The sequence below is a fragment of the Actinomadura sp. NEAU-AAG7 genome, assembly GCF_018603865.1.
Taxonomy (GTDB): Bacteria; Actinomycetota; Actinomycetes; order Streptosporangiales; family Streptosporangiaceae; genus Spirillospora; species Spirillospora litoris.
In genome coordinates this window covers 169,097-225,515 of sequence record NZ_JAHFZY010000011.1, presented here as the reverse complement: position 1 = coordinate 225,515, position 56,419 = coordinate 169,097, and the positions used below count along the sequence as shown (strand labels likewise).

The following is a 56,419-nucleotide window of genomic DNA, read 5'->3' as shown; positions in this document are numbered from 1 at the left end:
GGCAGCAGGTGCCCGAGCAGCGCGATCAGGCCGAGGCCGGAGCCGATGCCGAGCAGCGCCGTCACGATCGGCAGCCCCATCGCCAGCACCGACCCGAACGCGACGAGCAGGATGACCACGGCGGCGAGCACGCCGATGCCCTCGGCGGGGCCGCCGCCCGGCGTCTCCGCCGCGTCCACGGCCGACCCGCCGAGCTCCAGCCGGACGGGCCCGTCGCTGGAGCGCACGTCGTCCAGCAGCTCGGTGACGGCGCCGGTGGGCATGTCCTCGGAGGTGACGTCGAGGTTGGCGGTGGCGAACGCCGTCCGGCCGTCCCGGGAGATCTGGCCCGGCTGGCCGTAGGGCGAGGCCACCGACGTCACGTGCGGGGTCCTGCCCATCCGGTCGAGGGCCTGCCGCACCTTCGCCTGGACGTCCGGTGCGCGCACGCCGGCGTCCGCGCGGACGGCGAGCGTGATGCTGTCGCCGCTGCGCTCGGGGAAGTGGTCGTCCAGCAGCCGCTCGGCCTTCGCCGAGCCGGAGTCGCCGCCGGAGAAGTCGTTCAGCGGCTCGGCGGCGAAGCCGAATCCGGTGACGAGCACGACGATCGTGCCCAGCACCCAGGCGGCCACGGTCAGACGCCGCCTCCGGTAGCAGAGCCGGGCGAGTCTGGCCAGTCTCATGGGGAACCACCTTCGCGGACATGCCGCTCACAGGGAGAATTGCCTACCCGTCGAGCCTGGCGCCCGGGGCGCCGCGGGACATCCGGCGCACGGCGTCACCCGATCTTCGGCGTACTTCGGTTGGAGTACGTCCGGCGCGGTATCCCACGGCATGGGCCCCCTAACCCCCATAGTGTGCTTAGTCACAATTTGACGAGTAGGGGTGACGCTTTGGCCCTTGGGGACGCTGTTACCGGAGACATCTACGGGGGGAGGCGACATGTCGGCTCAACGGGGCGCCGCCGGTCGTGAGGAACCCACGCCGGCGGCGCTGCGCGCCGCCACGGCGCGGGGATTGCAGGAGCAGTTCCCGGGGGTGCGGGTCTGGTACGGCGAGGCCACCGGATCGTGGTGGGCCCTGGTCCCACGGCGGGACGGTCCGCGGCTGCTGGAGGCGGCCTCGGCCCAGGAGCTGCGAGAAGAGATCATGAGCACGCGGAACCGGGGGTGACCAGCCCGCACTCGTAGGCCAGCACGACCAGCCGGACCCGGTCGCGCGCGCCGAGCTTGCCCATGGTCCGGCTGACGTGGGTCTTCGCGGTGAGGGGGCTGACCGCGAGCGCGTCGGCGATCTCCTCGTTGGACAGCCCGCGCCCGACCAGCCGGAGCACCTCGCGCTCCCGGCCGGTGAGTACGTCCAGCAGCGCGGCCGCGGCGGGCGCGACCCCGAGCCCGGCCCCGCCGCCGGGCGGGCCCGGATCCGGCGCCCGCGCCACGAACCCCTCGATGACCGCCCGCGTCACCGCCGGCGCCAGCAGCGACTCCCCCGCCGCGACCACCCGCACGGCGCGCAGCAGGTCGGCGGGCTCGATGTCCTTCACCAGGAACCCGGCGGCGCCCGCGCGCAGCGCCCGGTAGAGGTTCTCGTCCTCGGCCCAGGTGGTCAGCACCACGACCCGGACCTCGGCGAGCGCCGGGTCGGCGGTGATCCGGCGGATCGCGGTGAGCCCGTCCACGCCGGGCATGCTCAGATCCATCAGCACGACGTCCGGGCGCAGCTCGCGGGCCAGCGCGATCGCCGCGCCGCCGTGCTCGGCCTCCCCCACCACCTCGATGCCCTCGGCCGACCGCAGCAGCATCCGGAAGCCCGCCCGCACCAGCGACTGGTCGTCGGCGAGCACGACGCGGATCACGGCACGCCGCCCGCCACGTCCGCGAGCGGCGCCCGCGCGGCGGGCAGCGACGCGGCCACCCGGAAGCCGCCGGACGCGCCGGCCCCGGCGGCGAACGTTCCACCGAGGGCCTGGACGCGCTCGCGCATGCCGTTCACGCCGTGCCCTCCCCCGGCCCCCGCGGCCGGGCCGCCGCCGTCGTCGACGATCTCCAGATCGAGCCCGGCGTCGTCGTAGGCCACGCGCACGCGGACGCGCACGTCCGTCCCCGCATGCCGCAGGACGTTGGTGAGCGACTCCTGGAGGATCCGGTAGGCGGCGTGGTCGGCGCGCTGGCCGAGGTCCCGCACGGTGCCCGTGACCGCCAACTCGACCGGGACGCCCGACGCGCGGACCGCCTCCAGCAGCGCCGGGAGCCGGTCGAGCCCGTGGGTGTCCGCGTCCGCGCCGGACCGCAGCGCGCCGAGCGTCGCGCGCATCTCCCGGAGCGCCTGCTTGCTCGTCTCCCGGATCGCGGCGAGCGCCGGACGGGCCCCCTCGTCCTCCTCGCCGAGGACGTGCAGCGCGCTGCCCGCCTGCACGGTGATCGTGGCCATGCTGTGCGCGACCGTGTCGTGCAGCTCGCGGGCGATGCGGACGCGGTCCTCGGCGACCCGCCGGGCGGCCTCCGCCTCGCGCTCCTCGGCCGCGAGCCGCAGCCGCTCCCGCGTCTCCGCGGCCAGGGCGCGGCGGCTGCGCAGCACCTCCGCCAGCAGCATCACGGTCACCGCCAGCGCCGTGTGCGTGAGGAAGTTGGCGAGCGCCTCCAGCGGCTTGCCGTGCTTCAGCGAGAAGATGACGAAGCCGACGGTGAAGTACCCGGCGCATACGCCGACCGCCCAGCGGGGCCGCCCCGCGTACACCGTCGAGAAGAACGGGACGGCCAGCAGCGCCGTCGGCGGAATCCCCGGATAGCCCAGCGAGTAGTACACGAACAGGCCCGCGCTGCTCAGCAGCAGCGTCGCGACCGGCTTCCGCCGGTGCAGGACGAGCGGCAGCGTCATCAGGGCACAGACCAGGTAGGCGCCGGCGTCGACGGGCCGCGCGTGCTGCTCGTCCGACTCGTGGATCATGATGGTGGTGACCGCCCCGACGGCCAGCGCGACGCCCGCGTCCAGCAGGGGCCCGCGCCAGGTCACCGGGCGGAGGATCTTCACGCGTCAACCGTACGACGATCCCACCCCGGTATGGCGCCCGCTCAGGGACGAGTCAGGGCCCCCTCAGGGACACACCAGGGTCCGCGGAGAGTACGCCGCACAAGGACCTCGACCGTCACGCGAGTGCGTGGCTGACCGAGGGGGCGCGTGGGCGGCGACTTCATAGGTCCGGTCCGCCGGGGGCGGGGCGCGATCCGCCCCCGGTGGACGTCCGGTGAAACTAACCCGAAACAGGTTCGGGTTCAAGCGCTTGTTCGGTTTCGGCCCGCACTACAGCTCGTACTGGATCGCGGCGCGCGCCGCGGCGATCGGCGTGACATACCTGTCGACCACCTCCCGGTGCGCCGGATGGTCGCGGTAGGCGAGGTAGGCGTCCCGGTCGGCGAAGTCCGCGACGAGCACGAAGTCGTAGGAGGAGGGGTTGATGCCCGCGTCCGCCCCGACGCTGTACTCCCGGATCTGCGGGATGATCCCCGGCAGCTCACCGAGCCGGGCCGCGACCTCCTCCTGCTGCCCGGTCGTCGTCCCCTCGGCCCAGATGAACATCGCCACATGGCGCAATCCGCTCATGGCGGCACGCTACCGCCGTCCGCCCGGCGGCGTCCGGCTCACACCTCGCCGATCTCCGCCGCCGCCGTCGCGCCGAGTTCCCAGCACGCCTCCAGGTCGGCCTTGCCCGGCTCGCCGGTGACGACCACCGGCGGCAGGACGGCCCGCCACCGCAGCCCGGTCGTGATCGACTCCAGGGCCCGCAGCGCGCCCGACGCGTCGCTGTTCCCGTGCAGGAACGCCCCGAACGGGCGCCGGATTGTCTCCTCCAGGCAGGGGTAATACATCAGATCGAAGAAGTGCTTGAGCGCCCCGGAGAGGTACCCGAGGTTGACGGGCGAGCCGAGGAGGTAGCCGTCCGCCTCCAGGACATCGACGGGGGAGGCCGCCAGCGCCGGGCGGGTCACCACCTCCACGCCGCCGACCTCGTCGGTGGACGCGCCCGAGCGCACCGCCTCGAACATCGCCTGCACCGACGGCGACGGCGTGTGGTGGACGATCAGCAGCCTCCTCATCCCACGAGCCTAGCCACGCCGCGGGAATGGGTTCCCCGAGGCCGTGGTTGTCGGCTCAGCGGAGGTGCCCACATGCCAGATCCCGCGGACCGGCCGGTGCTGCCGCTCGCGGCGGCGACGGCCGCGGTCGCGGCGCTGGTCGCGGTCCCGGCGACCGGCGCCCCGCGCTGGCTCGACCGGCTGTCGCTGCTGGCCACCGGCCGTCCGCTCGCCGCGGCGCACGCCGTCCTCCTGGCCCTGGTGTTCGCCCTGGTGGCGCGCGGCGTGCTGCTGCGGCGCCGCGCCGCCTGGTACGGGCTGCTGGCGCTGGTGTCCACGGGCCTGCTCGCCGTCCTCGCCGGCGAGGACGCGCCCTGGCGGCTGCCGCCGCTGGTCGCCGCCCTCGCCGCGCTGTGGACACTCCGCGACCGGTTCACGGTCCGCCCGCACCCCAAGCGCGTCCGCGCGGCCGTCCGGGCCGGCGCCTCACTGACCCTCGCCGCGACCGTGCTGCTCGGCGGCGCCTCGTGGCTGCCAGGCGTCCTCGGCATGGCGGGGCTGCTCGTCCTGGTCGGCATGCTCCTCGCGCCCGCCCCCGCGCCGCCGCCCGGCGACGACGCCGAACGCGCCCTCGTCGCCCGCCTTGTCGCGCGCTCCGGCTCCGACACGCTCGCGCCGTTCGCGCTGCGCCGCGACAAGACCTATGTGTTCAGCCCGGACGGCCGCGCCGCCATCGGCTACCGCGTCATGTTCGGCATGGCGGTGGCGGGCGGCGACCCGGTCGGCGACCCGGGCTCGCGGGAGGCCGCCGTCCGCGCGTTCCTCGCCCTGTGCCGCCGGACGGGCTGGCGCCCCGCCGTCCTCGGCGCCGGGACCGCGCTGCTGCCCGCCTGGGCTCCCCTGCGCTCCTTCGGATACGGGGACGAGGTCGTCGTGCACCCGTCCGGGTTCACGCTGGCGGGACGTCCGATGCGCAACGTCCGGCAGGCGGTCGCCCGCACCGCCAACGCGGGCGTCACGTCCGAGATCGTCGCCGAACGCGACCTGTCCCCCGACCTGCGCGCCGCGCTGCTGGACGTCGCGTCCCGCTCCCTGGGCGGCGCGGCCGAGCGCGGCTTCTCCATGAACCTGGACGAACTGCTCACCGGCCACCACCCCGGCGCGCTCGTCGCCGTCGCCTACGGCCCCGACGGCCCGCCGATCGCCTTCCAGCGGTACGTGACCTCCGGCCGGGCCGTCAGCCTGGACGCGATGCGCCGCGCCCCCGGAGCCCCGAACGGCGTCAACGAACTGCTGATCGTCGAGATGATCGGGTACGCGTCCGAGCACGGCCACGACCCGGTGTCGCTGAACTTCGCCGCCTTCCGCGCCCTGCTCGACTCGCGGGACCGCAGCGTCCCGCAGAAACTCGGCTACCAGGCGCTCCACCTCCTGGACCCGCTGATCGCGGTGGAGTCGCTCTACCTGTTCGACAAGAAGTTCAGACCCGCCTACGAGCCGCGCAGCATCGTCTTCCGCTCCTGGTTCGACATGGGACGCCTGGCCGCGGCACTGCTCACCCTGGAGTTCGCCCCGCCCCGCAGAACCGGCGCACCGCTCATCGCCGGTAACGTGCCGGTTCATGGAGGTACGCGACCTGCACCCATGGCCCACCAGCGCCGCCGAGGCGAAGGCGATCCAGGACGGCCTACGCCCCCTCCTCGACCTCGGCACACCGGGCCCCGCTGAACCCCGCACGGTCGCCGGGCTGGACGTCTCCTACGCGGGCGACGGCACCGGCGCGCCCCTGGCCGCCGCCGTGGTCGTCCTGGACACGACCACACTGGCCGTCCTGGAGGAGTCCGTCGCGGTGGGCAGGGCCGCCTTCCCCTACGTCCCCGGCCTGCTCGCCTTCCGGGAACTCCCCACCCTGATGGACGCGCTGCGCGCCCTCAAGACGACCCCCGACCTGCTCGTCTGCGACGGCTACGGCCTCGCCCACCCCCGCCGCTTCGGCCTGGCCTGCCACCTCGGCGTCCTCACCGGCCTCCCGACGATAGGCGTCGCCAAAACGAGCTTCGTCGGCACCTTCACCCCACCCGCCCCGCAGCGCGGCGCATCGAGCCCCGTCGTGAACGACAACGAAGAGGTAGGCCGCGCCCTCCGAACCCAGGACAACGTCAAGCCCGTGTTCGTCTCCGTCGGACACCGCATGAGCCTCGACAACGCGTGCCGCACCGTCCTGAGGATCGCGCGCCACCGCCTGCCCGAGACGACCCGCCGCGCCGACCGCCTCTCCCGCGACGCGCTCTCTGGCGCATGACCATCGCGTCCTGCCAGGATGGAGGCCGGCAGCAAGACCCGCTAAGGACCGCTGGACGGTGCCCATGGACACCCGGCCCATGCGGGCCGACGCCCGCCGCAACTACGACCGCCTGGTCGCCTCCGCCCGCGTGGCCTTCATGGAACACGGCACCGGCGCGTCCCTCGACGACATCGCCAAACGCGCCGGCGTCGGCTCCGGCACCCTCTACCGCCACTTCCCCACCCGCGACGACCTCCTCCACGCCGTCCTGCGCGACCGCGTCGACTCCCTCCTGACCCGCGCAGCGGACCTCCTCACCGCCCCCACCCCTGAACCAGCACTGGCCACATGGCTGCGCTTCTACCTCGCGGGCGCCGCGACGCCCCGCGGCACGTCCACCGTGATCATCGACGCCCTCTCCCCCCGCTGGACCGGCACCGCCCTCGGCTCCTGCGCGGACGCGATCTGCGAAGCCCTGGGCCACCTCCTGGACCGCGCCCAACGCGCGCGCGCCATCCGCCCCGACATCGACCCCCGCGACCTCCTCCGCCTCACCAACGCCATCGGCGTCGCCGCCGAACGAACCCCCGACCCGGGCGAATACGCCGACCGCATGCTGGCCCTCCTCTTCGAAGGCCTCCGCGCCCGATAAGCCGCTGGCCCGCACGGCCCCCGAGCGGGGTCAACGGGGCCGTGCGGGCCAGAAACCTGTCTCATACAGGAACCTCAGTCGACGTTCACTCTGCTCTCCGCCTGAACACCTCCGCCGTCTTCGGATGTGACACCCAGAACGCTAATCCGCCCACCCCACCCCACCCACCCCCTTAACCCTCACTTAGGGAACCGCTGAGCAAGCCTTATTCGGGCACGGTCCAGGACCGTCCGGGGAAGTCGATCCGGTAGCCGCCCACCTGCGAAAACAAGGAAGGGAGACCAGGGGAACCGTCCGACACAGTCGACCCAAGTCGAGCACCCTCGACCCACGTTGGCTCCCAAGATTGGCTCCCCTGGCTCCCTCCCTCTCAGCAGGGAGGAGGCCACCCCATGGCCCTAGAAATCACCGAAACCACAATGACCGCCACCACCAACGGCAAGGTCATAGCCACAGCCACCCGCACCGGCAAGGTCTGGCACACCACGACGTGGCCCACGCCCCTAGACCGCAACGCGGCCATCACGGCCCTGTCACTCGCCGAACGGATCATCACCCACGGCGAGGACGACCCGTGCGTCATGGAGTGGCGCAGGGAGCTGGCCCGTGGTTGACCGCCTCACTCGCATCACAACGGCCTTCGCTGTGGTGACGGTCGCGGGCGTGGCGGCGATCATCTCCTACCGCCACGCCTACGAACTCGTCCGCTCCCACGGCGAGACAGGCGCAACCGCACGCCTCGTCCCCTTCACCGTGGACGGCCTCATCTGGGCCGCATCCATGGTCATCCTCGACGCAAGCCGCCGGAAACAACCAGCACCGGCCCTAGCCAAGTGGAGCCTCGGCGTAGGCATCGTGGCGACAGTAGGCGCCAACGTGGCACACGGCGCGTCCCACGGCGCGATAGGCGCGGTAGTGAGCGCATGGCCAGCACTCGCCCTCGTCGGCTCGTTCGAACTCCTCATGACCCTCACCCGCACCGCCACAACCCACACCGCACCACCACGGAACGACGAACGCACCACCGTGGAACAACCCGAGCCGCCGAACACCGAACCGGAGCAGAGCCCAGAACAAGCGGTACTCGCCGAGTACCTAGCAAGCCTGGACGGCCCAGGTCGCCCCGTCTCTCAGCGCTACCTAGCCGAGAAGTACGGCATCGACCGCCGCAAGGTGAAACAGATCATCACCACAACGGAGCTTCCCGCCCGAGCGTGAACCACGAAGCCCCGGCCTCGTCCAGCACCGGACGTGGCCGGGGCTTCCGCGTGCCCGCACCTACGTGACCGGAGACGCTCCGGCCCACACGCGGTCAAAGCTCTCCAGGTACGTGCTGGCCATGTCACCGTCCTCCGCCCGACGCAGATGCAAGACAGGGGCATGGGATGCCGCGATGCCGTAGGCATGCGGGTTGATCAGAAGATCATCGTCCGCACGGTAGATCGAGTTGTAGAGGACGGTGTCATGTAGCCGGATCTCGACTCCATCCATCTCGCGCAGGGCTCGGTAGTGGACGAGGGCGTTTCGGATCTTCGCGGCCATCGACTCGCCCACGCCCTCATCACTTCCGCGCTCGGCGACACACGCCCCATCGGGGTCACCGAGCAGGATCCGCACGTTGACACCGGCCCGCGCCCGCGCTGCGAAGGCACGCATGATGCCCATGTCCTCGGCGAGGAACAGCCCCGCATAGACCAGGACCCCGATCTCGTGCTCTGCGCTCTGAAAGAGCTGCTGCCATACAACACGAGGCACGGCCGACCGATGCGGATAGCTGGCAAGGATCTCGACTGTCGATGGCTCGGCCTGGACGCTCACCACCGCAAGCTGGGGCCACAAGTCCACCTCCTCACACCCGATCAGTGCGGCGATCCTCGCCCGGTGACGCGGATACGGCACGCGTCCGGCGACCCACCGGTGAACAGTCTTGGGATCCACGCCCAACTGACCGGCGACACCCGCCTCGGTCAGACGCGCGTCCGCAAGGGCACGCCGCAATCTGTCGTTCACCAGACCTCCCGTGGCACAAGTGAGGACGACGCGCCACCGACGCTAACAGAAGACGTCCCAAGACGTCCCTAGATGCCGATGGAGAGGTCCCCGACCCGGCCACGAGGCTCTGAGCACCGACCAACACCGGGCGCCGCCCGGGTGAGGTCCCACAGAACAAGGAGCCACCATGCCCCACTACAGGCCCGAGGAGGCCGCCCAGAGCCAGGACACCACCAACATCCACCGCTCAGAGGAGCGAGTGCTCGCCGAACTCCGCCGAGACTTCACCGGCCACCGGATCTGGCGTGCCGTGCGCGGTGGCGGACAACTGGGCGACTGGGTGGCGAGCCTGCACGACCCGTCCGCCGGCATCGACCCCACCGTGATCCGCTCCGACCCCACCGAACTCCGCGAGGCGCTCAGCGACGAGGCGACCCGAGCCAAAGCCATCCGCCGATGAGCCCAAAACACACCCCTCGCCACGCCGCCGGTGGGAGCGCGACGCCGAACGCCAGAGTGAGACCGCACTCGCAGGCCGCACCCATTGAGCCGATCTACAGCAGCTCATGGCGAGCGACCTTCCACCTCACCCGCCTAGCCATCGCGACTCGCCGCTACGGGTGGACCACACAACTCCGCACCACTGGACCACGGCCCCTGCTTCGCGTGTTCTCCAAGGCTGCACCAACCATCGGGGAGAGCGTCTCGTTGGTCCGACGAGACGGAGCTTGGTGGTATCAGTCCAGCACCGGCCTGTGGTTGGCCGCATGCGCGCACGCCGGACCGGCCGCTGAGATGCTGAACAACGCGCTCACTCCGTGGATCTCCCTCGCACCCATCCCGCACAAGAACGACCAGGGCTGACATGGCCCGCCGCACGGTATGGGGCGCCTACGCCGAGATCACCGGCGTACTGCGCCAACGCATCGCAGACGGGACCTACGCCTCCGGCACCCGCCTACCAGCAGAGGTAGCCCTCTGCGCCGAGTTCAACGTTGCCCGCAACACCGTGCGGCGGGCTCTGGGAGCCCTACAAGCCGAAGGTCTCATCACCGTCCGGACCGGCGTAGGCCGCTTCGCCCAAGCGCCTGCCACCCGACCCCGCACCAACGCGGAACGCATCACTGAGGACCTACGCCACCAGATCGAGACCGGCCATCTCACTCCCGGCGACGCGCTGCCCAGCGAAATCCGAACCGCCCACCGCTACGGCGTCTCCCGCTTCACGGCCCGCGCAGCGCTCATCGCACTCGAAACCGCTGGCCTGGTGACCTGCGTCCACGGCAAGGGACGCTACGTCCGCGAAGACGTCCCCAGATGATCCGCACACGCCCGTGGACGTCCGCGCTTGCCCTCATACGTTCGGACCCATGAACAAGAACACCGCAGCATGGGCCCGTGACCTGGCCCGCAAGCACCTTGAAACCCCACTCCCCCGCCGCTGGGCCCACACCCAAGGCGTAGCCCGCCAAGCGCGCACCCTCGCCCCGATCCTCGGCGACCAAGCCGACCTCCTAGAGGCCGCCGCATGGCTCCACGACATCGGCTACGCCCCCGACCTCGTAGTCACGGGCTTCCACCCCCTAGACGGGGCCCGCTACCTCCGCGACACCCACCAAGCCGACAACCACCTCTGCCACTTGGTAGCACACCACTCAAACGCCCTCGTTGAAGCTCGCGAACGCGGAGTTGCGGAGCTTCTCTCAGGAGGGTTCCGACCAGTTAACACCAACCTGAGCTGCGCACTGACCTACTGTGATATGACCACAGACCCTGATGGCATGCTGGTAGACATTGATGCTCGGCTTGCCGAGATCCGAGCCCGTTATGGCCCTGCACATGTAGTGACACGATTCCTCTTGAAAGCAGAGCCGAGTCTCCGGGAGGCCGTACGGATCGTGCAACACGAAGCTAGCTTGGTTGCCCGACGATCAATGCTAGATTGACCTACTCAACAGCCATACACTTGCGCCGACCGTCTACTAGAGTGGGCGAGGTGTTGGCATTACCGGGAGCGGAAGGGCATCAACTTGGAGAATGTACGGGAACTGGTGGTATTTATTGCATCGCCCGGAGATCTAACTGGTGAGCGCGAAGCGGTTCGCCGGGCCGCAGATAACCTTAACACCACCTTCGCAAGTCAATTTTCCATGCGCCTGCACGTCACGGGCTGGGAGCAAACCTCACCAGCTTTCGGCCGCCCCCAAGAGGTGATCAATCCTCTGGTCAAGCAATGCGACATCTTCATAGGGCTACTGAATCGAACATGGGGGACATCTACCGGAAAATTCTCTTCCGGATTTGAGGAGGAATACGAATGCGCGACACAAAGGGCCAAGAAATCCAACGGTCCAAGCATAGCAATTTACTTTAAGAAGGTGCCAGAAGACATCGTCCGAGATGCCGGACCTTCCCTATCTCAAGTTCTCAAGTTTCGCAGAAGGCTCGAGAACCAGAAAATCGCCCTCTATCGACAATTCTCCACAATCGAAGATTTCGAGCTAAAAATCACGCACTATTTTCTCTCTCTGATTGCAGAAAAGTCTCAATCAATTACGCCCACTGCTCCCAAAGGGACGGTGGACAAGACTACTTCTACCGAGCTTCCTTCCACCCAACACACGCCTCAAAATAACGATGAGGCAAGGATGCAAATTGCATCCACCTTGAATGACTTCTATAAAATTGCCCAGGGAGATGAGGAGACGGCCAGCCGTCCCGACCCCGATCGACTCCTTTTGTTTTCCATGGCAGCTCAAAGGGAAATGCTCAGCATACCGATCCATCCATTGAACAGGATCTACGGAAAGCGAGACAAATACGTTCTTTCGGTAGCAGAATATCGCTTGCTGGTCTGGACACTCGCGGAGAACTTCCGATTTGAAGAGGACGGAAGTATCCGTAGCTTGGCTCCTGGATTCAAAATGATTATTGATGCCGGCTCCGATAGGGACCTAGAGTCAACACTTGTCTATCACGTCATCGATCCAGAGGCTGAGTTCTCGGTAGCCAACGGCTCTCTACGAATTCTGAGGGCGATGAAGGCACGACCATCTGAGCTGTGGATTGAGACCGGTAATGTCGATGATCGCTCTCTCCTCTCACTGGCTTCATCTCAGGCTCTCGATGCTGCAATTGACAATTGGGTCCAGATTCTCGAGACTCCACTGCTAGAGACCGAGGCCCTCGAATACATCTCTTCGGTAATTCGCGACTCGGACTACCTTTTGTTTAGAGCCGTAAGTGACCGTCTCGGCGAACAGCTAGTCGCGCAAGATATCCTCACCCTGGTCGCCTACGCTAAAGGCAGCCTATCCGAAGTGGCCGACATGGCTGCGCAGCGCTTTATCGCCGAGGGTTCGTGTTACGAGCGAATAGTCTCCGCTTCACTGGCGCAGATGGAAACCAAGCAACTTTCCTCTATCCTCCAAGGGCGCAATCTACCCAATAAACTGCTCAGTGAAGCCTTCCGCACTCTTTCGAGCCGTCGGACTCCTTCGGTCGAAGAATTTGGCAAGCTCGTGAAAAGCGAGAACAGTGACCTTGTCGGGCAAGCTTTCGATGCCGTTGATCAAGGGGGGGATCAAGCCAAGCTCAACCTCCTCGCCGCAGTGGCGGAGTTCAAGGACGACAAGCACCTAGGCGAGTACAATGATCGCCTTCGAGCTTTTATCAAAACCGAGGAAGAGTTGCGCGCAGAGCTTACTCTTCCATGGACGTACGGCCAGGCTTGGTCTGCGCTTTCTTGGCTACATGGCTCGACGATGGCTGACGAGGCGCGCGAAATCCTTGACACGAATTGCGGCTTTCTAGATCCCAAGATGCTAGAAGAAGCCGGCTGGAGCAGAAGTATCCAAAACTACCTACGCTCTTCTGCCAGAAAGTCAGCGTTGTCACTCTTGGCTCGTGTTCCAGCTAAGGATCGAAGCTCCGAGGATGCTGAGCGTGCCAGAGTGGAGCTTGCGCGAAACGATTGGTTGACAATGCTGGACGCAGCCAAGGTCTTGTCCAAGACCGGCTCTTTTGAAGATACCGAGACTCTTCTCTCCTGCGCAGCAAACAGCTACGGAGATGAGGAGAAGTTGCTTCTGAACCTGACGGTCGAACTTGGAGGGCTCAAGATTGCCAGAATGATGGTTACCGCGGAGAGCGAAGAAGCAGCATCGGTTGGCGCCTTGGCCCTCGCGTGCGACAATTCAGTACCCCTTAGTGAACTTAAGGGCTACCTGTACAGTCCGCATGGTTCTGTCAGAATGGAAGTTTGGAAAGCAGTTGAGAGGCGCATGGGGCGAGCCGAGTTGGAAAGGTATCTTGAAGATTATCGCTCTCGCACGGAAGGATACTATTACGACGTCGTAGCCGCACTAGACCGCAAGCTATATATGCCATCTTAACCCTAAAGGGCTCTCAGGAATTGATAAATATCGATCAGATTAACTGCTTGGCGATCTTTTGGATGTATCACAATAGTGAGCTGACGAGACACTATTTCTTGACGAGTTGATGCAATAAACGACAGTGCGATCATTTTGATAATACTATTTCTGTCCAATGTTCCCACGCGCGCCAGGTCGGAGCCAATAACTGGGATAGCAACTGGGTCCAAGCTTCCGTGGGTTCTTACGGCTTCCCATATTGCGGTCAGGGTCTTCCAAAGGGCATCGACTGAACAAGTTACTCGTAGATCATTGCGCATATATCCGTATGCACTGGCGAAGTATTTTGAGTTCCCTCTCCGCAAGACCACTACCGTTCCTATTTCGTGGCGCTTCAACTTCCCTTTCGGCTTTGATGCAAGCGACTCCATAGCTGCAGCCGGCCTATCACGCAGGTAGTCATCTATCTCCGCATCCAACTGAGCAATATTATTATAGTATTTTGATTGAAACTGACCTTGCACACTGCGATGATCAATTACGATGCCATCGGTCATATCAGTGTCGAAGGTATCGGTAAATCCGACAACAATATTACCTTCCTCTTCCAGCAGGTCGCCACATTTGACTTGTATGACAAAGTTCGGATGATTGTAGGTGCGAGAATAGCGCAATCTCGGCCAAGCGTGCACTGTCCCTACGAATATGCAGCATGCCGCAAGGGAACTTAGGACAAGCCAATCATGTCGGATAAGACGAGGCCAGAGGGCGAGCGCCACTTGAAATGCTGCACTAACTAGGCCAAAAGCGGCTAGCGCGGCTACAGCAATAGCGCCAACCCCTTGCCTGGTGAAGAATGTTTCTCGCAGCTCTTGACGTGTCATTTATCCTCGTTGCGGCGAACACTTTTCGGCGATGTCGTCATCTAGTTAATGATCGAACTTCCTGGATGAGTCTCGTAATCGCTGATACGCTTTCGCATCGAAGGGTCCATCTTTAGATCTTTGTAGTCGACCCTCTGTAGCCAGCGCACTTCTCGTGATTCATCGCTTGTGACAGGGGTGCCAGCAACAGCCCGAGCTGTCAAGAGGATCGAAAATTCTTGCCGAACCTCGTTATTGCTTGTGTAATGGATTACGTGCCTAGGGTCGCTATAAATACCCACAAGATTGATAACCTCTATATCAATTCCGGTTTCTTCTTTCGTTTCGCGGATGGCGGCTTGGGCTACGGACTCACCTATATCTATGGCGCCACCGGGGAGGGCCCAGTTGTCGTTGTCGGTTCGGCGGATCATTAGGATCTCGCCTTTGTCGTTCTCTACAACGACGTTCACCGCCGGGACGAGGCTGTTGGCCTTGGGGGCATTGGGGTCGTCGTAGTAGTCGATCCTGCGGCCCATGGCTACCCCTCCGGTATGGGTGTGGCGGATTCCCAGACTCGTTCGAAGCTCTCTATGTAGGTGTTCACCAGGTCTCCGCCGGCTATGCGTCGCAGGTGCCAGACCGGCGCCAAGGGAGCCGTAATGCCGTAGACGTGGGTGTTGACCAAGAGCTGGCCGTCCGCGCGGTAGATGGAGTTGTAGAGGACCGTCCGGTGGTAGCGGAACTCTACGGCGTCCAGTTTGCGGAGGTTCCTGTACAGGACGAGGGCGTTGTGGATTTTGGCGGCCATGGCGCCGCCTACGCCCTCGTCTGTGCCGCGTTCGGCCACTTGGGGACTGTTGGGGTCGCCGAGGAGGATACGTACACGGACTCCCGCTTTGGCCCTCTCTGCGAGGATGCGTTGGATGTCGCTGTCCTCAGAGAGGAAGAGGCCAGCGTAGACGAGTACGCCGATCTCTTCTCTGGCTGTGGCGAAGAGACGTCCCCACGTGTCCCTTGGTACCGAGGACCGGTGCGGGTAGATGGTCACCAGCTCGCTGCTGGACGCTGCGGTCACCTGTTCGTTGGTGAGCGCGTCCGGCCAGAGGAAGGTTTCATCTACGCCTAGGCGCGAAGCCACTGCGTAACGGTGCCGCCGGTAGGGCGTCCGGTCTTTGGTGATCCACCGTTCAACCGTCTTGTAGTCCACGCCGATCGACTCGGCGAGCGTGGCGACGGTCATCCCCTGCTCTAGCAGGGTGGCGCGTAGGCGTTCGTTCGGCATGCACCCGTCCGGATTCCAGGACGTCCCAGGACGCCGTCAACCCTATGAGGACGTCTTGAACACGTCCAGTCATGTAGTGATCTCGTCCCGCAGGTCAGGCGCACTCTCTTTCTCGTAAGCCACCGACCGCCCGGACCGCCCCCGCCGGATACGGGCCCTTCGAGAGGAGTGATCTCACATGATCCTCGTCCTGGCCTTGGTCATCGCCGTCTTCCTCGCTGGCTCTACCTGCGGAATCTTCGCGATGCTCGTCATCGGCATCCACGCCGAGGAGCGCCGAGCCCTGCGCAGGGGCTCCGCATCCTCGCGGGCCGGTGCCGCGTCCCGGCGCCTGCTCAGCACGCACACGTGCGACGACGTCCCGGCCCGCGCCTCGGCTGGGCGGTGACCGTGCGCCTTCCTCGCATCATCACCGGCCACTCGTGCGCATGCGGCGCTCGCGTCGAACCCGGCAACCGCAGGTGCCGCAAGTGTCGTGCCCGCGCTCGATGGGTGCGGCGCGGGCAGGGCTCCCGGTACCCGGACCTGTGGCTCTGAGAGGGAGCGAGTCATGAACGTCTCGGTTCCCCTGGTCGCGATCCTCGGCGCTGCGGTGTGGGTCGCATGGCGGTACATGGGCCTCCGTGCGGGACACATCGCGGTGTGCCTGCTCTTCGGGTTCTTTCTCGCCGCGACCAGTGCAGCGCCGGAGATCCGCCGACTGGTCGCCGTCTTCGTCGAAGCCTTTTCGCAGCGCTAACGCCCTCGACCGAAAGGAGGGATGCCCTAGTGCCCGACACTCCAGAGCACGTCACGATCAACCTTGAGGAGGTCCGTACCCGCAACCTCGTCGCCCGCGAGATCGTCTCCGCACTGTCCGAGGCAATGCCGTCCCTTGGTGAGCTGTGGCTGCGTCTGAACGCGGCCCTCACCGACTCGCCCACTCTTGTATCGGAGGTCTCGCGACTGGTGGAGGCCCTGGCCAAGGTTCGACGTGACCGGGCGAACCTGGTAGCCGCTGGACGCGCCACTCTCTACGCCGCTCGTGACGCTGAACCCGATCCCCTGTACTACCTGCGTGATGAACTCCGCGCACAGGGACACCTTCCTCCGCGACCGGGGGGACGCTCGTGAGCCGAAGCCGACAGATGCGGCGGCACGCACGGAAGATGCGCCGCAACGGGCTACAGCCAATGGTCATCATCGACCGCGACGACCAGTTCCCGGACGTTGCCGCTGTTCTGGTGGGGCGGGCGTTGTGGCGGTACCGCTCGGAACTCGCTCCGCCGTACCTGGTGACCGCACTCGTCGTCTCTGGGCTTGTTCTGCATGCCGCGCGCCCGTATTGGTGGCCGTACCTGCTCGTCGTCGCCACGGTGGCCGCGTGGGTGCTGGCCATGTTCGGTGACCGGTTCGGGCTTGCCCTGCGCATGGAACGGTTCTACGGCGCGGCCGTGGTCATCGGTGCCGGTGGGTGGCTTGCTGCGGTGACCGGACTCGGTATCGGGTTCTCGCCGCTCCCCCAGGTGCTCGCCCTGGGTGGCGTCGTGCTCGCCGTGCCCTGGTGGGTCCATCGGCGACGACGCGCCAAGGTGCGTGTCGATCGGCAGATTGCCGCATGGCCTGAAATCGCGCAGTCGATCGGGCTCGCTGGCTCACGCGCACAGTCCGCCGTCGCGGACGTGTGGGGATGGCGTGCGCGCTTCGCACTTGCGCGTGGCCAGACCATCCAGGACGTCACGGCGAAGGTGCCTGCGATCGAATCGGCGCTCGGGACCTTTCGCGGCGCGGTGCGTGTCTTCCCTACGCGCGACGACAAGGCCAATCGGTTCGAGTTGAGGGTGCTCAACACCGATCCCCACGCCGACGCGATCCCGTGGCCGGGGCCGTCCGTCTCGTCCATCGCCGAGCCGATCGACCTGGGGCCGTTCGAGGACGCGACGAATGCGCGCGTTCTGCTGCTGCGACGTCACGCGCTCATTGGGGGCGTGGCCGGCTCGGGGAAGAGCGGCGGGATCAACGTCCTGATGGGCAACCTCAGCGCATGTCGTGATGTCGTCATCTGGGCCATCGACCTCAAGCGCGGCATGGAGTTGCAGCCGTGGGCGTCCTGTATCGACCGGCTCGCCACGACCCCAGAGCAAGCCCGCGCCATGCTTCGCGATGCCGTGACAGTGCTTGAGGCACGCGCCGAGTGGCTCACGGCGAACGGGCGGCGTGTGTGGAATCCGGCGCCTGAGTACCCCGCGTTGGTCATCGTCGTGGACGAGTACGCCGAACTCGCCGATGACGCACCGGACGCAGCGAGCGACACGGACTCGATCGCGCGTCGTGGGCGTGCCGTGGCCGTGACGCTCATCGCGGCCACGCAACGTCCCACACAGAAGGCCATGGGCAAGGGTGCCGTGCGCTCGCAGATGGACGTCCGGGTGAGCTTCCGTGTCCGGGAGCGCAAAGACGTTGACCTCATCCTCGGGCAAGGGATGCTCAACGCTGGATGGCACGCCCACACCCTCAACGCACCCGGCAAGTTCCTGCTCTCCGCACCCGAACACGACACGCCCCGACGAGGCCGCGCCTACCTGCTCACCGACGAGGTGGTGAGCGAGGCCGCCCAACGGCACGAGGCTCTGCGTCCCGTCCTGGACGAGGTCTCGTGGCGCGCTCTGGACGCTGCCAGTACGCCAATCAGGCGGTCCGTCCCAGTGCCGCCCGTCCGGGTGACGCCGTCGAGGGAGGAGCACGCCGAGAGCGCCTTGAGGGAAGCTCTGGACAGCGCGCCGGACGAAGGGCTTCCGGTCGCACACCTGCGCATGATCACCGACATGAGTCGGCCGACCCTGTACCGGCGCCTCAACGAGTTGGTGAAGACCGGCCGCGCCGTTCAGGTCGGGCGGGGCCGCTACAAGGCGTCCGACCACAATCCGTGATCGTCTCAACGTCTCGTCTCACGCGCGCCTGCACGTAAAGAGGCGAGAGACGTCTGTGAGACGAGACGGAGACGAACACTCTCCGCAACCAAGGAGATGATCGCTCACCCACACCAGGCAGACGCCCGAGACGATCGCTCGGGCGAGAGGAGGTGGTGACCGTGCAGGCGTACACCGTCGAGCAAGTGGCCGAGATCCTCAACATCGGCCGGGACAAGGTCTACTTCCTGATCCGCACCGGCCAACTCCACAGCATCAAGATCGGCAAGCTGCGCCGCATCACTGACCGGCACCTCGCCGAGTTCGTCACCTCCCTCGAAGAGGCCAACCGCTGACACCCGCCCGAGAGGTCCGCGCGCACCCGCCGCGCGGACGTCTCGACATAGGGACGTCTTGGGACGTCTTGAGTTATCGTCGTAGCGAACCTCAAGCGACACGAGGGAGGGATCCGGTTGGCGAAGATCCTCATCGGCAAGTACGAAGCGACCATCTACCCGGAAGGCAACGGCTACACAGGTGCCATCTCGCTCGGCTTCAAGCCGGACGGGAAGCGGAACCGCCCCAAGAGGAAGGGCCGCACCAAGGAGATCGTCAAGACGAAGCTGCGAGAGCTTGTCGAGGAGATGGAGAAGGGGGTCAAGACAGAGCACAACTACTACGTGGAGGACGCGGTGAACGACTTCCTCACCGCGTTCGCCAAGTCCGGCAAGGCACCGGCGACGACCGAGGTCTACCGGTCACTCGCCACGCACCAACTCATCCCGTTCATCGGTGGGAAGCGCCTCAAGGAACTCTCGGCGGATGACGTCGAGACGTGGCTCAACGGGCGAGCGGAGCACCTCACCTCGTCCTCGCTCGGCATCGTTCACAGCATCCTCAAGCGCTCGATCCGCAGAGCAGCACGGCACGACAGGATCGGGCGCAACGTCGCCGAACTGGTGGACACACCGGACGGCAAGGAGGGGCGCAAGTCCCGCTCGCTGACCCTCGTGCAGGCGAAAGCCCTCTTGGACGAGGCACGCAAGCCCGAACACGACCTCGGCGCGTACATCATCCTCGCGATCGTCTCCGGCCTCCGCACCGAGGAACTCCGCACCCTCAAGTGGAGTGACGTCGATCTCGACAAGGCGACCGTCTACGTCCTGCGTGCCGACCGGCACAAGGGCGAGACCAAGACGACGCTGAGCCGTCGTGGTCTCGGCATTGCGGACATGGCGGTTGAGGCGCTCCGCAGTCTCAAGACGAGGCAAGCAGCGGAGCGCCTCAAAGCGGGCGAGACGTACCAGGATCACGACCTCGTGTTCTGCCACGTGGACGGACGGCCCTACGCCGCCCAACACGTCCGGCACCGGTTCGCCAAGGTGATCAAGGCGGCGAACCTCAACCCCCGCGAGTGGTGCCCGCGCGAGCTTCGGCACACGTTCGTCTCCATCATGAGTGACCACGACGTACCGATCGAGAAGATCAGCATCCTCGTCGGGCACTCCAGCACTAAGATCACCGAAACCATCTACCGTCACCAGCTCAAGCCCGAGATCCGCGACGGTGCTGAGCACATGAACGACATCTTCGCGAGCAGCACGACCGCCAAGTCCGCGTAGGCGTGTGGCTCCCGTGTTGGCTCCCCCGGACCCCCGAATGCCTTTGCTCGCTCCCCTACCTGCGGCGCGACAAGATCCACCCTCGCCCCTCACTTAGGGAACCGCTGAGCAACGCTTATGTCACTCTCTGTTCGGGCAGGTCAGGTCGCCTTCGTGCTTGCCGCGTATGCTCGCCGCCTGCGGTATCTGAGAAGGGGTTCTGTGAGCGAGAGCGTCACCAATGGCCAGGTCTGGGATCCGTTCGGGACGCTTCGGCGGGTCTTGTGGATCGGCGGCGGGCAGTGGGCCGGGAAGTCCACTGTGGCCCGGACGCTGGCCGGACGATACGGGTTGACCGCCTACCACTACGACTACCACGACGCCCGCGGTCACAACGATCGCCGGATCGCCCGTCGGGTCAGGCTCGGACATGCGACCGATGATCCGGACGGCGAGACCACCTGGGTCAACACCACACCGCAGGACATGGCCGCCGAAACTCTCGCCGGTTTCCCGGTCCGCTTCGAATGGGCCTTGGACGACTTGCGGGCCCTCTTTTCCGGTCGCCCCATAATCGCCGAAGGCTGGGGGTTGCGCCCTGAGTTGGTCGCACCGATCGTCGACTCGCCCCGGCAAATGGTCGTCATGGTTCCCACCGAGGCTTTCCGCGATCGACAATCGCGTGAACTCGCCCGGGCCGGCAGCGTCGGGCGTGACCTCAGCGATCCCGCTCGGGCCCAACACAACCGGCTCGAACGGGACCGTCTCGTCGCCGAAGACGCCGTGCGTTCCGCTCAGCGGCTCGGCATCCGTGTGATCGAAGTCGACGGAAGCCGCGACGCCGACGCCATCGCCGCCATCGTCGCCGATCACTTTGCTCTGCCGGCCTCAGAAGCTCGCACACTTTGAGAATGCATTCTCTTCTCCTTGGCTAGCTGGGCTGGGGCGGTCGGGGTGTGAGCTCTGGCGAGGCGGTGGTGTGAGCGTTGTTGTCTGCTTTTGATAGGCCGTTTCGCTGAGGGCAACGGAGCTCGGCGTGCCGGGAAGGACTCTGATCCGCACCTTTCGTTCGAGCGAGTTGTGGCGGAGCTGAGTTCCGTGACGACCGGGAACGCGGCCAACGTTGCTCGGCGCCGAGCTCCGCGTTCGCGATGTCGGTCTCGCGCCGGTGAGGACGCAATGTGATGGACGGGCTGACCGGTGCGTCGCCCTTGACTGCCTCGATGGGCCGGACCTGAGCGTTTCAGGGTGGATCCGTCGGCGCCCGCCTGCGGCGCACGGTGTGCGCAGGTTGTGACCACGACGACCCGGCGTCGAGCGCGGTGGTCGGTTCCAGGCCGTTCATCCTGGGCATCCGGACCTCGGGCCGAGGGCGGTGGGGGTCGTCCGCCGTCACCTCCGGTTCGTGGGAGGAGCGTGCCAGCGCCCTCACGACGACGCGGTGGGCGGCGAGGCTGGGCTTGGCGTTCAGGGTGGCCCGCGCGTCACCGGGCGGGGCGAAGCCCGGTTGTTCAGGCCGTGTGTGCGGGTGTCGGTGGCGTTCTCTCGGGCGGTCCGGGGCGAAAGCGCTGGGCGTCTCCTCGTGCGGGGTGGGGCGCGCTGACTGCGGGTGCTGTTCGTCTGGTCCCGCTGGGGTTGAGCGAGTGCTGATGGGGGCCGCTGCCCCTGAGTCCGGTGTGCGAACGGCCGGGTGGCGGGGCTTGGGCGCGCCAAGAAGAGTCTTCGTTACTCAGTGAATATGATTCATTACGCTCGGTAAGAAACCGGGCTGTAGGTCGGAGAACATGGAGGGACAGATGGACGTTGGACGAAGGCTCGGCACGGGGCTGCTGGCGGCCGCGCTGGCGGGGACGGCCCTGACCGTCGGGACGACGGGCGCCGGGGCGACGCAGCCGCCGCCGCACCCGAGGGGCGACGCCCAGCCTCAAGCCCAGCCTCAAGCCCAGGCCCAGGCTCAGCCGCAGGCCGAGCCGCAGCCGGAGGGCGAGGAGGAGGAAGGGCAAGGCCCCGGTGCCATCGAGGTCGGCCAGGAGGGCGACCAGGAGGCGATGGGGCGCCTGCTGGAGCGGGACGAGCAGCGCGTCCGGCTGTGCCGGGGGACGGTGGCCGTCGCCCACCTCAACGTGCGGACCGGCCCGGGGCTCAGGTTCCACAAGGTCGGCTCCCTCGCGCACGGCACGCGGGTCACCACGGACTGGGACACCATCCAGCGCCGGGACGGCTACCTGTGGGTGAGGCTCTACCACAGCACCCACTGGATCGCCGACTACAAGACCGGTGACGGCAACGGCAAGTGGTACGTGCGCTACTCGCACTGCTGACGGCCGGGGCGCGGCCGGTGACCCGAGCGCGGGGCACCGGCCGCGCCGCCGTTAGGGTCCCGGTATGGAACAGGTGCCGTTCACCGGCGGTGAGAAGGAAAGTCTGCGGGTCGCGCTCGACCGGCATCGGGACGCGGTGCTGTGGAAGCTGCGGGGGCTGGACGAGGAGTCGGCCCGGCGGCCGATGACCCCGTCGGGGACGAGCGTGCTGGGGCTGACGAAGCACCTGGCGGCGGTCGAGTACAGCTGGTTCTGCGAGACGTTCGGGCGCGAGACCGAGCCGCTGCCGCTCGACGACGACGATCCGGACGCCGACCTCAGGGTCGAGCCGGACGAGACCATCGCGGGGATCGTCGCGTTCTACGGGCGGGCGCGCGCCGCGTCCGACCGGGTGATCGAGGAGCTGGACCTGGAGGACACCGGGACGGCCTGGCACGGCGCGACCGTGTCGCTGCGGTGGGTCCTCATCCATTTGGTCGAGGAGACCGCGCGGCACGCCGGGCACGTGGACATCCTGCGCGAGCTCATCGACGGGGCGGTCGGCGACCACGACCGGGCGCCGGCCTAGGACGCGCGGGAGTGGCGGCGCCGGACGAGCCGCCGCGAACGCCGGGCCGGGGGCAGCCACCTGGTCCGGAACCACATCTGCACCTGGGCGCCGCCGAGGACGCTGCGGTGGATGCGCAGGTAGCCGCCGGTCGACTCGGCGGCGCGGCGGGCGATGTCGAGGCCGAGGCCGGTGGAGCCGGCGGCGCTGCTGCCGCGCCGCAGGGCGGAGTCCGGGTCGGCGATGCCGGGGCCGCCGTCGGCGACGAGGATGCCGGTGATGCCCTGCCCCTGGTGGAGGGTGACGACGAACCCGGTGCCCTCGGCGGTGTGCCGGAAGACGTTGCCGAGCAGGGCGTCCACGGCGGCGGCCAGCTCGGTGCCGGGGAGCGGTAGCGGCGCTGAATCCTGCACGCCGACCAGCTCGCAGGAGCGTCCCTCGTCCTCGGCGAGGACCGACCAGAACGCGACGCGGTCGCGCAGCACCTTGGACGCGTCGCAGCTGCCCCGCCCGGTCGGCCGCCGGACGGTCCGGATGATCTGGTCGACCTCGCGCTCGATGCGGTCGACGGCCTCGCGGGTCTGGTCGGCGACCGCGCCCTCGCCGAGCGCCTCGGCGTTCAGCCGCAGCGCGGCGAGCGGGGTGCGCAGGCGGTGCGAGAGGTCGGCGGCCATCTCGCGCTCGGCCGACAGGAGCTGGACGACGTGGTCGGCCATCGCGTTGAAGGCCAGGCCCGCCTCGACCAGCTCGGGCGGGCCGTCCGGCTCGATGCGCGCCGACAGCTCCCCGTCGCCGAACGCGGCGGCGGCCTCGGCGAGGCGGCGGGTGGAGCGGATCATGCGGGCGCCGAGCCGGTCGGCGACGACGACGGACCCGGCGACGAGCGCGGCGGCGACGGCGGTCATGACGAACCACGCCTTCCACACGCCGCGCGTGAGGTCCTCGTCGGGCACGAACACCTCGACGACGGCGGTGCGTCCCGCGTCCAGCGACACCGGTTGCAGGAGCGCGTAGCCGCCGGACACGCGGACGGTGGACGCGCGGCCCCGCCGGGCCGCCTCGGCGAGCTGCCCGGGGCGGGCGCCGGACCCGCCGCGCGGCCTCGGGACGAGCACGCCGTCCGGCATGTGCGCCGTCATCCGCCGCGCGGCGCCCGCCTGGGTGCTGGCGACGGCACGTTCCAGCGCGGCCGGGTCCTCGGTGACGACGAGGACGGGCCCGAGCGCGCTCGCCTGCCGCTCGGCGGTGGTGAGGGCCCGGTCCCGGGCGATCTCGCGGACGGTGAGCGCGAGCGGGATGAGGAACGCCAGCGCCACCATCGAGGTGACCGCGAGCGACACCAGGACGAGCGTCCGCCTCATGGGCGGGGTTCGGCCAGCCGGACGCCGACGCCGCGGACCGTGTGCAGGTACCGGGGCGCGGCGGCGGTCTCACCGAGCTTGCGGCGCAGCCACGACAGGTGCACGTCGATGGTCTGGTCGTCGCCGTAGGCCTGCCGCCACACCTCGGCGAGCAGCTCGCGCCGCGCGACGACCCGGCCCGGCCGCGCGGCCAGGTAGGACAGCAGGTCGAACTCGCGGCGGGTCAGCTCCAGCGGGGTGCCGTCCAGCAGCGCCTCGCGCCGGTCGAGGTCGATGTGCAGCCCGCCGACGGTCAGCTCGGCGGACGGCCCCGACCGCGCCGACCTGCGCAGGACGGCGGCGAGCCGGGCGCTCAGGTGCTCGGCGGAGAACGGCTTGATGAGGTAGTCGTCGGCGCCCGCGTTCAGCAGCCGGACGACCTCGGGCTCGTCGTCGCGCGCGGTCGCGATGATGACGGGCACGTCGGAGACGCCGCGCAGCATCTTCAGCACCTCGGCGCCGTCGAGGTCGGGCAGCCCGAGGTCGAGGATGACGACGTCGGGCGGCGACTGGGTGACCTCGCGCAGCGCGTCCATCGCGGTCCCGGCGCTGCGCACGGCGTGGGACCGGGCGCTCAGCTCGCGGATCAGGGCGGTGCGGACGTCCGGGTCGTCCTCGACCACCAGCACACTCGGCATGGCGGAACCGTATGCCACCATGTGCCCATGCGTCGCGCGATGTCGTATGTTGCGCCCTGGGCCGCGGTGACGGCGCTCGCGGTGACGCTCTCCTGGCTCGGCGTGCGCGGCGTCGTCCGCGACACCGTGTCGGAGCGGTCGGCGCGCCCGCCGATCGCCGGTCCGGTGATCCACGCCAGCCCGTCGGTGCCGACGAGCGTCGGGTCGCCGGCCACGCGTCCGACCGCCGCGGCGGGTGAGGACCGGGCGCCCACGCCGACGCGGCCGCCGAAGTGGAGCGGGAACGACGCGCCGCGTCCGCCCGGGGACGTGCGCAGCTACGCGACGCGCGGCGGGCAGGCGGCGGTGTCGTTCGGCGGCGGACGGGTGCGGCTGGTGTCGGCGACGCCCAACCCCGGCTACGAGACGCGGGTGACGGAGGCGAGCGGCTGGCTGCGCGTCGACTTCCTCACCCAGGAGCGCACGTCGTCGGTCGTCGCGTCGTGGCTGGAGCGTCCGGCGACGGTCAAGGTGTACGAGTACTGACGGCGCCCCCAGGGGTGCGGCGTGCCGGGACGCAGCCCACGGTAGATTTTCCGGGGAGATCTCCCCGGAGGAACAGGAACGCCAGTGTCCGAGCAGCCCCCGCCGCAACCCGGTGCCGACGCCCCGCCTCCTCCGCCCGGGTCCGCCGGGCCCGGGGCGGACACCCCGCCTCCTCCGCCCGGCGCGGACGGTCCGCAGCCTCCGCCCTATCAGGGCGCCTACGGATACCAGGGCCACCAGGGCGGCTACCAGGGGCCGCCGCCTCCCGGCGGGCCCTACCCGCCGCCTCCCGGCGGGCCCTACGACCCGCGGTGGGGCTACGGCCCGCCCGGCGTCCCCTACGGGCCGCCGCCGCAGATGCAGAGCAACGACCCGACCTGGGCGATCTTCTCCTACCTCGGGACGCTGCTGGTCGGCTTCCTCGCGCCGCTGATCATCTACTTCGTGAAGATGCGGGACTCGGCGTTCGTCCGCTTCCACGCCGCGCAGGCGCTGAACTACCAGATCACGCTGCTGATCCACATCCTGGCGGTCGCGGTGGTCTGCGTGCCGCCCGCGATCATCGCGAAGAACCCGGCCTTCCTGATCCCGCTGATCCTCCCCTATCTGGAGGCGCTGATCGCCCAGTGGGTGTTCCTGATCCTGGGCGCGGTGAAGGCGGGCAAGCACGAGTACTACCGGTTCCCCACGTTCTTCTGCTTCCGCATGATCCGATGACGCCGGTCCGCCGCGGCCCGCTCTAGTCGAAGGCGCAGACCGCCGCGGTGGCGTCGTCGTGCGGCTTCCCCCGGGGCCAGCGGACCGCCCGCGGGTCGGTGCGCTCGGCCTCCCGCGTCCGCGCGATCAGCGCGGCCGGGCCCGGCCCCGCCGCCAGCTCCGCCAGCGCGTCCCAGCCGATGAGCTGGAACCGCTCGGCGAGCCGCGTCGCGCCGTCGGTCAGCAGGAACGCGCGCCGCAGCTCCGGTACGGGCACGGTGCCGGTGATCGCCGCGTCCGCCACGGCCGGGTCGGCCGCCGCGAACGGCGCCCCGGCGGAGATCCGGGTGAGGCCGCCCGGACCGTCCAGCAGCAGGGTCGAGTCCGCGAGCACGAGGTAGTCGACCAGGTCGCCGCGCACCCGCAGCGCGACGACGGTCGCCGCCGGGGTGGTCGGCACCGCGAGGTCGCAGGTGGCGCGGTGCGACGCCGCGACATCGGAGATCGCCCCGGCGAGCCGCGCCACCAGCGGCCGGCCCCCCGGCCGGTGCGCCCCCTCGGGCGGCCCGACCGGCTGACCGGCGGGCGGCGCCCCGCCGATGCCGTCCAGCATCCGGGCGAGCAGCCGCGTGCCGAGCGACCGCGCGTACCACGCGGTGCCGTGCGCGCAGCCGAGTTCGGTGCCGAGCGGCAGCCCGCATCCGTCCAGCACGACGACGGCCCCGGCCGCCGCGGCGACGAAGTCCTCGTTCCCGCGCTCGGCGCTGCCCTCATCCGTCGCCCACTCGACCCTCATCGCGCTCCCGCCCTCCGGCCGCCGCCACCGTCCGGCATTCTGGCAGCCCCGGCGCGATCCGGTCCGGCGCGGCGATCAGACGAGCACGACCCGGTCCTCCACCTGGGCGACCGCGCGGACCGGAGCGCCGTCGGCGCCCGCCAGCGCGAGCGGGAACAGGTACACGGTGACGGCGCGGCCGCCGGCCTGCGCGTCCAGCAACCGGTCGAGCCCGGTGAGGTTCTCGGCGATGACCGCCCCGGCACCGCACAGGACGCGGTGGGCGGCCAGTGAGAAGTCCTCGGAGCCGGGCGGCGGCGTGCGGTCGACGCTCAGCGCGTCGATGCCGACGGTGCGGACGCCCGCGGCGACGATCGCCTCCGCCGTCTCCGGCGCGGGATAGGGATGCGCGAGGTAGCCGTCGCTCCCCCAGTGCTCGGACCAGCCGGTGGCGATGAGCAGCACGACGCCCGGCGCCAGGCCGCCCGGGAGCGCGGCGGGCGGGATCGGCGTGCGCGGCGGGAGCCCCCGCGCGTCCATGACGAGGGCGGGGCCGGTGAAGCGGGTCAGGGGCAGCTCGTCCAGGCGCGGGAGGGCGTCGTCGATGTGGAAGGGCGCGTCGACGTGCGTCCCCGACTGCGAGCCCATGTGCAGCCGCAGGACGTTCACGCCGGACTCCCCGGCCGTCAGCGCCGGGACGGCCTCGACCTCCGGATCGCCCGGGTAGACCGGCATTCCCGTGGTCACCGGCACGGACAGGTCGAGCAGATCAACGCCCATGCGGACGATTATCCCGCGTGCGCGCCGACCCGATAGCGTGAGGCGCGTGTTGCCACATGTGACAGCCATCCGGTACGTGACGCCGCTGCGCGAGGGCGGGTCGCTGCCGGGCGTCGTCGAGGCCGACGACCTCGGCACCTACGTGATGAAGTTCCACGGCGCCGGGCAGGGCCGCAAGGCGCTGATCGCCGAGGTGATCGCGGGCGAGCTGGCCCGCCGGCTCGGCCTGCGGGTGCCCGACCAGGTGCTCATGGACCTCGACCCCGCGATCGGACGGCACGAGCCCGATCCCGACGTCCAGGACCTGCTGAAGGCGAGCCCGGGCTGGAACCTCGGCGTCGACTTCCTGCCGGGCTCGCTCGGGTTCGACCCGCTCGCCTGGCACGCCGACCCGGGGTTCGCCTCGCGGGTGCTGTGGTTCGACGCGTTCATCGGCAACGTCGACCGGAGCTGGCGCAACCCGAACATGCTGGTCTGGCACCGGGACGTGTGGCTGATCGACCACGGCGCCAGCCTGATCTTCCACCACGCGTGGCGGAACGCGACCCGGCTGTTCTCCGGCCCCTACGACGTCGACGACCACGTGCTCACCCCCTACGCGACCGAGCTGGAGGCCGCCGAGGCCGACCTCGCGCCGCGGATCACCGAGCCGCTGCTGCGCGAGGTCGCCGCGCTCGTGCCCGACCCCTGGCTGGAGGGCGAGCCCGGTTTCGAGACCCCCGACGCGCTGCGCGACGGCTACGTCGACATCCTGCTCCCGCGCGCCGGGAAGCCGCGCGACTGGCTGCCCGACCTCGACATCGGCGACCGCGGGCGGCGGAGCGCGCCGCGGCGCGGGCCGAACCGCCCCGGCTGGCTGGGCGGTCCGGCATGACCAACATCAGGACGGCCGCCGAGCCGACGGTCTTCGAGTACGCGGCGCTGCGGGTGGTGCCCCGCGTCGAACGCGGCGAGGCGATGAACGTGGGCGTGGTGGTCTACTGCCGCGCGCTGGACTACCTCGCCTGCCGCTCCCACCTGGACGAGCCGCGCCTGCTGGCCCTGGACGCCTCCCTCGACCTGGACGGCGTGCGCTCGGCCCTCCACGGCGTGGACGCGGTCTGCTGCGGCGGCGAGCGCGCGGGCCAGGCCGCGGCGGAGGCGCCCGGTGCGCGCTTCCGCTGGCTCACGGCCCCGCGCAGCACGATCGTCCAGCCCGGCCCGGTGCACGCGGGCCTCACCGACGACCCGGCCGCCGAACTCGACCGCCTCCTGGACCTGCTGGTCCTGACCCCCAAATAGCCCGAGGGGCCGGATGACGGACCTCAGCCGTCAGGCGAGCGCGTGACCGAGCGGTGGGGCGACGCCGAGGGCGAGCCCCACCGCTCGGAACGCGAAGCGATGGGATCGGCTCAATCCCATTCCCAGCGGATGCCGTGGAAGCCCGCGGCCATGCCGAACTCGATGAAGTGGACGCTGTGGTAGCTGGACATCCGCAGGTCGGCGGAGTCCTTGAGGGCGGTGTGGCCGTCGGGGCGCCACGTCCGGTAGACGCGGGCGGGCAGCATCGCCGGGTGGAAGCGCACCTCGATGAGGAACTCGTGCTGGGGGGTGCGGAAGCCGCGGCCCTCCTCGGTGACGACCGGGCCGGTCTCGTCGAACCCGAAGCCGTACTCCAGCAGGTAGGTCTCGCCGCGCCCGAGGGCCCGGTCGAACAGCAGCTCGGCGGCGATGAGGCCGCTCGCCTCGTCCATCCGGACGCGGCCGAAGCGGCAGCCCCGGGCGGTGCGCGAGGACGGCAGGATGCCCTGCGGGTGGTGGTAGATCGCGATCCACCGGTCGACGCCGCGCTGCTGGGCCTGGAAGACCGCGCGGGTGCGGACCTCCAGCAGTTCCCGGCGGCGGCCGATGACGTGCTGGTCGTGGAGGCTCAGGCCGGTGAGCTGGCGCTCGCCGCGGTCGCCGATCTCGTCCAGCAGGTCCTTCACGCCGGGTTCGGGGCACAGCTCCTCGATCGGCAGCCAGGGCCCGGCGGAGCGCTCGGCGGTCGGTTTCAGCAGCGTGAGCAGCGAGTGGCGCGGCAGCTCCAGGATCACCTCCAGGCCGCGGACGGCGCGCAGCGAGTCGGCGCGCTCGGGCCGGGTCCGGCCCCGCTGCCAGTAGCTCAGCGTGGACAGGCTCACCGCGATGCCCTGGTCCTCCAGGCGCCGCCGCAGCGACTCCAGGCTCAGACCGCGCGCCTGGATGGCCGCGTGGAGGGCCACGTTGAACGGCCCGTACTGGAGTACCTGAAGGAGGTCGTCCTCCGTTACGCTCTGCACAGTTCGGCCTCCGGATCAGCTCCGGCCGGCCCCCGTAACGGCCCTGACACCTTGCAATTGCACATCCAGCGCTCACTGTAAGGCCATCCGGGCGCCGATTCCAACAGGCAAAGTGTCACAACAAAATCCCCCGTCGGCCGCGGGCGGGGGCGACGGAGCGCTGACTCGCGCCTCGGCGGGCATCTCGCCGGGGCGCCCATCTGGGGTTTCTTTTGTTCAGCGGCAGGCCCGGCGCGCCTTCGGACGCGCCGCCGCCGATGCTGCCGGTCCCTCCGTTTCGGCGTGGCTGAGGTCAGGGCGGAGCCGGGTGCGGGGGGGCTTCGACGCTGAAGCCTGCGCTCCGTGTCGGGGCGCCGGGGCCGTGGAGTGGCCGGGCTCACGAAGCGCGAACGCGTCGATACTCAGCCAGCACGCGAGAGAACGTCAATGTTTTCGACGCGTCCGAAAATTCAGTGTGAACGCGGGGCCGCGCCTCCCGGGGCCGTATTCGGCCGAAACCGCACGTCAGCGGTATGCGATCAGTGCCATCCCCTGATCAGTGCCATTCCCATTCGATGCCGACGATCCCCCGCCGGACGTTGCCGACCGCGAGGTTCGCGCTGCCCGACGTGCCGATCCACAGCTCACCGAGCCGCCGCCGGGGCGCGCCGGAGGTGTCGGCGGTGAAGCCGTAGCAGCGCGCGGGCAGCCGCCCGCCCTCGAACTGGATGATCGCGACGTAGTCGTGGACGGGATGGGAGAAGCGCCGCTCGTAGCCGTCGGCCGACCAGCCACCGCCGCCGCCGATGCCGACCGTCCCGGCGCCGGCCTGCGCGCCGTCGGCGGGGCCCAGCTCGTACTCGACCACCGCCGTGTCGCCCGCCGCGAGCACCCGGTCGAAGACGAGCTCGAAGGCCATCAGGCCGTCCTCGGCGCGGATCCGGCCGGGCCGGCAGTACCGCACGCCGGTCAGCTCCACGTCGCCGCCCGCGCCGCCGCCGAGCCCGCCGCCGGAGAGGCCACCGGACTCGCTCCCGGCCGCCGGCGCGCCCGCCGGGGCCTGGCCGTCCACCCCGGAGTCGATCTTGGCGGGGCCGGTCTGGTGGACGCAGACGACGCGGTCGATGTCGTCGCCCGCCGCGCGCAGGACGGTCCGCACCGACAGCGTCCAGGTGCGGCGGACGTCGTCGAGCCGGTAGACGTCGTGGATGCCGAGGCGTTCGAGCCGGTGGTCGCCCGAGCGGTCGAGCTGGGCGACGAGGAAGGCGTAGCGGTCGGGGTCGGGCCACAGGTCGCCGGCGGCGCGGCCCCGGTCGCCCGCGCCGACCGTCCCGGCGGCGAGCCCGCCGCGTCCCGGTCCGCCGCGGACGGGCGGGGCCGTCGGCGTCGGGTCGTCCAGCAGTTCGGTCAGCGTCCCCGCCGGGACCTGGAGGATCTCCTCCAGCGTCGTGACGACCGCGCGCGAGCGGGGTCGGCTGCGGCCGCGCTGCCAGTAGCTCAGCGTGGCGACGCTGACCGTCAGGCCACGCTGGCCGAGCCGGTGACGGATTCGCTCCAGCGTCAGCCCGCTCGCCTGGATGGCCTGCCGCAACGCACCGGCGAACTCCACGGGCGGATGGTACCCGTCCAGCGGGCCCGCGTCAGGCTTCCGGGCGTACCTGGCACGCGAAGACAAACCGGGCGCCGGAACGGTCGCATCCCGAAACTATCGGTGGGCGCCCCCCGGGCGGGCGTTCAGAAGAGCACCGACATGAACGATCCGAACTCCGCGAAGCCCACGCGCCGGTAGGCGGCGCGCGCCCGCGTGTTGTAGTCGTTGACGTACAGCGACACGGTCGGCGCGATGGCGCGCAGGGCCTCCCCCACGACGGCGGACATGCCCGCGACCGACAGCCCCCGGCCGCGCAGGTCGGGCGGCACCCAGACGCCCTGCACCTGGCACGCGCGCGGGGTGACGGCGCCGACCTCCGCCTTGAACATGACGCGGCCGTCCTCGATCCGCGCGAACGCGCGCCCGTCGCGGATCAGCTCGGCGACGCGGGCGCGGTAGAGCACCCCGCCGTCGCCGGTGTTGGGCGAGACCCCGACCTCTTCGGTGAACATCGCCACACAGGCGGGGTAGACGATGTCGAACTCCTCCATCCGCACGCGCCGCACCGCGCGGTCGGGCGGGACCTCCGGCACCGACGAGGTCGCCATGACCGGCTGGACGGCGCGGACCGCGCGCGGCGGCCCCCAGTAGGGCGCGAGGATCTCCCACAGGTCGCCGACGGCTCCGACGGGCCCCACGATGGACGAGCAGCGCCGCCCCTGGGCCTGGGCGCGCTCGGCGAACGCGCGGACCGCCTCGGGCCCGGCGGCGATCGGGATGAGGTTGGCGCCGGAGTAGCACAGCGAGGTCAGGCGCCCGTCGCGCAGGTAGCCCCACATCTGGGCGCCGAGGCGGCGCGGGTCGAGCCCGGCGGCGTGCACGCGCGAGCCGACGAACACGTTGGCCACCGGGTCGGCGTCGAGGATCGCGAGCGCCTCCGCCCGGTAGCGGTCGTCCAGAACCCGCACCGGCAGCGAGCCCAGCATGCGCACGGCTACCGGCTCCGAGCCGGGGCCGACCCCCGTGCGGTCGTCAGCACTGTCACCACGTGACAAGCCTATGACGTCCCGGGGACGGGCATCGAAACCGGCTCCCGCGGGCGGCGGCGCGCCGGGGCGTCAGCGGTTCGCAGCGGGCTCCCTGTCGCGTTTCGGGGCCGGGGCGGCGGTGGGCTCGGGCGGCGGTCCCGCCGGGCATTCGACGTCGGGGCCCGGACGGTCGGCGGGCACCCCGCCGCCGTCCAGGTAGGTGATCACGGCCCGGTCCACGCACTTGTCGCCGGTCAGGGAGACGCCGTGGTTGCCGCCGCCCACCTGCGCCACCAGCCGGGACGTCGGGAACCTGCGGTGCGTCTCCAGCGCGCCCGGGTAGGGGGTGGCGGCGTCCTCGGTGCCCTGGACGAGCAGGATCGGCGGCAGCGCGGCCGTCCCGCGCACCGCGGGCGGCGGCCCGCCCGGCACCGTCCAGAACGCGCATGGGGCGTTGTACCAGGTGTTGCCCCACGTCTCGAAACGGTAGCCCTCCCGATACAGCCGCTCGCTGTCGGCGTGCCAGCGGCTCCAGTCGCGCGGCCACGCCGCGTCCCGGCACTGGACGGCGTTGTAGACCGCGTAGTTGTTCTGGTCGAGCGGGCTGGGCGGCTGCCACGCCTTGCGCAGCGGCGCGGGGTCGTGCCGGACGGCGTAGGCCGACAGCGCGGCGGCGTGCGCGGCCCAGGAGTAGTCGCCGTAGCCGTCGGCGAGGAAGGTGTCGTCCAGTTCGGACGCGCCGACCCTCCCCTCGATGGGCTTCGCCCTGACCGCCGCGCGGACCCGCGCGTAGGCGGCGGCCACCCGCGCGGCCGTGCCGCCGAGCCGGTAGACCTCGTGGTGGCGGGCGATCCAGCCGAAGTAGGTCTTGATCCGCTTCTCGAACGCCACGTTCTGGTCGAGGTTGTCCTGGTACCAGACCCCGCTCGGGCGGACGACGCTGTCGAGCACCATCGGCCCGACCCGCTGGGGGAACATCGTCGCGTAGACCGCGCCGAGGTAGCTGCCGTAGGAGTAGCCGAAGAAGCCGATCCGCCGCTCCCCGAGGGCCTGCCGGATCGCGTCGATGTCGCGCGCGGCGTCGGCGGTGCCCATGTGCGGGAGGAGGTCGCGGTACTTGCGCGCGCAGTCGTCGGCGTAGGCCCTGGCTCGGCCCGTCCAGGCCCGCTCCTCCCGCTCGTCCGCGGGGACGGGGTCGGCGCGCGGGTGGCCGGGGTCCTGGTAGCGCTCGTCGCACACCAGCGCGGGCCTGCTCGCGCCGACGCCGCGCGGGTCGAACCCGATCCAGTCGTAGGACCGCGCGACCTGCTTCGGCAGCCCCGCGCCGAACACGGCGGCGAGGTCGCGCCCGTGCGCGCCGGGCCCGCCCCGGTTCAGCAGGATCGCGCCCCTGGACGCGGCGCCGGTGTGGCGGGCGCGGGTGAGCGCGAGCGTGATCTGCGGCCCGTCCGGACGGCCGTGGTCGAGGGGGACGCCGAGCGTCGCGCACTGAAGGCCCTTGAGGCGGCCCTTCTCCACCGGGTCCTTGGCGGGGCACGAGGCCCACGCGAGCCCGGCGGGACGCGGCGCCGGGTCGGGGTCGGCGTGCGTGATCGGACGCGGCGCGGGCCCGGGGCCGCCCGTCCCGGCGTAGGCGGCCCGCCCGGCGGTGGCGGGGGCGCCGAGGGCGGCCGCGGTGGCGAGCCCGAGCGTGACTGCTGCGGCGGCCGTCGCGGCGGCGGCCCTCTTGCCAGGGACGTTCAGCACCTTCGCTTTCTACCGGCCGCGCGTCCGGAAGCGGTGAACGTCCGGATCGCGCGATTCCACCGTGAACCGGACCTCTCCCAACAAGTCGCGGCGCGCTCCCCGTCCAGGGGAAACGCGCCGCGAGCGTTCAGCGGACGGCTACGGGCGGCCGACCGGGAGGTCCTTGCCCGCCTTCGCGCGGGCGGACTTCGCCGACAGCGACGTCGGGTCGGGGTCGTTCATCGCGGGGACGGCCTTGCAGTAGGCGTCCGCGCCGCGGCGGCTGCCCGGCAGCCATCCGGTGTCGAGGTAGGCCGCGACCTTGTCGTCCAGGCACGCGTTGCCGTTGAGGGTGTTGGCGTGGGTCTTGCCGCCGACCTCGAAGACCAGGCGCGAGCGCGGGAACACCTTGTGCATCTCCAGGCCGCCCGCGACGGGGGTCGCGGCGTCCTCCGTGGACTGGACGAGCAGCATGCCGGGCGCGTTCCTGCCGTTCAGCCTGAGTGCCGGGCCGCCCTGGAACGGCCAGAACGCGACCGGGGCGTTGAACCAGACGTTGCTCCAGGTGTTGAACCGGTAGCCCTGCTTGTAGAGGCGCGCGGCGTCGTCGTGCCACTTGCTCCAGTTCCGCGGCCACTTGGCGTCCGCGGCCTGGACGGCGTTGTAGACGGCGAACTCGTTGTCGTCACCGCCCTCGCTCAGCCAGTCGAGCAGGCCGGAGGCGTCCCTGCCGTTGACCCACCGGGACAGCGCCTCCGCGAACGGGATGTAGTAGCCGGTGTTGTACCCGGCGCTCAGCACGATGTCGTCCAGCTCGTCGGGCCCGATCCTGCCGCCGATCGGGGCCTTCTTCGCCTCGGCCCGCGCCTTGTAGTACCGCGCCTCGACGGCCTTCTCGGTCGTGCCGAGGTGGTAGACCTTGTCGTACTTGGCGGTCCAGGCCCACCACGCCTTGATGTTGTGCTCGAAGGCCCGGTCCTGTTCGAGCTGGGAGTCGTACCAGATCGTCTTCGGGTTGACGTTGCCGTCCAGCACCATGCGGTGGACGCGGCCCGGGAACAGGGTGGCGTAGGTGGCGCCGAAGTAGGTGCCGTAGGAGAAGCCGTACCAGCTGATCTTCCGCTGGCCGAGCGCGGCGCGGATCGTGTCGACGTCGCGGGCGGCGTCGGTGCTGCGCATGTGGGGCAGCAGCCAGCCGTAGCGCTTGGCGCAGTCCTGCGCGTACTTCTTGGACTTGGCGATCCAGGCCCGCTCCTCCTTGGCCGATCCCGGGACGTAGTCGGGGCGGATCGGGTCGGAGTAGTGCGGGTCGCAGCTCAGCGCGGGCTTGCTGGCGCCGACGCCGCGCGGGTCGAAGCCGATGATGTCGTACTTCGCGGCGGTCGCGGCGTGGCCGACGCCGCCCAGCCAGCGGGCGAGCGCGGGCGCGTAGGCGAGGCCGCCGGCGCCGGGGCCGCCCGGGTTCACGAACAGGGCGCCCTGGTAGTTCTTGGTGTCGGTGTGCTTGAACCGCGACACCGCGATGGAGATCTTGCGGCCGTTCGGCTTGCGGTAGTCCAGCGGCACCGGGACCTGCGCGCACTCGGCCTTGTTCATCGGGTCGTCGGGTCCGGTGACCTCGCACTTGCCCCAGGCGATGCCCGCCGCCGCGACGGGGCTCGCGGGCCCCCGCGCGTCCGCGGACGCGCTCGCGGAGACGGCGGCGCCGCCGCCCGCTGCCACGGCCACCGCGGCCGCGACGATCACGATCCTGTTCACCTAACCCCCTCGGGACCGGCGGCTCCGCGGGCCGGCGGGAGGCCGGGGGAGGCACGCCGATGCATAGCCGATGCGTGGATTGCGTGGAAATTGTGGCGGTTACGTCGGTTATGCCGGGAGGGGCCATTCTGAGTGGATGCCAAATCGTGACAAGACAAGCGGAACTCCGTGACACGGATTCTCGTTTGCCCACTTCCCGTGGGCCGAATGTCGCCGCCCGGAGTCGGCCCGCGCCGGACGCGCCGGACGCGAAGCGAAAGGGCCCCGGGGATCGCTCCCCGGGGCCCTCGTCATGGTGGTGTGTCAGCGAACGCCCGGCGTCAGCGGATGACGTCGTTCGTCAGCGTCCCCGCACCCGACAGCGTCTTGGCCGAGGCGCCGGACGGCGGCTTCGGGTCGCCGAGCTGCGGGACGTGGACCGTCGACTTCGCGGGCAGGGCGCCCGTCAGGAAGTAGGCGTCGAAGTAGGCGTCCACCGCCGCGGAGCCGCGGTGCACGATGCAGTGCGTGCGGTCGCCGTCCTGGACGACGAGGTGCGAGCCCTTGAGCCGGCGGTGCAGCTCCAGCGCGCCCTCGTAGGGGGTCGCCGCGTCGTCGGTCGACTGGAACAGGAGGATGTTCTTCGGCAGGTCCTTGGTGTGCCCCACGTTGACCGGCTTGCCGGCCTTGGCGGGCCAGAACAGGCACGGCGCGTTGTACCAGGCGTTGCCCCAGGTGAGGAAGGGGTGCTTCTTGTTGATCTTCTCGTTGTCGCGCTGCCACTTGCGCCAGCTCAGCGGCCACTGGACGTCGGTGCACTGCACCGCGTCGTAGACGGCGTAGCTGTTGTCGTCGGCGCCGCCGGTGGTCTGCGCGCCGAAGGTGAGCGCGAACGTGGCGACGTCGCCCTTCGTGAGCGCCGAGAGGGCGTTGCCGTAGCCGTGCCACAGCGCCTGGTTGCGGCGGTAGGCGGCGTTCTGCAGGACGTCGGTCAGCTCGTCCGGTCCGACGGCGAGGGTCTGGCCGCTGTCGGGGTCCTTGTAGTAGACGGCCTGCTTCTTCAGCTTGGCGCGCAGCCCGTAGAAGAAGTCGCGGACCTGCTTCTGCTTGGCGCCCAGGTGGTACACGGAGTCGTACTTGGCGAGCCAGCCGAAGTAGTACTCCATGTTCTTGTCGAACGCGATGTCCTGGTTGAGGTTCGCGTCGTACCAGACGTCGGAGGGGCCGACGTTGCCGTCCAGCACCATGCGCCCGACGTTCTTCGGGTACACCGTGGCGTAGGTCGAGCCGAGGTAGGTGCCGTAGGAGGCGCCGTAGTAGTCGAGCTTCTTGCTGCCGACCGCCTTGCGGATCGACTCCACGTCGTTGACCGAGTCGATGGTCTTGATGTGGTCGAGCAGGCCGATCTTGTCGGACTTCCCGCAGGCGTCCGCGTAGCCCTTGGCCTTCTTCAGCCACGTGGCGACGGACTTGCCGTCGCCGGTGCCGTAGTCCGGACGGGGCGCGTTGGTGTAGTTCGGGTCGCAGCTGAGCGCCGGGACGCTCCTGCCGACGCCGCGCGGGTCGAAGCCGATGACGTTGAACGCCTCGCGCATCGGGGCGGAGTTCTGCGCGAACACGCGGGGCCCGAAGAGCGCGCCGCCGCCGCCGGGTCCGCCCGGGTTGACGACGATGTCGCCCTTGGCCGCGCCCTTGCCGGTGTGGGGGGTGCGGGTGAGCTGCAGGGTGATCTGCTTGCCGCGGGGCTTGGCGTAGTCGAGCGGGACCCGGAGCTCGGCGCACTGCACGATCTTGGAGACCGGGTACAGCACGTCGTAAAGGTCGTGCACCTGCTTGACGAAGTCCGCGGGACAGGCGTGCCACTTCGGCGCGGCGGGTTTGAACGCTCCCGCCGATCCGGCGGACGGGCCCTGGGCCTGCGCGCTTGTGGCGCCGAGGCCGGTGAGACCGAGCCCGGCCACCGCGGCCACGACAACGATCCTCTTCACATATCCCCCTAAACGTGCTGACTCCAGTTGAGTCAGACATACGGGTAAATGAGTGAAGATTGTGGCGTCCTGCGCGAGCGCGCCGACAGAGCCCCTGACGAGTGGATGCGGAATCGTGACGAGATCCACGGAACTTCGTGATCATAAAGAACGTTCCGGTTCCGGGCGCACGCGCAACGTGAGGAAGGCCCCCGGGTCCTCCACCCGGGGGCCTTCCTTCTGAGCGGTGCGGGACCGCGGGGCTCAGGTCACGATGACGTCGGCGCCGGGGCCGGAGACCGAGCCGTCCTCGCCGATCTCGATGCCCATCTCCTCGGCGATGCGCACGGCCTCCTCGATGAGCGTCTCGACGATCTGCGACTCGGGCACGGTCTTCACGACCTCGCCCTTCACGAATATCTGCCCCTTGCCGTTGCCGGAGGCCACGCCGAGGTCGGCCTCGCGGGCCTCGCCCGGACCGTTCACCACGCAGCCCATCACCGCGACGCGCAGCGGCACGGGGAAGTCCTTCAGCCCGGCGGTGACCTCCTCGGCGAGGGTGTAGACGTCGACCTGCGCGCGCCCGCACGACGGGCAGGACACGATCTCCAGACCCCGCTGGCGCAGCCCCAGCGACTCCAGGATCGCCGTGCCGACCTTGACCTCCTCGACCGGCGGCGCCGACAGCGACACCCGGATCGTGTCGCCGATCCCCTCGGCCAGCAGCGCGCCGAAGGCCACCGCGGACTTGATCGTGCCCTGGAAGGCCGGGCCGGCCTCGGTCACGCCGAGGTGCAGCGGGTAGTCGCAGGCGGCGGCGAGCCGCCGGTACGCCTCGATCATCACGACCGGGTCGTTGTGCTTCACCGAGATCTTGATGTCGCGGAAGCCGTGCTCCTCGAACAGCGAGCACTCCCACAGCGCCGACTCCACCAGCGCCTCGGGCGTGGCCTTGCCGTACTTCTCCAGCAGCCGCTTGTCGAGCGAGCCCGCGTTCACGCCGATCCGGATCGGGACCCCGGCGTCCCCGGCGGCGCGCGCGATCTCGCCGACCTTGTCGTCGAACCTCTTGATGTTGCCGGGGTTCACCCGGACGGCGGCGCAGCCCGCGTCGATCGCGGCGAACACGTACTTGGGCTGGAAGTGGATGTCGGCGATCACCGGGATCGGGGACTTGCGCGCGATCGCGGGCAGCGCGTCGGCGTCGTCCTGCGAGGGGACGGCCACGCGCACGATCTGGCAGCCGGACGCGGTCAGCTCCGCGATCTGCTGGAGCGTGGAGTTCACGTCGGCGGTGAGCGTCGTGGTCATCGACTGCACCGACACCGGCGCGTCCCCGCCCACCGGCACGCTCCCGACCATGATCTTGCGGGAGGCGCGGCGCGGCGCGAGCGGGCGCGGCGCCCCCTGCTCCCCCTGCCCGTCGTCCTCGCCGCGGATCGTCGGAATTCCCAGTGAAACGCTCATCCCTCTCCTCTGCCTCGCCTCAACCCGCCCGGAGACGCCAGACCCGTACAAGCCTAGGTGCCCTGGACCAATGCGGTGACGGCGGTCGGTACAAAGGTATGTGACCATTCAACTACGGATGGTAAACCTTTGGGGTCATTGCGGTATCCGGAGCGGATTGAGGAGGTCGGCGAGGATCAGCAGCACCCCCAGCCCCACCAGCACGAGGAGCGCCAGATAGGTGATGGGCATGAGTTTCGTCATATCGACCGTGCCGGGGTCCGGGCGCCCCCGCGCGCGGGCGACGCGGGCGCGGGCCCGCTCGTAGGCGACGACGGCGAGGTGGCCCCCGTCCAGGGGGAGCAGGGGCAGGACGTTGAGCGCCCCCAGGAAGATGTTCACCGAGACGACGAGCGACAGATACAGCGCGAGCTTGTCCCGCGCGCTGCTCTCCGAGGAGAAGATCTCGCCCGACACCTCCGTCGCGCCGACCACGCTGCCCACCTGTCCGCCCGGCGTGCTCTCCCGCTCGGGCGTGAACAGCTTCGGGACGGCGGAGGGCAGGTCCACCAGCACCGTCCCGATCCCGGCGACCGTCGTCCCGACGCCGCGCGCCGCGAACCCCACGGCCCCCAGCGGGCCCCTGCGGTCATAACGCCGGCCGACGACCCGGGCGGACATCCCGACGAACGGTCGGCCGCCCACGTCCGCCAGGCGCATCGGCAGCGTCAGCGGACGCGGCGTCCCGGGCCGCTCGACGACCACCGGCACCGTCCGTCCCGGCTCCGCGTCGCCGATCGCCTCGCGCAGCTCCGCCCAGTCGGCGACGCGGACGCCGCCGAAGGAGACGACGCGGTCCCCGGCGCGCAGCCCCGCCGTCGCCGCCGGCGAGGGCGGCGCGTTCCGGCCGCAGCCGTCCTGGATCCGCTCGGGCACGCAGGAGGAGACCTCGTCGACCGTCGAGGTCGCCGTCCCCGGGTCGCGGACGCCGACCGTCAGCGCCATCGCCACGAGCAGCACGAACGCGAACACGAGGTTGACGACGGCCCCGGCGCCGATCACGACCGCCCGGCGCCCGGCGGGCTGCCGGTAGAACGCGCGCTCCCGGTCCGCCGCCGGGACCTCCTCCAGCGGCGTGTAGCCGACGATCTTCACGAACCCGCCCAGCGGGATCGCCTTCACGCCGTACTCCGTCTCGCCCCGCCGCGTCGACCACAGCGTCGGGCCGAACCCGACGAAGTACTCCGTCGCCTTCATCCCGAACCGCTTGGCGGTCAGCAGGTGCCCGCCCTCGTGCAGCATCACCGACACCAGCAGCGCGACGACGAAGGCCGCGGCGCCGAGGAGAAAGGCCATCCGAGCCCCCAGGGGGTTCCGGGGCGGGGCCCCGGGGCCGGCCCCGGGCGGGCCCGGGGCCGTCAGTCCTGTCCGGTCAGTTCCCTGGCCCTGGCGCGCGCCCACCCGTCGGCGGCGAGGACGTCGTCCAGCGTCAGTTCCGCAGGCATGCCCGAACCGAGCCCGTCTATCCGGTCCTCGCCGTCCCGGCGCCCGCCGCCCCGCACGCTCCCCTCGTGCTCCTCCACCACCCGCGTGACCGTGTCGACGATGCCGAGGAACGGCAGCCGCCCCGCGCGGAACGCCTCCACGCACTCCTCGTTCGCCGCGTTGTAGACGGCCGGGGCCGTGCCGCCCGCCTCACCCGCCCGCCGCGCCAGCGCCACCGCCGGGAACGCCTCATCGTCGAGGGGGAAGAACTCCCAGGTGTGCGGCGCCGTCCAGTCGACCGCCGCCGCCGCGTCCGCGACCCGGTCGGGCCAGTTGATCCCGAGCGCGATCGGCAGCCGCATGTCGGGCGGGCTCGCCTGCGCCAGCGTCGAGCCGTCGGTGAACTCCACCATCGAGTGGATCACCGACTGCGGGTGGACCATCACCTCGATCCGGTCCATCGGCACGTCGAACAGCAGGTGCGCCTCGATGACCTCCAGGCCCTTGTTCACGAGCGTCGCGGAGTTGATCGTGACGACCGGGCCCATGTCCCACGTCGGGTGGTTCAGCGCCTGCTCGACCGTCACCTCCGTGAGCTCCTCGCGCGCCCGGCCCCGGAACGGCCCGCCGCTCGCCGTCAGCACCAGCCGCCGCACCTCGGCCGCGCGACCGCCGCGCAGGCACTGCGCCAGCGCCGAGTGCTCGGAGTCCACCGGCACGATCTGCCCCGGCCGCGCCCGCCCCTTCACCAGCGGGCCGCCCATGATCAGCGACTCCTTGTTGGCCAGCGCGAGCGTCCGGCCCGCGTCCAGCGCCGCCAGCGTCGACGCCAGGCCCAGCGCGCCCGTCACCCCGTTCAGGACGACGTCGCACGGCCACGCCGCCACCTCCGCCACCGCGTCCGGACCCGCCACGATCTTCGGGATCGCGTAGTCGCCCGCCGCGTACCCGCGCCGCTTCGCCTCGGCGTAGAACGCCAGTTGCAGCTCCTGCGCCGCCGACGCCTTCGCCACCGCGACGATCTCCGCGCGGAACTCCAGCGCCTGCTCCGCCAGCAGCCCCACCCGGCCGCCGCCCGCCGCGAGACCCGTCACCCGGAACCGCCCCGGGTTGCGCCGGATCACATCCAGCGCCTGGGTGCCGATCGAGCCTGTGGAGCCGAGCACGACGATCTCGCGGACGGCGTCAGAGGAAGACATCACCAGCCCATTGTCATCCATCCCCGCCCCCGCGTTCACCTCTCGACCGCATAGCCCCCGACGATCACCGTCCGGGCCCCGACACGAAAGCCTTTGCCGCCCCTTTCACCTGCACTAACAGGGACAACAAGGTCTCGCGCCTATAAAGGGAGCTACGTGAGTCGACTTCCCGCCAGGGGGATGGGTACATGGGCCAGACGGGCGAACCGACGGTGGACCCCGCCGCGCTGAGCACCGCCCAGCGCGCGGGCGAGGCCTGCGTCGCCTGCCGCAAGAGATGGCCCCGGCCGCGCGTCCGCGTCGGCCGCCTGCCGGACTCCACCGGGGTGTTCGCGTGCGACGACTGCGCACCCGCCCCGCCGGCACCCCGCCCGCGGGGCCCACGGGAACCGGCCGCGACACCGGCGACGCGCCACGACGCCGTCGCCGTGGAGATCTCTCCAGGGAGAAGGGTGACCCGGGCCTTCGGGGGGAAGCCCGGGACCACCCCAGGAGCGCGCCCGGCTGGGGGCGGCCGGGCGCGCTCCATTTAATTTTTTGTCCTTGGCGGTCGGCGCTGGCGCGCCTCCCTTCGGCGGACAAAAGGGCGATCGCCGGCATCGCTTCGGCTCGCCTGGCGGCTCGCTTCGCGATCAAGTTCTCGCAGGCTCGAACTTGCCTTCGGACGCGATCGCAACCTTTCGGTCGGCGCTACCTCTGGTTACGGACGTTCCCGCGCTCGGTGCGGTGGCTGAGGCGTTGGTCGGGGTCCGTGCACATCGCTTTGCGATCTTTGGGGACTACTGCTTCGTGGACTCGATCCATTTTCTGGTCCAGTCGGCGTAGTCGGTGCACTCGTGCTTGCCCTTCTGGCGGCCGGTGCAGAGCTTGGTGGGGGTGTGGGCGAAGATGACCTTGTCCAGGTAGGCGCGGTCGCCCACGTGGTAGGCGTTGCAGAAACCGGGCTTCAGGCGGTCGCCCGCGCACGCCTGCGGGTTGGCGGGGGCCACGCCGGTCCACTCGGCCACCTGCTGCTGGACGTCGGGGGACGCCGTCCACTGGAGCCACTGGTACATGCAGTTGGGGTGCTGGACGCGCGCGCCGATCATCCAGGCGTCCATCCAGCCGGTGACGCCCTCGGACGGGACGACGCCCTCGACCGGCTTGGACGCGCGGGTCAGGACGTCCACCTGGTAGGGCCACGCCTCGCCCAGGACGGCCTCTCCCCCGGCGAACGCGCTGACGGCGTCGGCGGGCAGGTCCCAGTAGGTCTTCACGTGCGGGCGCTGGAGGGCCAGGACCTTCGCGACGGCGTCGAGCTGCTTCGGGGTCAGCGAGTACGGGTCGGAGATCTTGAGCTTGCGGTCCCTGGCCCGCAGGTACAGGGCGGCCTCGGCGATCGAGAGCGGGCTGTCGCGGACGACCAGCCTGCCGGAGTGGCGGCGGGCCTGCCCGGGGTCGAACAGCGCCGCCCAACTCGACGGCGTCTCCACGGTGCGCGTGTCGTACATGAGCAGGTTGGAGCCCCAAACGTAGGGGACGCCGTAGTACTTGCCGTCGCGCTTGAGCAGGGCGCGCAGGCGCGGCTCCAGCTTCTTGTAGCCGTCCACGAGGTTGGTGTTGACCGGGGTGGCCTGGCCCTCGGCGATGAGCTGGCCGGCGACCTCGGGGGGCGCGGCGACGCCGTCGTAGCGGTGGCGCCTGTCGCGCATGAGGGCGGTCATCTCGCGGGGCGTCTTGACGACGTTCCAGTCGACCTTGCAGCCGGTGCGCTTCTGGAAGGGGGTGACCCAGTTGACGCGGGGGTCGCTGCTGCCGCCCTCGACGGAGCCGGGGAGGGTGACGAGCTTGAGCGTGCCCTCGCCGGGGCCGAGCGTGCTGGCGACCTGGACGCTGCCGACCGGCTCGTCGCCCGAGCCGCACGACAGCAGGGTCGCGACGGCGAGCACCGCCGCCACCGCAAGCGCCGTGATCGCCTTGGCCCGCCTCGTGGCCGTCATGTCGCTCCCGATCCGTTCCGCAGACCGTCCCCCTCGTGATCCGGCCCGTCGGCGCAGCGTAGCGCCTCCCGCCCGGCGAGGCGGCCCGGAGCCGGAGCGAGTGCGCTCGGCGGCGACGTTGACGGCGCCTTTTCGGCCGAGCCCTTTTCGGGGTGGGGCATTACTGGCGGGCTCGACCGGGTAATTGTGTTCGCTGTTTTATTTTCGGGCTGCGGTTAACACGAGAAACGCCACGGCCCCGGGGGGCAGGTGGGTGCTGGCGACCGCGCCACACACGGAGGTTGCTGGAGAGGGATGTGGCGCGTCTACTGCCCTGCCCGGGGCCCTGGCGGCTCCGGTGGGCGTGGCGAGGTTGGGGAACAGCGGATCACTTCGCGGTGCTGCCCGGCCACGCGATCACCGGAACCCGGCGGGACGGCGACGGTGTGACGCCCTCGAGACGGAGGAGATTCGAGGGACGGCGCGCGTCCTGCCGGGGGTCGCGGGACGGCCATGGGCCGTCGTCTGCGGGTTTGTCCTGGACCACCTCGATCCATGCGATGAGCCGCTGCGGCGTCTCGGCCTCAAGGAACTCGCCCGAGCCCGCGCCGCGCGGGGGCAGCGCCCACCACCGACGGGTGAACGGGCCGAACCAGATGGTCCAGCCCGGGAAGCGCCGCCCCAGCGCGTCGACCTCTGCGGCATGGTCGTCGGCACTCATAGCGCGCACTCCCTGGCGGACCCCTCGGCCACGGCCCTGACTCAGGGCCCTGACCTTTTAATTCGTCTGAATTAATGGTGTTAGTGAGATTGTGTCGCCGGTCACAGGGCCAGTCAATAGTAGTAGCTATTATTTGCCGGGGGCCGGTGGACGAAAATTGGCGACGGAATCGGGTCGCCCACCGAAAGCAACATACGTCGGACCTGGCGCTTCTCACGGTGGGCCCACCACGGCTCACGGGCCGCAACCCGGCGTTCACCAGGGTGTCACGGTGCACGTCTACCCTGGCTCGCTGCTGATCGTTTGTGACCGAGGACCATCGAGGCGGAGCGGGCGTGCCCCCACGGCTTATCGCGGCCTTTACTGCAATCTGGGCGTTTCGTCCGTATCTTCGCCATGGACCGTTCGCGGTGGCGCTGATCGGAGGCGCGCTCCTGCGCTGGACCGCCGTCCGCGCCTATCCGCAGGGGCTCTGGTTCACCGGCGACTCCTACTTCTACATGGGCTACGCGCTGCGCCCGTCGCCGTCCCGCAGCAAGACGCTCGGCTACTCGTTCATGTTGAACCTCATGGAGCCGCTGCACAGCCTGAAGGCGGTCGTGGTGGTGCAGCACCTCATGGGCCTGGCGGTCGCGGTGATGATCTACGTGCTGCTCGTGCGCGCCCGGCTGCCCGCCTGGGCGGCCGCGATCGTCGCGCTGCCCGTGCTGTACGACGCGTACCAGATCGAGCTCGAACACCTGCTGATGTCCGAGGCGCTGTTCACGTTCCTCATCATGGCGGGCCTGACCCTGCTGCTGTGGCGCCGGCCCGTCTGGTGGACGGCGCTGCCCGCCGGGGTGCTGCTCGGCGGCGCGGTGCTCGTCCGGTCGGCGGGCGCCCCGCTGATCCCGGTGATCCTGCTCGTGCTGCTGCTGCGCGGGCGTCCAGCGAGGCTGCTGCCCCGGCTGCTCCCCCGCGCGCGGCCCGACCTGCCCCCGGTGCTCGCGTTCGGCGCGGCGGCGGCCGTCCCGCTCGTCGCGTACGCGATGTGGTTCCACTCCGAACGCGGCGAGTACGGGCTGACCACGGCCGACGGCCTCTACCTGTGGGGGCGGACGGCGAACTTCGCCGACTGCGCGAAGATGGACCCGCCGCCCGAGGAGCGGGGCCTGTGCCTGGACGCCGCGACCAAGGCGCAGCAGGACCCGCCCGGCCACCTCATCTGGCGCAACGACATCCCGCCGCGTGAGCGGTTCCACAGCGTGACCTCCTCGGAGGCCAACAAGACGCTGCGCGACTTCGCCGTCCGCGCGATCCTCGCCCAGCCCGGCGACTACCTGCACGCGATCGGACGCGGCGTCCAGATGGCGTTCTCGCAGCACCGCGCCCCGCACCCCACCGCCGGCACCGAGCGCCTCTACCACTTCCCCGACCGGCCGCAGCTCTTCCCCGCCGGGAGGAGCATCGGCGGCGGGGGCACGGTCCTGACCGACGCGATGCGCTACGGCGGCACCGACACGCCGAGCCGGGTCGTCCAGCCGCAGGCCGACCGGATGATCGGCTACCAGGAGAAGGTCTTCCTGCCGGGGCCCGCGCTCGGCGCCGTGTTCGCGGCCGGCGCCGTCGGCCTGGCCGCCGCGCGGTGGCGGCGCCGGGAGGTGCTGCTCGCGTGGGGCACGGCCGCGACGCTGCTGCTGTTCCCGATCGCCAGCGCCGACTTCGACTACCGGTACGTGGTGCCGCCGATGCCGTTCGCCTGCCTGGCGGTCGGGCTCGCGCTGTCGGCCCTCCGCGCCCGCAGGCCCGAGCCGGTGCCCGCCGGCGCGGAGCCGGTCGAGTCCGGACCCGGGCCCGGGGACGACGAACCCTCAGAGCCCGAGGGGACGGGCCCCGGCGACGCGGAGCCCGAGCGGGGCGTCAGCCGTTGGTGGGAAAACCGAGGTTCACGCCACCGTGACTCGGGTCGAGCCAGCGCGCCGTGACGGCCTTCGTCCGCGTGTAGAAGTGGACGCCCTCCATGCCGTGCGCGTGGCTGTCGCCGAACAGCGAGTCCTTCCAGCCGCCGAAGGAGTAGTAGGCCATCGGGACCGGGATCGGGACGTTGATCCCGACCATCCCGACCTCCACCTCGTTCTGGAAGCGGCGCGCCGCGCCGCCGTCGTTGGTGAAGATCGCGGTGCCGTTGCCGTAGGGGTTGGCGGAGATGACCTCCATGGCCTCCTCGTAGGAGCCGACCCGCACGACCGACAGGACGGGCCCGAAGATCTCGTCCTTGTAGGCGTCCATGTCGGGGGTCACGTGGTCGAGGACGGACGGCCCGAGCCAGAACCCCTCGCCGCCTCCGCCGCGCACCGGCGTCCCGCGCCCGTCGATCGCCAGCGTCGCGCCCTGGGCGACGCCGCTGTCGAGGTAGGAGGCGACCTTGTCCCGGTGCTGCGCGGTGACCAGCGGGCCCATGTCGGACTCGGGGTCGTCGCCGGGGCCGATGCTCAGCCTCGCGACGCGGTCGCGGACCTTGGCCAGCAGCTCGTCGGCGACGGGCTCGACGGCGACGACCACGGAGATCGCCATGCAGCGCTCCCCCGCCGAGCCGAAGCCCGCCGAGACGGCCGCGTCGGCGGCCAGGTCGAGGTCGGCGTCCGGCAGCACCACCATGTGGTTCTTGGCGCCGCCGAGCGCCTGCACCCGCTTGCCGTTGCCCGCCGCCGTCTCGTAGATGTAGCGGGCGATGGGGGTCGAGCCGACGAAGCTGACGGCCCGCACGTCCGGGTGGTCGAGCAGCCCGTCCACGGCGGTCTTGTCACCGTGCACGACGTTGAACACGCCCTCGGGCAGGCCCGCCTCGGCCCACAGCTCGGCGATCCGCACCGACGCCGACGGGTCCTTCTCCGAGGGCTTCAGCACGAAGGTGTTGCCGCAGGCGATCGCCACGGGGAACATCCACATCGGCACCATGGCCGGGAAGTTGAACGGCGTGATCCCGGCGACGACGCCGAGCGGCTGGAGGATCGAGTAGGCGTCCACCCGCGTGGACACGTTCTCCGAGAAGCCGCCCTTGAGCAGGTGCGGGATGCCGCAGGCGAACTCCACGACCTCCAGGCCGCGCGCGACCTCGCCCGCCGCGTCCGAGACGACCTTGCCGTGCTCGGCGGAGATGAGCCGGGCGATCTCGTCGCGGTGCTCGGTCAGCAGCTCGCGGAAGCGGAACAGCACCCGGGTCCGCTTGGTGAGGGACGCGTCGCGCCAGCCGGGGAACGCCGCCTTGGCCGCCGCGACGGCCGCGTCCACCTCGGAGCCGGACGCGAAGTCGACCGTGCCGGCGACGCGTCCGGTCGCGGGCTCGTAGATGTCGCCCCGGCGCTCGGCCACGCCGTCGAAGGGCTTGCCGCCGATCCAGTGGGTGATGTGCTTGCTGTCGGTCTTGCCTGTCTGGGTCACGATGTTGCGGCCTCGTTCACGGTTTCGAGAGATGCGATCAGAATGCCGAGGCCCTCGGCGGCCTCGTCGTCGGTCAGCGTCAGCGGCGGCGCCATGCGCACCACGTTGCCGTACAGGCCGCCCTTGCCGACCAGCAGGCCGCGCTCGCGGGCGGCCTCCATCAGCGCGGCGGCCAGCGGCGGGCTCGGCTCGCCGGTCGCCGGGTCGGCCAGCTCGACCGCGAACATCAGCCCCTTGCCGCGCACCTGCTTGACCACGGGGAACCGGCCGGCGGCACGCTCCAGCCCGCCGATGATCGTGGCGCCCTGGCGGGCGGCGTTGGCCTGGAGGTCGTGGTCGAGGACGTAGTCGAGGGTGGCGTTCGCGGCGGCCATCGAGACCGGGTTGCCGCCGAAGGTGGACAGGCCCACCGCGTGCAGGGCGTCCATCAGCTCGCCCCGCGCCACGACGCCGCCCACCGCGTACCCGTTGCCGAGGCCCTTGGCGAAGGTCATCATGTCCGGCGTCACGCCGTGGTTGTCGATGCCCCAGAAGCCCTGGCCCGTCCGTCCCCATCCGGTCTGGACCTCGTCGGAGATGAACAGGATGCCGTGCTCGTCCAGCACCCGCTTGTAGGCGGCGAACAGCCCGTCCGGCGCCATCGTGAACCCGCCGACGCCCTGGATCGGCTCGGCGATCAGCGCCGCGACGTCGCCGCCGGTGGCGGTGGCGAGCACGTGCCGCAGGTCCTGGACGCACGCGTCGATGTAGGCCCCGTCGGTCATGCCGGCGAACTGCGGCAGGCTCCGGTCTGCGCCGTGCAGGAAGTGGACGTTCAGCGGCGAGTAGGAGATGTTCGTCCAGGCCCGGTTGCCCGTCACCCCGACCGCGCCGAACGAGCGCCCGTGGTAGCTCTGCCGCATCGCGAGGACCTGGTCGGTGCGCCGCGCGTAGGTCGCCAGCAGCAGCGCCGTCTCGTTCGCCTCGGTCCCGGAGTTGGTGAAGAACACCTTCGCGTCCGGGATGCCCGACAGCCGGGCGATCTTCTCGGCCAGCTCGACCTGCCCGCGCAGCAGGTAGGCGGTCGAGGTGTGCACGACGCCGGTCGCGATCTGCCGCTCCACCGCCTCGCGCACCTCGGGCACGTCGTACCCGATCATGTTGGTGAGGATGCCCGTGAAGAAGTCCAGGTAGCCGCGCCCCTCGGCGTCGGTCACGCGGTTCCCCTTGCCGCCGGCGATCTCGATGGGATCCGCGTAGTTGAGCGCCATCCAGGACGGCATGACCGCCCTGTGGCGCCGGAGCAGATCCGCGTGTCCTGACGTGACGTTTTCCGACATGCACCCCAGTCTGGTCGGCCGGACCCCACCGCGACACCCGCAGAGTGTCAGGACACGGCCCCAAGGTTTGACGTTCTGCCGGAGGCCCCCCACGCGAATCCGCCGGTGAGGGCGGGTTCGGCGGATATCATCGCGGTTGATGCTTCCCACGCTCGACGACGTCCTCCAGCTCGACGCGGTCCGCCGCGGCAAGCCGCGCGTCGTCGCCTGCGCCGACCGGACCGGCAACAAGGTCCGCTGGGTGCACGTCGCCGAGGTCACCGACATCGCGCACCTGCTGCACGGCGGCGAGCTGGTGCTCACCACCGGGATCGCCCTGCCGGACGAGCCGGACCGGCTGCGCGCCTACATCGGCGACCTGTCCGAGGTCGGCGCCAGCGGGCTCATGATCGAGCTGGGCCGCCGCTATGCCAGCGTCCTGCCGCCCGCGCTGGTCGCCGCCGCCGAGGACCACGGCCTCCCGGTGATCGTCCTCGCCCACGAGCCCGCGTTCGTGGACATCACCGAGTCCGTGCACGCCCGCATCCTCCAGGACCAGTTCGCCGAGCTGCGGGCCTCCGAGCAGCTCCACGAGATCTTCACCCAGCTCTCGGTGGAGGGCGCCTCCACCGACGAGGTCGTCCGGCAGGTCGCCGCGCTCGCCGGGCACCCGGTCGTGCTGGAGAACCTGTCCCACCAGGTGCTGGCCGCCGACGCCGACGGCGGTGACCCCTCGGACCTGCTGTCGGCCTGGGAGACGCGGTCGCGCGCGGTCCGCACCGGGCAGCGCACGGGCTTCGACGAGACCTCCGGCTGGCTCGTGACCACGGTCGGCGCCCGCGGCGAGGACTGGGGGCGGCTGATCATCGTGCTCGGCTCCGCGCCGTCCGCCCGCGAGACCGTGCTGGTCGAGCGGGCCGCCACCACCCTCGCCCTCGGCCGCCTGCTGGACCGGCACGCCGAGGGCGTCGAGCGCCAGGCGCACGGGACGATCATCGCCCGGATCCTCGCGCACGCCTACTCCGACCCGCTGGAGGCCGCCGCCCGCGCCCGCGCGCTCGGCGTCCCGCTCGCCGGCCGCCGCCTGCTCGGCGTCGTCCTGCGGCACCGGGGGCCCGGCACGTCCGTCCCGCACGCCGCCGAGCTGGCCCAGCTCGCCGAGGCGGCCGCCGCCGCCTGCAAGGACGCCCGGCTCGCCGCGCTCGTCGGCGTCCTGGACGAGGGCGGCCCGCACGCCCGCGTCGGCGTGCTGGCGTCCCTGCCCGCCCGCGCCGACGTCGAGACCGCCCTCACCGAGGTCGCCACCCGCATCCGCAAGCAGTCCGGCGGCGAGACCGTCATGGCGACGGGCTCGGTCGTCGACTCGATCCGCGACGTCCGCCGCTCCTTCATGGAGGCCGAGCAGGTCGCCGACGTCGCGTCCCGGGGCTCGGGCGGCCGCCTGTTCTACCGACTGCCCGACCTGCGCCTGCGCGGCCTCCTGCACCTGCTGCGCGACGACGCCCGCGTCCAGACCTTCGTCGAACGCGAACTCGGCCCGCTGCTGACCTACGACGCCCAGCGCGGCAGCGACCTCACCCGCATCCTGGAGCTCTACCTCGACTCCGGCCGCAACAAGGCCGTCGCCGCCCAGCTCGCGCATCTGTCCCGCCCGGCCTTCTACGAGCGCCTGCACCGCATCGAACGCGTCCTGGACGCCGACCTGGACGACGTGGAGTCCTGCGTCTCGCTCCACGTGGCCCTGCTGGCGCTCAGCTCCGTCCGCTGGGAGCGCCCCTGAGGCGGGTCCGCGCCACGGGCGGGGCGTGGCGGAGATCGGCCGGATCCGACCCGGCAAAGACACCCCCCAAGGGTTCCGATGGCCCTTACGCTTCGACCATGACGGACGCGGCGCTGCATGTTCACCGGTACGGCGACCCCTCGGGGGCGCCGGTGGTCGCCCTGCACGGGATCACCGGGCACGGGGCGCGGTGGCGGCACACGGCCGAGACCTACCTCGCCGACCGCTTCGTCCTGGCGCCCGACCTGCGCGGGCACGGGCGGTCGCCGCACGAGCCGCCCTGGACGGTGGAGCGGCACGTCGCGGACGTCCTCGCGGTCATGGACGCCGAGGGCGTCGGGCGCGCCGACCTGGTCGGGCACTCCTACGGCGGGATGATCGCCGTGCACCTGGCGCGGACGGCGCCGAGCCGGGTCGGCGGGCTCGTCCTCCTGGACCCGGCGATCGGGCTCGACCCCGCCGCGGCGTGGGAGGAGGCGCGCGCCTACCTGGGCACGCGGTGGTTCGCCGACGCGGCGGAGGCGCGGGAGTCGCTGGCGGCGCGGTGGCCCGAGGCGTCGGAGCGGATGCTCGACGACGAGGTGACCACCCACCTCGAACACGACGAGGACGGGCGGACCCGCTGGCGGTACGAGCCCGCCGCGATCGTGACCGCGCAGTCGGAGATGGCGAGGCCGCACCTGCCGCCGCCCCCGGACATCTCCACACACCTGGTGATCGCGACCGGCGCCGACCTGGTGCGGCCCGAGTTCGTCGTCGACTGCCGCACCGCGCTCGGCCCCCGGCTGACGCTCTCCCAGATCGAGTCGGGCCACATGCTCTACGTCGACGCCCCCCACGAGACGGGCACCCTCCTCGACGGCTGGCTCAGCTGACCGAGCCCCGCCCACGTCCCTTCGGCGCGTGCGGCATCGCTTCGCGACCTGACCGGTGGGGCTCGCCCTCGGCGTCGCCCCGCCGGTCAGATCACGTGATCGCGCGCCGGCTCGCACGGCCCTTCGGCGGCCGTGCACCGGACGGGCCCGTCAGGCGGCGGTGAGGCGGCGCTGGAAGGGGAGGTAGCGGTCGGCGCGGCGGGGACGGGCGCGCAGGCCGGTGGCCTCGACGGCGAGGACGCGGTCGAAGCGGAAGGCGCGGACGCCGCGCCGCATCCGGCACCAGCCGACGAGGTACCAGTGGTCGCGGTGGACCAGGCAGGTCACGGGCTCGACCTCGCGGATCGTGACGTTGGCGCCCGCGTCGCCGTAGCAGAGGCGGACGACGCGGTGCTCGGTGATGGCCGCGGCGACGACGCGCGCGCGGTCGGCGGTGGAGGCGTCGAGGGGCTCGGTGAGAGTGGCCAGGGTGGCGGCGACCACGTCGTCGTGGGCGCCGTCGCCGACGAGGGCGCGCAGGGCGCGGCGCGCGGTGGTGGCCTGGGGGCCGGTGCCCAGGTGCGCGAGGGACAGCGCGAGGGCGGCGATCTCGGCGGTGGACAGCGTGGTCTCGGGGTGCGTCGCAACGTTCGCCATGGTTCGATCATACGTTCGAACACTGACATTTCGCGGGTCCCGGGAGCGTCACATGACACAGTGCGGGAAGCCCGGACGCCCGTCCTTGGGCGCGGCCTTGAGATGGTGACTGCGCATGGGGAAAACTGATCCCCGAGAGTGGCTCCTGCCGGGGGAATCGGGGAAAGGACTTGGGTCGAACGTGGGTCCGCCTTGAATGAGACGACTCCGCCGATGAGCCGGGACGAGGTCGACCGGGCGCTCGAACATCTGCGGGACGAGAAGCAGCGCATCGGGACCGCCCTCCTCGAACTGGAAGGCCATCAGGGCTACCAGTTGCTGGAGGGCGCGGCGGTGGAGGGTGAGACGCGGCGCGTCCAGGCCACCGTGCAGTCCCGCATGTCCGCGATGTGGGCCCTGTTCGACCTGTACACGCGGGCGCTCGGCGCCGCCGAGGAGCTGAGGACGCGGCACTCCCGCCCGGGGCAGGCCGACCTCGCGCGCCTCACCTGGCTGCTCTCGGGCCCCTCGGTGGAGCTGCCGGCGGAGGAGGTCCCGCTGGAGCGGCGGACGCTGCTGTCGGTCCCGACCGGGGAGAGGCTGACGCTGGAGGCGGCCGTCAAGCGCATGACGCCGCTGTACGAGGAGGTCGCGCGGGCCGTCGCGGCGCTCGACACGGTGTGGTCGGCGCTGCTGTCGCGGCTCGCCGAGGTGGAGGCCGAGCGCCGCGCGGCGTTGTCGCTGCGGGACGCGCTCGGCGCGGCCGACCCCGAACTCGACCGGCTGGCCGCCGACCTCGCGGCGGCCGGCGCGACCGTGCGCTCCGACCCGATGGCGATGGCGCGGGACGGGCGCGCCGACACCGCCCGCCTGGACGCCCTGCACGCCGCGCTCGGCGGGGCGCGCCGCAGGCTGGAGGACGCCGAGCGGCTGCGCGCCGGGTTCGACGAGCGGCTGCGCGCCCTCGGCGGCCTCCTGGACGAGGTGCGGGCCGCGGAGGCCGCGGCCGCCGCCCACCGCGACGAGGTCCTCGCCAAGATCGCCTCACCCGTGCTGCCCGACCTGCCCGCGCTGTCGGGCGGGCTGGACCGGCGGCTCGCCGCGCTCGGCCGCGGCGGCGACTGGAGCGGGCTCGCGGCCCGGGTCGCGGACCTGGAGCGGGCGGCGCGCGCCGCGCTGGAGGAGGCGCGGCGGACCGCCGAGGTGATCCGCGGCCTGCTCGACCGGCGCGAGGAGCTGCGCGGACGGCTGGAGGGGTACCGCGTGAAGGCTGCCAGGCTGGGCCTCGCGGAGGACGCGGCGCTCGCGGAGATGTACGAGCACGCCCGGCGGCTGCTGTGGTCGTCGCCCTGTGACCTGCGAAAGGCCACCGTGACCCTGTCCGACTACCAACAGGCCATCACCACACGGACGAAAGGAGCGGAACGATGAGCCAGTGCACCGCGACGCCGGGCTGCGACGGAACCATTGACGGCGGCTTCTGCGTCAAATGCGGCATGTCAGCCGCATCGGCCCCCACCGGCTCGTCCGCGCCGATTGTCTGCTCTGTCCCAGGTTGTGGGGGCACGATCGTCGATGGCTACTGCGAGAGATGCGGCTCTCCACCGGCGGCCGTCCCCGCCGCCAGATCGGCGCCCGCGGCGGCCGCGGCATCGGCTCCGGCATCGGCCGCGGCATCGGCTCCGGCGGCGAGCGCCCCCGCCCCCGCCTCCGCCTCCGCCCCGGCCTCGGACAGGTGCGGCCAGCCCGGCTGCTCCGGGACGATCGTGGACGGCTACTGCGAGTCCTGCGGTTCGCCGCCCTCGCAGACGTCGGGCTCGTCCGGCACGTCGGGCGGCACGTCCAGCGGCTCCTCCGGGTACATGTCGGGCAGCACGTCGACCGGTGGGACGTACCGGACGGGCAGCACCCGCACCGGCTCCTCGCGGTCGTCCAGGGGCCGCGGCAGGCTCGGCGAGGGGCTCGTCGAGGTGCCCCCCGTTCCTTACCGCGACCCGTCCACGGCCGTGATGAGCGACCCGCAGGTCGCCGAGAACAAGCGGTTCTGCAGCAGTTGCGGCGAGCCCGTCGGGCGCAGCCGGGGCGACCGGCCCGGACGCACCGAGGGCTTCTGCGCGAAGTGCCGCGCCGCGTTCTCCTTCCGGCCGAAGCTCTCCCCCGGCGACCTCGTCCACGGCCAGTACGACGTGCTCGGCTGCCTCGCGCACGGCGGCCTCGGCTGGATCTACCTCGCCAAGGACAAGAACGTCAGCGACCGGTGGGTGGTGCTCAAGGGCCTGCTGGACAGCGGCGACGCCGACGCCATCGAGGCCGCGGCGGCCGAGCGCGCCTTCCTCGCCGAGGTCGAGCACCCCAACATCGTCCGGATCTACAACTTCGTCCAGCACGCGGGCGACGGCTACATCGTCATGGAGTACGTCGGCGGGCAGTCGCTCAAGGACATCCTGCTGCACCGGCGCCGCGAGCTGGGCGAGGAGTCCCTGCCGGTCACGCAGGCGATCGCGTACGCGCTGGAGGTGCTGCGCGCCTTCGACTACCTGCACACGCAGGGCCTCGTCTACTGCGACTTCAAGCCCGACAACGTGATCCAGTCCGAGGAGCAGCTCCGGCTGATCGACCTCGGCGGCGTCCGCCGGCTGACCCGGCAGGACGGCGCCATCTACGGGACGATCGGCTACCAGGCCCCCGAGATCGCCGACGAGGGCCCCTCGATCACCTCCGACCTGTACACGGTCGGCCGGGCGCTGGCCGTGCTGAGCTTCCCGTTCAAGGGCTACACCCGCAAGTACGTCGACAGCCTGCCGGCGCGCGGGGAGGTGGAGCTGCTGCGGCGCTATGAGTCCTTCGACCGGTTCCTGCGCCGCGCGACCCACCGGGACCCGGCGGAGCGCTTCCAGGACGCGGGCGAGATGGCCGAGCAGCTCACCGGCGTGCTGCGGGAGATCCTCGCCACCGAGGACGGCGAGCCGCGGCCCGAGCCGTCCGGGCTGTTCGGGCCCGAGCGGTTCGCGGCGGGCGACACCCTCGTCAAGGGCGGACGCGCCGCCCCGGGCGACCCGAGCGAGCCGGACGCCCTCGACGGACCCGAGCCGGCGCTGCCGCCCGTCCCACCGGCGCGGGCCGCCGCCGCGCTGCCGGTACCGCTGGTGGTCAGGGAGGACCCCATGGCCGGGTTCCTGCGCGGGCTGACCGCGCTGGAGCCCGCGCAGCTCGCCGCCGCCGTCGCGGGCGCGCCCCAGCACACGCCCGAGGTGCGGTTCGCGCTCGCCCGCGCCAAGATCGAGATGGGCCTGTTCGACGAGGCCGAGGAGTTCCTGGAGGAGCTCGGGCAGGAGCTGCCCGGCGACTGGCGGATCGAGTGGTACCGGGCCGTCTCCGTGCTCGCGCAGGGCCGGGTCGCCGAGGCCGAGCCGCGCTTCGACCGGCTCTACGGGCTGCTGCCCGGGGAGGCGGCGCCGAAGCTGGCGCTCGCCTACTGCCGCGAGCGCGGCGCGCCCGCCGACGCCGTCCGGCTCTACGAGCTGGTGTGGCGCACCGACCAGAGCTACATCAACGCCGCGTTCGGCCTCGCCCGCGTGCACCTGGCCGCGGGCGACCGCGGCGGCGCGATCGCCGCGCTC

56 protein-coding genes (2 of these 56 cut by a window edge) are annotated in these 56,419 nt (G+C 70.7%); 28 read left to right on the top strand and 28 right to left on the bottom strand.

The window, feature by feature from the left end; translation table 11 throughout:
- Window positions 1-662, bottom strand: partial view of an MMPL family transporter gene (locus tag KLI87_RS37445; protein WP_214620788.1) — the 5' portion only. Its footprint begins 1,465 nt before the window's first position; the window shows 662 of its 2,127 coding nt (coding positions 1-662); its start codon is at window positions 660-662; its stop codon lies off the left edge, out of view.
- A 259-nt stretch (window positions 663-921) separates the two neighbouring features.
- On the opposite strand from KLI87_RS37445, the gene KLI87_RS37440 reads away from it, so the two are divergent.
- Window positions 922-1,152: a hypothetical protein gene (locus tag KLI87_RS37440; protein ID WP_214620787.1), complete on the top strand. Its 231-nt coding sequence runs from the start codon at window positions 922-924 to the stop codon at window positions 1,150-1,152.
- Here the strand turns inward: KLI87_RS37440 and KLI87_RS37435 are convergent.
- The 4 genes from KLI87_RS37435 to KLI87_RS37420 all read right to left on the bottom strand — a co-directional run bounded on the left by KLI87_RS37435 (window position 1,127) and on the right by KLI87_RS37420 (window position 4,073).
- Entirely contained in the window at window positions 1,127-1,834 is a 708-nt protein-coding gene (locus KLI87_RS37435; protein WP_214620786.1) for a response regulator transcription factor, read from the bottom strand. The two genes, KLI87_RS37440 and KLI87_RS37435, sit on opposite strands and share 26 nt — an antisense overlap.
- Complete coding sequence (locus KLI87_RS41775; protein ID WP_214620785.1) at window positions 1,831-3,009, bottom strand: histidine kinase; 1,179 nt, start codon at window positions 3,007-3,009, stop codon at window positions 1,831-1,833. Before KLI87_RS41775 ends, KLI87_RS37435 begins: the two co-directional genes overlap by 4 nt.
- A gap of 270 nt (window positions 3,010-3,279) precedes the next feature.
- Entirely contained in the window at window positions 3,280-3,579 is a 300-nt protein-coding gene (locus KLI87_RS37425) for a Dabb family protein (RefSeq protein WP_156221132.1), read from the bottom strand.
- A 38-nt stretch (window positions 3,580-3,617) separates the two neighbouring features.
- On the bottom strand, window positions 3,618-4,073 hold the full coding sequence (locus KLI87_RS37420; RefSeq protein ID WP_156221133.1) for a flavodoxin family protein: 456 nt from the start codon (window positions 4,071-4,073) through the stop codon (window positions 3,618-3,620).
- 72 nt (window positions 4,074-4,145) lie between these two features.
- Between KLI87_RS37420 and KLI87_RS37415 the strand changes: the two genes are divergently transcribed.
- The 5 genes from KLI87_RS37415 (at window position 4,146) to KLI87_RS37395 (ending at window position 8,206) form a co-directional block, all read left to right on the top strand.
- On the top strand, window positions 4,146-5,780 hold the full coding sequence (locus tag KLI87_RS37415) for a bifunctional lysylphosphatidylglycerol flippase/synthetase MprF (RefSeq protein WP_214620784.1): 1,635 nt from the start codon (window positions 4,146-4,148) through the stop codon (window positions 5,778-5,780).
- Window positions 5,674-6,354, top strand: a complete 681-nt coding sequence (locus tag KLI87_RS37410; protein WP_214620783.1) for an endonuclease V — start codon at window positions 5,674-5,676, stop codon at window positions 6,352-6,354. The genes KLI87_RS37415 and KLI87_RS37410 overlap by 107 nt, the downstream gene beginning before the upstream one ends.
- A 64-nt stretch (window positions 6,355-6,418) precedes the next feature.
- Window positions 6,419-6,988, top strand: a complete 570-nt coding sequence (locus KLI87_RS37405; RefSeq protein WP_250904629.1) for a TetR/AcrR family transcriptional regulator — start codon at window positions 6,419-6,421, stop codon at window positions 6,986-6,988.
- Between the two features lie 392 nt (window positions 6,989-7,380).
- A complete protein-coding gene (locus KLI87_RS37400) occupies window positions 7,381-7,602 on the top strand; it encodes a hypothetical protein (RefSeq protein WP_214620782.1) in 222 nt (73 codons plus the stop codon).
- Window positions 7,595-8,206: a DUF2637 domain-containing protein gene (locus KLI87_RS37395; RefSeq protein WP_308166504.1), complete on the top strand. Its 612-nt coding sequence runs from the start codon at window positions 7,595-7,597 to the stop codon at window positions 8,204-8,206. The genes KLI87_RS37400 and KLI87_RS37395 overlap by 8 nt, the downstream gene beginning before the upstream one ends.
- 60 nt (window positions 8,207-8,266) lie before the next feature.
- Here the strand turns inward: KLI87_RS37395 and KLI87_RS37390 are convergent, their stop codons facing one another.
- Window positions 8,267-8,998: an XRE family transcriptional regulator gene (locus KLI87_RS37390; RefSeq protein WP_308166503.1), complete on the bottom strand. Its 732-nt coding sequence runs from the start codon at window positions 8,996-8,998 to the stop codon at window positions 8,267-8,269.
- A 169-nt stretch (window positions 8,999-9,167) separates the two neighbouring features.
- Between KLI87_RS37390 and KLI87_RS37385 the strand changes: the two genes are divergently transcribed.
- From KLI87_RS37385 to KLI87_RS37370, 4 genes are all read left to right on the top strand, one after another.
- Entirely contained in the window at window positions 9,168-9,440 is a 273-nt protein-coding gene (locus KLI87_RS37385; protein WP_214620781.1) for a hypothetical protein, read from the top strand.
- A gap of 405 nt (window positions 9,441-9,845) precedes the next feature.
- Complete coding sequence (locus tag KLI87_RS37380; RefSeq protein ID WP_214620780.1) at window positions 9,846-10,301, top strand: GntR family transcriptional regulator; 456 nt, start codon at window positions 9,846-9,848, stop codon at window positions 10,299-10,301.
- Between the two features lie 49 nt (window positions 10,302-10,350).
- Window positions 10,351-10,926 carry an HD domain-containing protein gene (locus KLI87_RS37375; protein WP_214620779.1) on the top strand — a complete coding sequence of 192 codons (576 nt, stop codon included), beginning with the start codon at window positions 10,351-10,353 and terminating at the stop codon, window positions 10,924-10,926.
- Between the two features lie 84 nt (window positions 10,927-11,010).
- Window positions 11,011-13,374, top strand: a complete 2,364-nt coding sequence (locus KLI87_RS37370) for a DUF4062 domain-containing protein (RefSeq protein ID WP_214620778.1) — start codon at window positions 11,011-11,013, stop codon at window positions 13,372-13,374.
- A gap of 2 nt (window positions 13,375-13,376) precedes the next feature.
- Here the strand turns inward: KLI87_RS37370 and KLI87_RS37365 are convergent, their stop codons facing one another.
- The 3 genes from KLI87_RS37365 to KLI87_RS37355 are packed head-to-tail and all read right to left on the bottom strand — an operon-like array spanning window position 13,377 to window position 15,504.
- Window positions 13,377-14,240, bottom strand: coding sequence for a macro domain-containing protein (locus KLI87_RS37365; RefSeq protein ID WP_214620777.1), 864 nt, complete (start codon window positions 14,238-14,240; stop codon window positions 13,377-13,379).
- A 41-nt stretch (window positions 14,241-14,281) separates the two neighbouring features.
- Window positions 14,282-14,758, bottom strand: coding sequence for an NUDIX domain-containing protein (locus tag KLI87_RS37360; protein ID WP_214620776.1), 477 nt, complete (start codon window positions 14,756-14,758; stop codon window positions 14,282-14,284).
- A 2-nt stretch (window positions 14,759-14,760) separates the two neighbouring features.
- Window positions 14,761-15,504, bottom strand: a complete 744-nt coding sequence (locus KLI87_RS37355) for a helix-turn-helix transcriptional regulator (protein ID WP_214620775.1) — start codon at window positions 15,502-15,504, stop codon at window positions 14,761-14,763.
- Between the two features lie 178 nt (window positions 15,505-15,682).
- Between KLI87_RS37355 and KLI87_RS37350 the strand changes: the two genes are divergently transcribed.
- From KLI87_RS37350 to KLI87_RS37310, 9 genes are all read left to right on the top strand, one after another.
- A complete protein-coding gene (locus KLI87_RS37350) occupies window positions 15,683-15,892 on the top strand; it encodes a hypothetical protein (protein WP_214620774.1) in 210 nt (69 codons plus the stop codon).
- 162 nt (window positions 15,893-16,054) lie between these two features.
- Complete coding sequence (locus KLI87_RS37345) at window positions 16,055-16,243, top strand: hypothetical protein (protein WP_214620773.1); 189 nt, start codon at window positions 16,055-16,057, stop codon at window positions 16,241-16,243.
- A 29-nt stretch (window positions 16,244-16,272) separates the two neighbouring features.
- A complete protein-coding gene (locus KLI87_RS37340) occupies window positions 16,273-16,617 on the top strand; it encodes a hypothetical protein (protein ID WP_214620772.1) in 345 nt (114 codons plus the stop codon).
- 59 nt (window positions 16,618-16,676) lie between these two features.
- On the top strand, window positions 16,677-18,413 hold the full coding sequence (locus KLI87_RS37335; RefSeq protein ID WP_250904628.1) for an FtsK/SpoIIIE domain-containing protein: 1,737 nt from the start codon (window positions 16,677-16,679) through the stop codon (window positions 18,411-18,413).
- A 155-nt stretch (window positions 18,414-18,568) separates the two neighbouring features.
- Window positions 18,569-18,748, top strand: a complete 180-nt coding sequence (locus tag KLI87_RS40735) for a helix-turn-helix domain-containing protein (protein WP_151544195.1) — start codon at window positions 18,569-18,571, stop codon at window positions 18,746-18,748.
- Window positions 18,749-18,865: 117 nt separating this feature from the next.
- Complete coding sequence (gene xerC, locus KLI87_RS37325) at window positions 18,866-20,014, top strand: tyrosine recombinase XerC (protein ID WP_214620770.1); 1,149 nt, start codon at window positions 18,866-18,868, stop codon at window positions 20,012-20,014.
- 201 nt (window positions 20,015-20,215) lie between these two features.
- Window positions 20,216-20,902 carry a hypothetical protein gene (locus KLI87_RS37320; RefSeq protein ID WP_214620769.1) on the top strand — a complete coding sequence of 229 codons (687 nt, stop codon included), beginning with the start codon at window positions 20,216-20,218 and terminating at the stop codon, window positions 20,900-20,902.
- 887 nt (window positions 20,903-21,789) lie between these two features.
- Window positions 21,790-22,314 carry an SH3 domain-containing protein gene (locus KLI87_RS37315; RefSeq protein WP_214620768.1) on the top strand — a complete coding sequence of 175 codons (525 nt, stop codon included), beginning with the start codon at window positions 21,790-21,792 and terminating at the stop codon, window positions 22,312-22,314.
- Window positions 22,315-22,378: 64 nt separating this feature from the next.
- Window positions 22,379-22,882, top strand: a complete 504-nt coding sequence (locus tag KLI87_RS37310; protein ID WP_214620767.1) for a DinB family protein — start codon at window positions 22,379-22,381, stop codon at window positions 22,880-22,882.
- Here the strand turns inward: KLI87_RS37310 and KLI87_RS37305 are convergent.
- Complete coding sequence (locus KLI87_RS37305) at window positions 22,879-24,222, bottom strand: HAMP domain-containing sensor histidine kinase (protein WP_214620766.1); 1,344 nt, start codon at window positions 24,220-24,222, stop codon at window positions 22,879-22,881. The two genes, KLI87_RS37310 and KLI87_RS37305, sit on opposite strands and share 4 nt — an antisense overlap.
- Complete coding sequence (locus KLI87_RS37300) at window positions 24,219-24,899, bottom strand: response regulator transcription factor (RefSeq protein WP_156221145.1); 681 nt, start codon at window positions 24,897-24,899, stop codon at window positions 24,219-24,221. The genes KLI87_RS37305 and KLI87_RS37300 overlap by 4 nt, the downstream gene beginning before the upstream one ends.
- Before the next feature lie 27 nt (window positions 24,900-24,926).
- Between KLI87_RS37300 and KLI87_RS37295 the strand changes: the two genes are divergently transcribed.
- Window positions 24,927-25,424: a hypothetical protein gene (locus tag KLI87_RS37295; RefSeq protein ID WP_214620765.1), complete on the top strand. Its 498-nt coding sequence runs from the start codon at window positions 24,927-24,929 to the stop codon at window positions 25,422-25,424.
- Between the two features lie 84 nt (window positions 25,425-25,508).
- A complete protein-coding gene (locus KLI87_RS41770; RefSeq protein ID WP_214620764.1) occupies window positions 25,509-26,141 on the top strand; it encodes a DUF4870 domain-containing protein in 633 nt (210 codons plus the stop codon).
- A gap of 22 nt (window positions 26,142-26,163) precedes the next feature.
- Here KLI87_RS41770 and KLI87_RS37285 read toward each other — a convergent pair whose 3' ends face one another.
- Together KLI87_RS37285 and KLI87_RS37280 are read right to left on the bottom strand one after the other, a co-directional pair.
- Window positions 26,164-26,916 (bottom strand): integrase, encoded by a 753-nt coding sequence (locus KLI87_RS37285; protein ID WP_214620763.1) that lies wholly within the window; start codon window positions 26,914-26,916, stop codon window positions 26,164-26,166.
- A gap of 75 nt (window positions 26,917-26,991) precedes the next feature.
- Entirely contained in the window at window positions 26,992-27,675 is a 684-nt protein-coding gene (locus tag KLI87_RS37280; protein WP_214620762.1) for a cyclase family protein, read from the bottom strand.
- 46 nt (window positions 27,676-27,721) lie between these two features.
- Between KLI87_RS37280 and KLI87_RS37275 the strand changes: the two genes are divergently transcribed.
- A complete protein-coding gene (locus KLI87_RS37275; protein ID WP_214620761.1) occupies window positions 27,722-28,549 on the top strand; it encodes a HipA family kinase in 828 nt (275 codons plus the stop codon).
- Window positions 28,546-28,956, top strand: coding sequence for a DUF3037 domain-containing protein (locus tag KLI87_RS37270; protein WP_214620760.1), 411 nt, complete (start codon window positions 28,546-28,548; stop codon window positions 28,954-28,956). The genes KLI87_RS37275 and KLI87_RS37270 overlap by 4 nt, the downstream gene beginning before the upstream one ends.
- Window positions 28,957-29,066: 110 nt before the next feature.
- Here KLI87_RS37270 and KLI87_RS37265 read toward each other — a convergent pair whose 3' ends face one another.
- The 11 genes from KLI87_RS37265 to KLI87_RS37215 form a co-directional block, all read right to left on the bottom strand.
- Window positions 29,067-29,975 (bottom strand): hypothetical protein, encoded by a 909-nt coding sequence (locus KLI87_RS37265; protein ID WP_156221154.1) that lies wholly within the window; start codon window positions 29,973-29,975, stop codon window positions 29,067-29,069.
- A gap of 535 nt (window positions 29,976-30,510) precedes the next feature.
- Window positions 30,511-31,563 carry a helix-turn-helix domain-containing protein gene (locus tag KLI87_RS37260; RefSeq protein ID WP_214620759.1) on the bottom strand — a complete coding sequence of 351 codons (1,053 nt, stop codon included), beginning with the start codon at window positions 31,561-31,563 and terminating at the stop codon, window positions 30,511-30,513.
- A 125-nt stretch (window positions 31,564-31,688) separates the two neighbouring features.
- Complete coding sequence (locus KLI87_RS37255; RefSeq protein ID WP_156221327.1) at window positions 31,689-32,531, bottom strand: GNAT family N-acetyltransferase; 843 nt, start codon at window positions 32,529-32,531, stop codon at window positions 31,689-31,691.
- A 132-nt stretch (window positions 32,532-32,663) separates the two neighbouring features.
- Window positions 32,664-34,319, bottom strand: coding sequence for an alpha/beta hydrolase (locus KLI87_RS37250; RefSeq protein ID WP_308166499.1), 1,656 nt, complete (start codon window positions 34,317-34,319; stop codon window positions 32,664-32,666).
- 138 nt (window positions 34,320-34,457) lie between these two features.
- Window positions 34,458-36,056 carry an alpha/beta hydrolase gene (locus tag KLI87_RS37245; RefSeq protein ID WP_308166498.1) on the bottom strand — a complete coding sequence of 533 codons (1,599 nt, stop codon included), beginning with the start codon at window positions 36,054-36,056 and terminating at the stop codon, window positions 34,458-34,460.
- Window positions 36,057-36,376: 320 nt separating this feature from the next.
- Window positions 36,377-38,023, bottom strand: coding sequence for an alpha/beta hydrolase (locus tag KLI87_RS37240; protein WP_173390993.1), 1,647 nt, complete (start codon window positions 38,021-38,023; stop codon window positions 36,377-36,379).
- Window positions 38,024-38,266: 243 nt separating this feature from the next.
- A complete protein-coding gene (gene ispG, locus KLI87_RS37235) occupies window positions 38,267-39,469 on the bottom strand; it encodes a flavodoxin-dependent (E)-4-hydroxy-3-methylbut-2-enyl-diphosphate synthase (protein WP_281378229.1) in 1,203 nt (400 codons plus the stop codon).
- A 135-nt stretch (window positions 39,470-39,604) separates the two neighbouring features.
- Window positions 39,605-40,804 (bottom strand): RIP metalloprotease, encoded by a 1,200-nt coding sequence (locus KLI87_RS37230; RefSeq protein WP_214620758.1) that lies wholly within the window; start codon window positions 40,802-40,804, stop codon window positions 39,605-39,607.
- Between the two features lie 62 nt (window positions 40,805-40,866).
- Entirely contained in the window at window positions 40,867-42,132 is a 1,266-nt protein-coding gene (gene dxr / locus KLI87_RS37225) for a 1-deoxy-D-xylulose-5-phosphate reductoisomerase (RefSeq protein WP_214620757.1), read from the bottom strand.
- A gap of 779 nt (window positions 42,133-42,911) precedes the next feature.
- Window positions 42,912-44,111, bottom strand: a complete 1,200-nt coding sequence (locus KLI87_RS37220) for an ABC transporter substrate-binding protein (protein ID WP_156221162.1) — start codon at window positions 44,109-44,111, stop codon at window positions 42,912-42,914.
- A 367-nt stretch (window positions 44,112-44,478) separates the two neighbouring features.
- Window positions 44,479-44,811: a hypothetical protein gene (locus KLI87_RS37215; RefSeq protein ID WP_156221165.1), complete on the bottom strand. Its 333-nt coding sequence runs from the start codon at window positions 44,809-44,811 to the stop codon at window positions 44,479-44,481.
- A 410-nt stretch (window positions 44,812-45,221) separates the two neighbouring features.
- Here KLI87_RS37215 and KLI87_RS37210 point away from each other — a divergent pair, with 410 nt between their 5' ends.
- The gene (locus KLI87_RS37210) at window positions 45,222-46,775 is read left to right on the top strand and encodes a hypothetical protein (RefSeq protein ID WP_214620756.1); all 1,554 of its coding nucleotides are present in this window, start codon (window positions 45,222-45,224) and stop codon (window positions 46,773-46,775) included.
- Here KLI87_RS37210 and KLI87_RS37205 read toward each other — a convergent pair.
- The gene (locus tag KLI87_RS37205; RefSeq protein WP_214620755.1) at window positions 46,711-48,231 is read right to left on the bottom strand and encodes a CoA-acylating methylmalonate-semialdehyde dehydrogenase; all 1,521 of its coding nucleotides are present in this window, start codon (window positions 48,229-48,231) and stop codon (window positions 46,711-46,713) included. The two genes, KLI87_RS37210 and KLI87_RS37205, sit on opposite strands and share 65 nt — an antisense overlap.
- Complete coding sequence (locus KLI87_RS37200) at window positions 48,228-49,550, bottom strand: aspartate aminotransferase family protein (RefSeq protein WP_250904626.1); 1,323 nt, start codon at window positions 49,548-49,550, stop codon at window positions 48,228-48,230. The genes KLI87_RS37205 and KLI87_RS37200 overlap by 4 nt, the downstream gene beginning before the upstream one ends.
- Window positions 49,551-49,689: 139 nt before the next feature.
- On the opposite strand from KLI87_RS37200, the gene KLI87_RS37195 reads away from it, so the two are divergent.
- The gene (locus KLI87_RS37195) at window positions 49,690-51,309 is read left to right on the top strand and encodes a PucR family transcriptional regulator (protein ID WP_214620754.1); all 1,620 of its coding nucleotides are present in this window, start codon (window positions 49,690-49,692) and stop codon (window positions 51,307-51,309) included.
- 98 nt (window positions 51,310-51,407) lie between these two features.
- The gene (locus KLI87_RS37190) at window positions 51,408-52,184 is read left to right on the top strand and encodes an alpha/beta fold hydrolase (RefSeq protein ID WP_156221173.1); all 777 of its coding nucleotides are present in this window, start codon (window positions 51,408-51,410) and stop codon (window positions 52,182-52,184) included.
- A gap of 150 nt (window positions 52,185-52,334) precedes the next feature.
- Here KLI87_RS37190 and KLI87_RS37185 read toward each other — a convergent pair whose 3' ends face one another.
- Window positions 52,335-52,820, bottom strand: a complete 486-nt coding sequence (locus KLI87_RS37185; protein ID WP_156221175.1) for a YafY family protein — start codon at window positions 52,818-52,820, stop codon at window positions 52,335-52,337.
- Between the two features lie 213 nt (window positions 52,821-53,033).
- On the opposite strand from KLI87_RS37185, the gene KLI87_RS37180 reads away from it, so the two are divergent.
- Window positions 53,034-54,230, top strand: a complete 1,197-nt coding sequence (locus tag KLI87_RS37180; RefSeq protein WP_156221177.1) for a hypothetical protein — start codon at window positions 53,034-53,036, stop codon at window positions 54,228-54,230.
- A gap of 343 nt (window positions 54,231-54,573) precedes the next feature.
- Here KLI87_RS37180 and KLI87_RS41990 read toward each other — a convergent pair whose 3' ends face one another.
- Complete coding sequence (locus KLI87_RS41990; protein ID WP_374225501.1) at window positions 54,574-54,714, bottom strand: hypothetical protein; 141 nt, start codon at window positions 54,712-54,714, stop codon at window positions 54,574-54,576.
- On the opposite strand from KLI87_RS41990, the gene KLI87_RS37175 reads away from it, so the two are divergent.
- Window positions 54,662-56,419: the 5' portion of a tetratricopeptide repeat protein gene (locus tag KLI87_RS37175; RefSeq protein WP_374225499.1), read on the top strand. 390 nt of this gene lie beyond the right edge of the window; only the first 1,758 of its 2,148 coding nucleotides appear in the window; the start codon lies at window positions 54,662-54,664; the stop codon falls past the right edge of the window. The two genes, KLI87_RS41990 and KLI87_RS37175, sit on opposite strands and share 53 nt — an antisense overlap.

Coding starts and splice junctions, on each gene's coding strand:
- KLI87_RS37385 (WP_214620781.1), top strand. CDS start 9,168: ATGCCCCACTACAGGCCCGAGGAGGCCGCCCAGAGCCAGGACACCACC.
- KLI87_RS37310 (WP_214620767.1), top strand. CDS start 22,379: ATGGAACAGGTGCCGTTCACCGGCGGTGAGAAGGAAAGTCTGCGGGTC.
- KLI87_RS37360 (WP_214620776.1), bottom strand. CDS start 14,758: ATGGGCCGCAGGATCGACTACTACGACGACCCCAATGCCCCCAAGGCC.
- KLI87_RS37305 (WP_214620766.1), bottom strand. CDS start 24,222: ATGAGGCGGACGCTCGTCCTGGTGTCGCTCGCGGTCACCTCGATGGTG.
- KLI87_RS37285 (WP_214620763.1), bottom strand. CDS start 26,916: ATGAGGGTCGAGTGGGCGACGGATGAGGGCAGCGCCGAGCGCGGGAAC.
- KLI87_RS37410 (WP_214620783.1), top strand. CDS start 5,674: ATGGAGGTACGCGACCTGCACCCATGGCCCACCAGCGCCGCCGAGGCG.
- dxr (WP_214620757.1), bottom strand. CDS start 42,132: ATGTCTTCCTCTGACGCCGTCCGCGAGATCGTCGTGCTCGGCTCCACA.
- KLI87_RS37375 (WP_214620779.1), top strand. CDS start 10,351: ATGAACAAGAACACCGCAGCATGGGCCCGTGACCTGGCCCGCAAGCAC.
- KLI87_RS37440 (WP_214620787.1), top strand. CDS start 922: ATGTCGGCTCAACGGGGCGCCGCCGGTCGTGAGGAACCCACGCCGGCG.
- KLI87_RS37190 (WP_156221173.1), top strand. CDS start 51,408: ATGACGGACGCGGCGCTGCATGTTCACCGGTACGGCGACCCCTCGGGG.
- KLI87_RS37415 (WP_214620784.1), top strand. CDS start 4,146: ATGCCAGATCCCGCGGACCGGCCGGTGCTGCCGCTCGCGGCGGCGACG.
- KLI87_RS37230 (WP_214620758.1), bottom strand. CDS start 40,804: ATGGCCTTTCTCCTCGGCGCCGCGGCCTTCGTCGTCGCGCTGCTGGTG.
- KLI87_RS37220 (WP_156221162.1), bottom strand. CDS start 44,111: ATGACGGCCACGAGGCGGGCCAAGGCGATCACGGCGCTTGCGGTGGCG.
- KLI87_RS37380 (WP_214620780.1), top strand. CDS start 9,846: ATGGCCCGCCGCACGGTATGGGGCGCCTACGCCGAGATCACCGGCGTA.
- KLI87_RS37315 (WP_214620768.1), top strand. CDS start 21,790: ATGGACGTTGGACGAAGGCTCGGCACGGGGCTGCTGGCGGCCGCGCTG.
- KLI87_RS37365 (WP_214620777.1), bottom strand. CDS start 14,240: ATGACACGTCAAGAGCTGCGAGAAACATTCTTCACCAGGCAAGGGGTT.
- KLI87_RS37300 (WP_156221145.1), bottom strand. CDS start 24,899: ATGCCGAGTGTGCTGGTGGTCGAGGACGACCCGGACGTCCGCACCGCC.
- KLI87_RS37355 (WP_214620775.1), bottom strand. CDS start 15,504: ATGCCGAACGAACGCCTACGCGCCACCCTGCTAGAGCAGGGGATGACC.
- KLI87_RS37400 (WP_214620782.1), top strand. CDS start 7,381: ATGGCCCTAGAAATCACCGAAACCACAATGACCGCCACCACCAACGGC.
- KLI87_RS37195 (WP_214620754.1), top strand. CDS start 49,690: ATGCTTCCCACGCTCGACGACGTCCTCCAGCTCGACGCGGTCCGCCGC.
- KLI87_RS37255 (WP_156221327.1), bottom strand. CDS start 32,531: ATGCTGGGCTCGCTGCCGGTGCGGGTTCTGGACGACCGCTACCGGGCG.
- KLI87_RS37200 (WP_250904626.1), bottom strand. CDS start 49,550: ATGTCGGAAAACGTCACGTCAGGACACGCGGATCTGCTCCGGCGCCAC.
- KLI87_RS37180 (WP_156221177.1), top strand. CDS start 53,034: ATGAGCCGGGACGAGGTCGACCGGGCGCTCGAACATCTGCGGGACGAG.
- ispG (WP_281378229.1), bottom strand. CDS start 39,469: ATGAGCGTTTCACTGGGAATTCCGACGATCCGCGGCGAGGACGACGGG.
- KLI87_RS37270 (WP_214620760.1), top strand. CDS start 28,546: ATGACCAACATCAGGACGGCCGCCGAGCCGACGGTCTTCGAGTACGCG.
- KLI87_RS37295 (WP_214620765.1), top strand. CDS start 24,927: ATGCGTCGCGCGATGTCGTATGTTGCGCCCTGGGCCGCGGTGACGGCG.
- KLI87_RS37215 (WP_156221165.1), bottom strand. CDS start 44,811: ATGAGTGCCGACGACCATGCCGCAGAGGTCGACGCGCTGGGGCGGCGC.
- KLI87_RS37280 (WP_214620762.1), bottom strand. CDS start 27,675: ATGGGCGTTGATCTGCTCGACCTGTCCGTGCCGGTGACCACGGGAATG.
- KLI87_RS37335 (WP_250904628.1), top strand. CDS start 16,677: ATGGTCATCATCGACCGCGACGACCAGTTCCCGGACGTTGCCGCTGTT.
- KLI87_RS37405 (WP_250904629.1), top strand. CDS start 6,419: ATGGACACCCGGCCCATGCGGGCCGACGCCCGCCGCAACTACGACCGC.
- KLI87_RS37345 (WP_214620773.1), top strand. CDS start 16,055: ATGAACGTCTCGGTTCCCCTGGTCGCGATCCTCGGCGCTGCGGTGTGG.
- KLI87_RS37350 (WP_214620774.1), top strand. CDS start 15,683: ATGATCCTCGTCCTGGCCTTGGTCATCGCCGTCTTCCTCGCTGGCTCT.
- KLI87_RS37420 (WP_156221133.1), bottom strand. CDS start 4,073: ATGAGGAGGCTGCTGATCGTCCACCACACGCCGTCGCCGTCGGTGCAG.
- KLI87_RS37425 (WP_156221132.1), bottom strand. CDS start 3,579: ATGAGCGGATTGCGCCATGTGGCGATGTTCATCTGGGCCGAGGGGACG.
- KLI87_RS37185 (WP_156221175.1), bottom strand. CDS start 52,820: ATGGCGAACGTTGCGACGCACCCCGAGACCACGCTGTCCACCGCCGAG.